We start from the raw sequence: 44,297 nt of genomic DNA, 5'->3' as shown, positions 1-44,297 counted from the left end.
GTACATATCCATTGCTGCGGTAACGGCCACTTAGGGTTCCGCCCTGACGGCGGCTCACTTTTGAAAAGCGCAAAAGTAAGCAAAACGCTCTTGCCCCACCACTCGGCACCTCGCCTAGGCTCGGTGTACCCGTCATCCGACATTGATTTGGGGGGCCGCCGCGATGGGCCATCCATGGCCCAGCGCGGCTAAACCGGCGTCCTGCCGGTTTACCCCCCAAATCAATATCGGATGACGGCCAGCGTGGTTTAACGGGGCGCCTAAGATCAAAATCACAAGCAAAGCGAGGCGGCCTAACAGCCGACCTGATTCTTGAAGCGTGCGCGTACCCCTGTGGGAGCGGGCTTGCCCGCGATGGCGGTGTATCAGTCAATAAATACGTTGGCTGACCGGCCGCCATTGCAGCAATGGATATGTACACAGACCGAGAAGATAGTTGTGTAGATACCTATGGCTATCGCGGGCAACCCGCTCCCACAGAAATGCCAACAACCGGGCAAGGGGCAAATACCTCAGGTCACCGACCACCAGCGCGGCAGCAACGGCCGCACGTTGGGTTCGGCAAAGCGGTCATCGATCAGCATCACCACCCCCTGGTCCTGCTGGGTGCGAATCACCCGGCCGGCCGCCTGCACCACTTTCTGGATCCCGGGATACAGGTAGGTGTAGTCATACCCCGCACCGAAGATCGCGCCCATGCGCAGCTTCATCTGCTCGTTGACCGGATTGAGCTGCGCCAGGCCCAGGGTGGCGATAAAGGCCCCGATCAGGCGCGCGCCGGGCAAATCGATACCCTCGCCGAACGCCCCGCCCAGCACCGCAAACCCCACGCCCTGGCTGTGCTGGGTGAACTGCTCAAGGAAGGCCTGGCGCTCGGCCTCGGTCATGCCCCGTGATTGATGCCAGGTGGGAATCGACGGATGTCGTTCGGCCAGCAGTTGGGCCACTTGCTGCTGGTAATCGAAGCTGCTGAAAAACGCCAGGTAGTTGCCCGGCGCACGCTCAAACTGCTCGGCGATCAACGCGACGATAGGCGCCAGGGACGCCTGGCGATGCACAAAGCGCGTTGAGATGCGGTTGATGATGCGCACCTGCAACTGCGCGGCCGCAAAGGGCGATTCTACGTCGACCCACGCGGTGTCCGCCGGCAGGCCCAGCAGGTCGGCATAGTAATGCCGGGGGCTCAGGGTCGCGGAAAACAGCACGCTGCTGCGGGCCGCCGTCAAGCGGGGGCGGATAAATTCGGCCGGCACCACATTGCGCAGGCTCAAGCGCGAGAAGCGGCGCTTGGCCAGCGGGTCGCGCTGGCTGATATCAAAAATAAACTGTTCGTTGAACAGCTCCGCCACCTTGGCAAACTGCAAGGCCTCGAAGTAAAAGCCTTGCAGCTCGCCCGTAAGTGCCTGCGGGTGGTCGTTGAAATACTCGCCCATGGCGCGGGTGCACAGGGCCAGGGCCTGCAACAGCTTGTCCGGTTTGCTGGCATAGGCCTGGTATGCCGTGACCTGCTCCTTGTGCAGCGCATTCCACTCGCGGTTGAGCCGCTGCAACGGTTTTTGCAACGGTTCGGGGGCGGTGTCGCGCAAGGTCTTCAGGGCAAATTGATCAAGGTCAGCGCTGTACATTGCCCGGCCCCGCTCCACCAGGTTATGGGCTTCGTCCACCAGCACCGCGACCCGCCACTGGTTGAGTTGGGCCAGGCCAAACAGCAGCGCGCCAAAGTCGAAGTAATAGTTGTAGTCGGCGACCACCATGTCGCACCAGCGCGCCATTTCCTGGCTCAGGTAATAGGGGCACACCCCATGGGCCAGCGCCACTTCGCGCAGGTTGCGCTGGTCCAGCAGGCGGACCTTGGCCGCCGCTTCGCGCGCAGCCGGCAGGCGATCATAAAAGCCTTTGGCCAATGGGCACGAATCACCGTGACAGGCTTTGTCCAGGTGCTCGCAGGCCTTGTCCCGCGCCACCAGCTCCAGCACGCGCAATGGCAGGTCGGCGCTGGCGTGCAGCACCTGCACCGCGTTCAGCGCCAGTTGGCGGCCAGGGGTCTTGGCCGTCAGAAAGTACAGCTTGTCCAACTGCTGCGGCGCCAGGGCCTTGAGCATCGGGAACACCGTGCCAATGGTTTTACCGATCCCCGTGGGCGCCTGCGCCATCAGGCAGCGCCCGGTACTGACGGCCTTGTACACCGATTCGGCGAGGCTACGCTGGCCCAGGCGAAAGCCCGCGTGGGGAAAGGCCAGGGCCGTGGCAGCGGCATCGCGGGCCTGGCGCTGTTGCGCCTGCTGCTCGGCCCAGCCGAGAAACAACGCACATTGCCGCTTGAAGAACCGCTCCAGCTCATCTGCGGGGCACACCTGGCTGATCACGGTTTCGCGCTCGCTGACAATATCGAAATACACCAGCGCCAGGCCTATTTGCGACAGGCCCAGCTGGCTGCACATCAGCCAGCCGTAGACCTTGGCCTGGGCCCAGTGCAGTTGCCGGTGGTTGGCCGGTTGGGCATCCAGGTCGCCACGGTAGGTCTTGACCTCTTCCAGCACCGTGCGATCCGGGTCATAACCATCGGCACGGCCGCGCACGGTCAGTTGTTGGTAGTGCCCTTCCAGGGCGACTTCGCTCTGGTAGTTCGTGCTGCGGCGGGAGGCCACGGTACGATGGCCGAGCATGCCTTCCTGGGCACTGGGCGACGGCGTAAACCGCAGGTCGAGGTCACCGACCTTGGCCGTGAACTCGCACAAGGCCCGTACGGCGACGGTGTAGCTCAAGCGCCCTGCTCCGCCCAGCGCACATAACAGACGGTGACCGGCATCTGGTGCTCTGCACAGAACGCCAGCCAGCGCAGTTGGTTGTCCTGCAGGCGATCACCGGGGCCTTTGACTTCGATCATGCGGTAGGTTTTTTGCGCCGGCCAGAACTGGATCAGGTCCGGCATCCCGGCACGATTGGCGCGGATATCCAGCAACAGCCGGTCGAACCAGTGCCGCAGGTGCGCGGCGGGCAGGCAATCGAGGGCCTGGTCCAGCAGTGCTTCGCTCAACCCATTCCAGAACACAAAGGGCGACTGGATCCCCCATTTTTCGGCGTAGCGCTGGCGGATCGTGGTTTTGTAGCGCTGGTCGTGCAGTTGCTCCAGGCAGGCGGCAAACAACTCGGCACGGCGCTGCGGGAAGTCCTCGCTGTGCAAATCCACCGGCCCGCGCTGGAACGGGTGGAAGAACGAACCGGGCAACGGCGCGAAGATCGCCGGCCAGCACAACAGCCCGAACAGCGAGTTGATCAGGGTGTTCTCGACATAGTGCACCGGCCCATCGTCATCCCCCAGGTGCGCCTGCACGCACAGCTCCACAGCGGTCACGGGCTGTGGGAATGGCAGTTCCAGGTCCAGGCGCTGGATCAGCGGGGGCTTGGCCTTGGGCTGCACCGGCTCGCCCAGCTTGCGCCGCAACCGGGGCAAAACCCGCAACAGGTGCTGCTGCTCGGCCGCGCTTTGCGGGGCGGCCTGGGCCTCCAGGGCCAGGCCCAGCGCCTGGGCGAAATCCTCCTGACGTTCCAGCACCCGAATCAGCCGTGCGCGAGCGCCGGGGTAGGCGCAATCGCGGTAGATCACCTCGGCCAGGTCCAGTTCGGCAAGCCGTTCACAGTGCAGGCCGACCTGGAACAGCAGCTTGGCCCGGCGCTTTTCCAGCCAGGGGTTATCGGTGTTCAACGTGGCAATCTGCGCCAGCACCTCCTCCAACGGTTCACCGGCCTCGAAGGCCTGCTGGCATTGGTGCAGGAACAGCAGGCCATGCACATCGTCACGATGGCGCAGGCCACGGGACTCGGCGCAAAACTCGACCTTCTCGTAGGTGTAGATCCCCAGGTCCGCCAACACAAACTCCGACCAGTCCTGGTGCAGATTGCCGAAGAACATCAGGCGCAGGCGATCACACAGGTCCATCACCGTGAGGCTGTACAGCCGGTCCTCCAGGTGCGGGCACCACTGGGCAAATGTCTGCGGCTCGGTAAATTGGCTCGATAAACCGGGCAGCCAATCGGATTTCTTGCCCCTGGGCTGCTCGATCCAGGGCTTGAACGCCTGCAGCACCTCGCCTTTTTGCAACTGCCCCCACACCTCGTCCAGCGACAACAGGCCCTGCTCGCTGACCCAACCCTGTTCCAGCAGTGGCCGCACGGCAGCCTCGGCCGCGCCGATCTCGACGTAGTTGAGCTTGCTGGCCCGAAAATGTACGCCCTTGCGCATGACCATGCGCACCAGCAGCGCCTGGGCCGGCTGCGGCACCTGGGCGAACTGCGTCATAAAGCGCTGCTCTTGCGCATCGAGCACATCGGCATAGCGCTGCCCCAGCCAGTCGAGCACTTGCTGGAAGTTATGCAGGTAGTAAAACGGGTCTTCGAGGGGATTGGACATGACAGGCACTTGGATAACTACTGGTTATGCATACAGATTGCCGTTGCCAGGCCCGCGTTGCAATCGCTAATAGATCAGTGGCGCACGCAACTTTTTGCATAAAAATGATCAGATGGGGGTGGATCCGCGTAACATTTGATGCCCCCAGCCGTTGAGCACGGGGTTTTCGCAGAATGAGAGTAAGGGTTATGAACATGAAGAACTGGGGCCTGCCGCTGGCTGTATTGACGTTTCTGGCATTGGCCGGCTGCTCGACGCCGACCGTCGTGACCTTGCAGAACGGTACTCAGTACCTGACCACTGACACGCCGAATGCCAAGACGCCGGATGGTTTCTACGAATTCACCGATATCGCCGGCAAGCGCGTGCGGGTCAAGGCGGCGGATGTCGCGACCGTACGCAAGGAAGATTGACCGATGACCTGCAGGAGCCGGCCTGGCGGCTCCTGCAGATTATTTCAGGCGATAACCAGCGCCTCCGCCGACAGGCTGCCAAGCCCTACCCCCACCAACGTCACCGAGTTATCGCCGAACGTCAGCAGCGTATCGCTGCCCACCGCCTTGGCGTGGTCGAGGTAGTTGTACTGCCCGTTCACCCCCGCTACCCCCATGAACACCAGCTTGTCCGTCGACTGGAAGCCCAGGATCCGGTCCTGGCCAAAGTCGCCGTCGAACAGGAAGGTATTGCGCCCGCCGCCCGCTTCCAGCAGATCATTGCCGGCCCCGCCCACCAGGACATCGTTGCCTTTGCCGCCGATCAGGTGGTCATTGCCGTCCAGGCCAAACAACCACTGCCCGCCATCGCCGGCCTTGAGCGCATTGGCGCCGGCATCGCCCTTGAGCGACGCGGCGTAGGCCGTCAGGTCGCGGCCCGCCAGCAGGCCCTGGTCGGTCACGCTGTGGGTCACGTCCTTGCTGAACAGCAACAGATAGCTTTCCTTGCTCACTATCGCGCCCATATCGCGGGTCATGCTGATGCCACCTTGGCCGTCGCGGATGTACAGGGTGCCTGCGCCATCGTTGGCCACCTCAACGTTTTTCAGCGACTGCTGCAAGTCCAGGGTATTGAACCCCTTGCCGCCCAGCAGGATGTTGTAGCCACCGCCATCACGGAAGGTATCGTTGCCGGCCCGGCCTTCCAGGTAGTCATTGCCCCGGCCGCCCTGGATCAGGTCATTGCCGTCGCTGCCGATAATAAACGTACTGCCCTTGTGGGCTTCGGCGTTGCGGTTGAGGTCCTGGACCCAGGTAGTGGCGCGAGCCGGGTCGGACAGGTTGGCGACGATGATCGTCGAATCACGGCTGGTCAGGTCATAGAACGACGATTCAAGGTACGGCCCATGCCATCGCCATAGCCCGTGGGTAAATGGGAGATCCACGTCGGCAGGTTGAGGATGGAAAACGGCAGGATGTTCCACAGCGTCGAGGCGTAGTGGTCGTTGAAGCTGACGATATTATCGGCGCTGGAGGCATGGGGTTGGTCGTGCACCCCAAGGGACGACAGGTTGAACGAGGAGCCATCGAGGGCTCGATAAACCGGGTCGTTTTCATAGCCGATGTTCAGCACCTTGTCGCCGCTGCTCTGGGTCGGCGAGGCATAGGCCACGTAGTTGGCGTCCTGGTAGAACCCTGCCCAGGTGGTGTTGCTCAAGTCCGCCATGCTGTTGACTGCCAGGCCACCGAGGCTATGGCCGCTGACCAGCACATCCTGGCCGCTCAGCCCCTGTGCGCTGGCATACGCGGCGACTTTGCCCAGCAGGGTGCCAAACGCTTGGCCCGCGTAGTTTTTTGCATAGTCCGCAGGGCCGAAAGCAGCCAGCAGGTCGTTGACCACATCGCCAATGGAGTCGAGGATCAGATTCTCCCTGGGCCCTGAAGTGCCACGGAAGGCGATGCCGATTTCCTGCAGTTTGCCGGCGTCGTCATATTTACCCAGGACTTCCACCTGGGCACTGGTATAGCCAGCCTTCTCACCAAAAAATGTACCCCGCGCATCGACCTTGCCACCGTAGTCGAGGGTGCTGGCGCTGATGGGGGTCCAGCCGGCCTTTTGCACGGCGTCGAGGGCGGCCTTTTCCGAGTCGGGGTTCCACGGGATGCCGGGAATCACGCCTTGGGCGTCGGTGCTGCCAATCAATGCCTGTACCAGGGTGGCCGGCAAGCCCAGGCCGAAGCCGTTGTGCTGATAACCCACGGCAAAGCCGTTATCCAGGTTGTGGTAGGAATACAACGTGATCGCCATGGCATCGGCGAACAGTGCCTTGGAGTCCTCGGTGGTGAGGTTTTTGTAGTCATAGACACCCATGGTATTGCCTCTCTTTTGTTGGAATTGTCGAGAAAGCCAAAACAGTTGGAATGCTGTTGCTGTGGGAGCGACCCGACAGGCCCGCTCCCACACATTTGGAGCTTCAGCGTTTAAAAGGCCCAGTCGAGGCTCAAGCCCACGCCGTGGATTTTCTCCTTGCTGGCCAGCAGGCCGTTGTAGTCAAAGTTCACCCGCGCGTCCTTGGTCAGCGCCAGGCTGGCCCGTGCGCCCACCAGGGCGGCATCGCGCACCATCGGCGAGCTTTCCACGGCAAACGCGGTGCCGCCCGAGGCAAATGCCAGGTGGCGCTCGGAATCGGTGGCGCTGAGGTTGTGCTGCCAGCCCAGGGTGCCGGAAACGTCCAGGGCTTGATGGTCGGTGAGGTTGAAGGTCTTCAAGGCGCGCACGCCGAGGGTGCTGAGCACCAGGTCGCGGGTGTCATCGCCGCCCTTGAGCGCTGCGGCGTCGCCTTTCTCGCTGAACCCATCGCTGTCCAGGTGCACATAGGCCAGGTTGGCGAACGGCTCCAGCGCCAGCGCTTGCAGGTTCAGGCGGTAAGCCGCTTCGCTGAAGAGCTGGGTGCTGCGGGCATCGACCTTGGCTTTCTGCTTGCCGGCGACTTCGCCGTATTGCAGATCGCGCTTCACATCGGCGCGATGCCAGCTGTAGGTCGCGCCGCCGCTCAAACGCCAGGCGCCGATTTCGTGGCCGGCATAGGCGCCAAAGTGGTAGCTGTCCACCGAGGCCCGCGAATGGGTGCCATCGCCCATGTTCAGCGAGGTATCGCTGTAGCCGGCGACCAGGCCCAGGCGCGTGTCTTCGTCCAGCGCACCGTCCACACCCGCCAGCAGGCCGCCGATGGAGGTGGTGTAGCCCGCCGTATCGCTGGCGCTGTCGGTTTTACCCCAGGCTCCAAGGGCCTTGACCCAGACGTTGCCGCGCGTGTCGATGGTTTGTGGCGAGGTGCCCATTTCACCCTGTTGCAAGCGCTCGCCCACCGCTTCACGCAGGTAGCGGTTGTCATTGACCAACGCGGTTTCCAGGGCCGGGTAGATTTCCCCCGACAACTGTTGGAACGCCCCTTGCGCCGAGGCCGCACTCGGTGCCAGCAGCAGGCTTTCATACACCCCGTTACCGGCGCCCAATTGCTCGGCGGCGGCGGCCACGGCGCGCTGGTTATCGGTCGCGGCGACGCTGGCGAAGCTGTTGGCCGTGCGCGCCACATCCAGCTGCACACCGTTGGCGCCATAGTTCAGGTTGCCACCGACAAACAGGTAATTGGGCAGGACCGAGGCGAAACTGCCGGTAATGCCCCCGGCCGCCTGCAGGATGTTGTACTGGCGCCCGATCAGGCTTTGCGCTTCAGGCTGGCTGAGCAAGGTCGGGCTGTTTTCCAGGGCCAGGGTCACGGTGCCGCCGTTGAGGGTCGCCTTGCCACCGGCGACGATACGGTCGCTGCTGGTGTTGGACAGCTCTACCGCATAGGTGGAACCGGCGTCGAAGTTGACATCCCCGGCCACATTCAAGGTGCCGATGGAGTTGCCTGGCGCCACCGTACCGCCGCTTTGCGCGGTCAGCGCACCGATGCTGCCGGAACCGCCCAATACCCCGCGATTACTTACCGTGACCGCCGAGGTCAATGAACCATTGACCGCCAACAGGCCTTGATTGACCAGGGTTGGCCCGCTGTAGGTGTTATTGCCGGTGAGCACCAGCGTCCCGATGCCCTGCTTGGTCAGGCCGCCGTGACCGGCGATATCGTTGCTCCACACATCCCGCCCGCAGTGCACATCGGTGCACAGGCGCTGGGTGGGTTTGCCCGCGTCGACCACCGCCCCAACCCCCGGCAAGTCCGCGACAAACTGGCCGCTGCCATAGCCACCGTCGATGCGAAACTCGGCCGGGATATCCTCGGCGGTGATAAACATCCCAGGCCCGTTGACGGCCTTGCCCAGGTTGATCATGCCCCAGCCGTACAGCGAGTCGATACCCGCAGCGCCCAGGTCGGTGGCGGTGGTCTTGAGCAGTGTGGAGATCTGCTCGCCGTTCATATACGCGAAACGCTCCATCAACACAGCAGCGGCGCCTGCCACATGGGGCGCGGCCATGGACGTGCCGTTCTTGTTGTTCCAGCCCAGGGTCATGTCTTCGACGGTGGTGCCGACCATCACCGCACTGTAAATCGCGGTGCCCGGTGCCGACACGCAGAGGCTCGCGGCATAACCGCAGCGCGAGGAAAAGGTACTGATCACATAGGGGTTGGGGCTATTGGCGTCCGGGTTGCGCTGCAACGCCGCCACCGACAGCCAATTGGGCGCGATCTCGGGCACAAAGTACGCCAGGCCGGAAATCGCATCGGGGTTGTTCAGGTTGTAGTCGTTGCCAGCGGCAAAGATCGTCAGCACCCCGCTGCGCGCTGCATTGATCGCGCCCGAATAGGCACCGCCTGCGGCCGTGCCCAACAACGGTTTGATCTGGTCGAACTGGGCTTGGGCTTGACTGAGGCCAAAATGCGGGAACGCCGGATCCTTGCCGCCCTTGGCATACTGGTCGCCAATGCCGATGCCCCAGCTGTTGTTGATGATGCGCGCACCATTGGCCACCAGGCTGTCCCAGCCGGCCTGGTACACCGCGCCGTCGTTACCGAGGATGATCCCGTCTTCCGGGCCTGGGTCGCCGTTCTCGGCGCTGAGGATCTGGGCATCATAGGCCACGCCATGCATCGGCCCGCCGTTGCGATCGCCTGCGGCAGTGCCACCGACATGGGTGCCATGATCGCCGATCTTGCCGTTGGAGCCCTTGGACGGTGTACCGTCATAGCGAAACGCATCGCCGGCCTTCACCGGGATATACGGGTCGGTGTATTGGCGGATCCCTTCGGTGACCAGGGTCTGCACCTTGCCGGGGCTGGAGAACTCCGGGTGCAGGGCGTACACCGGCTGGTCGAAGATCCCCAGCTTCACCCCCTTGCCGCTGTAGCCGGCGGCATAGGCCACATCGGCGTTGATCGCCCCCAGGCCCCAGTCGGCCTTGAATTCAGTGCTGCGCCAACTGGCAACATCCCCCAGCTTGCCGGTTTCCACGTAGGGTGCGGCCTGGGCGGTTCCCAGGCTGGCCAGGCAACACAGCAACGCGCCATATGGCACGCGGCTCAGGGCCTTGAGCGGGTAGCCCGGGCCTGTTGGGATGGCGGAGTGAAACCCTCGTTGTTTTACGTTCACGGTGACCTTCCTTAGTTTTGTTGCGTTTGTTGTTCTTTTTGTTGGCGCCGACTCAGAACTGCCAGTCGAGGCTCAGGCCCACGCCTTGGTTCTTTTCCTTTGAACCCAGTTGCCCGTTGTAATCGAGGTTGACCCGTGTGGCCTGGCTCAGCGCCAGGCTGGCCTTCAAGCCCACCAACGCCGCATCGCGCTGCAACGGGGTGCTGCGCACGGCAAACGACGGGCCGCCCGCAACAAAGGCCAGGTGTTCCTCGGACTCCACTGGCGACAGGCTGTGCTGCCAGCCCAGGGAACCGGAAAGCTCCAGTTGCTGGTGCTCATTGAGGGGCAGGTTTTTTAGGGCGCGCAGGCCCAGGGTGCCGAGGGTGGCGTCACGGCGATCGCTGCCACGCTGCAACGCCGCGCCATCGCCTGTTTCGTGGAAGCGTTCGCTGTCCAGGTGCACATAGGCCAGGTTGGCAAAAGGCTCCAGGGCCACGGCTTGCAGGTTCAGGCGGTAGGCGGCCTCGGTGAACACCTGCATGCTGCGGGCATCCAGCTTGGCTTTTTGCTTGGCGCTGACGTCGCCGTATTGCAGGTCGCGCTGCACATCGCCGCGATGCCAGCTGTAGGCGCCGCCCGCGCTGATGCGCCAGTGACCCAATTCACGCCCGGCATAAGTGCCCAGGTGGTAGCTGTCGACATCCGCCGATGAGTGCGTGCCATCGCCCATGTTCAGCGAGCTGTTGCTGTAGCCCGCCAGCACGCCGACGCGGGTCTGGTCGTCCCACTGGCCATCGACACCGGCCAGCATGCCGCCGACGGAACGGGTGGAACCGGCATATTCGCTGCGGCTGTCGGCCTTGCCCCAGGCACCGAGGGCCTTGACCCAGAGGTTGCTTTCGCCCGTGGCGGGCACATGGCGCAGGCGCTCACCGACGGCATCGCGCACATGCCGACTGTCATTGATCAACAGCGCACCAACCGCCGGGTAGATCTCGCCAGACAGCTGCTGGAAGGCCTGGCGGGCCCCCCCTGCGGAGTCGCTACCCAGCACGCTTTCATACACCGGGTTGCCGGCGCCCAGTTGCTCGGCCGCGGCGGCCACGGCGCGCTGGTTGCGCGTTGCCGCGACGCTGGCAAAGCTCGCATCATTGCGCGCGATAGCCAGTTGCACGCCGTTGGCCGCGTAGTCGAGGTTGCCACCAAGGAACAGGTAGTTGGGCAGTACCGCGCCAAAGCTGCCGGTGATCCCGCCCGCCGCTTGCAGGATGTTGTACTGGCGGCCAAGCAGGCTTTGCGCCTGGGGCTGGCTGAGCAGGCTCGGGCTGTTTTCCAGGGCCAGGGTCACCGTGCCGCCGTTGAGGGTGGCCTTGCCGCCCGCGACGATACGGTCGCTGCTGGCGTTCGACAGCTCCACCGCATAGGTGGAACCGGCGTCAAAGCGCACATCCCCGGCCACGTTCAAGGTGCCGATGGAATTGCCCGGCGCGACCAGGCTGCCGCTATTGGCCTGCAATGCGCCGATGCGCCCGGAGCCGCCCAAGGTGCCACCGGCATTCACCGTGACCGCCGAGGTCAGCGAGCCATCGACCTTCAACACGCCGCCATTGACTGTGGTCGGGCCGCGATAAGTGCTGTCGCCGCTGAGCACCAGGCTGCCGGCGCCGGACTTGATCAGGCTGCCCTGGTAAATACGCTGGGCCGCCGCCGCATCCCGGGCCATGCCCACCGCATAGTCGGTCTGCTCCTGCTGGCTGGCACCGGCGCCGAGCCCCTGTTCCCAGCCCTTGTCCTTGAGGGTCTGCTGCCAGGCCAGGTGCTCGGCAGTGTCTTCGGCCTGGCGCTGCAGCAGCGCCTGGTCGGAGATGCCATTGCTCCACACATCGCCCTGCCCGGCCGCCAGGTTGACGTCCATGGCGCCCAGCAACTGCCCCGGGCCATGCATCGCCCGGCCGAGATCCGGCACACCCCAGCCAACCTTGGCGGTCGGCGCGACGGTCAGTGAACCGTCCAACTGCGTGGCCGTCGTCAGCAACACCTGCAAGGCCTGCTCGTTGTTCAAGTATGGGTAGCGCTCCATCACCAGCGCCAGGGCGCCCGTGGCATGGGGCGCCGACATCGAGGTGCCGGACTTGACCCCATAGCCGCCGCCGGGGATGGTGCTGTCGATCAGCGCACCAGGGGTGGAAATGCACCAGTACTTGGCGATGCCGCACTGGTTGTATCTCTGGTTATTGGCCTTGTCCAGGCCCGACACCGCCAGCCAATGGCCCTCCAGCTCCGGCTCGAAATACGGCAAGGCCGAACGGACGCTGGCATTGGCATAGCCGCTGTTGCCGGCGCTGAACACATTGATCACCCCGGCCCGGGCCACATCGGCGGCCGCGTCCAGCCAGGTGCCCTGGTTGAAGTGTTGCGCGTAGGCCGCGTGCAGGCCGGCCAGGGTCTGGTAGCTGACATCCTTGGGCTGGCTGCCCCAGCTGTTATTGATCGCACGCACCCCAGAATCGACCATGGCGGTGTACACCGCCTTGAAATACCTGGGGTCGGGCGTCGGGCCAAACAGGAAGCTGTCATTGGCGTTGGTGTTGCCCACATACAGTTGCGCGTTATACGCCACGCCATGCATCCCCGCGCCGTCACGCGCAGCGGCCATGGTGCCGGTGACGTGGGTGCCGTGGGAATCGTTGTTAGGGTTCAGCGCGCCAGTGGTGGAAAACGGGCTGCCATCCCCATAAGTGCCGCTGGCGGTCACCGGGTGGAAGCGCTGCGGGGAGGCCTCCGGGTGGCTGGTATCGAAGCCCGAGTCCAGCGCGCCGATCTTCACCCCGGCCCCGCTGATCCCCGCGGCATAGGCCTGATCGGCTTGCATGCGCCCCAGGCCCCAATCCCTTTGATACTCCGCCGAGCGCCAACTGGCGGGGTCGCCCAGCTTGCCGGTTTCCACATAGGGCGCAGCCTGGACGGTGCCCAGGCTGGCCAGCCCACACAACATGGCGCAGTGATAGCCTCGGTGTTTTGCGTTCACGGATCCTTCCTCTTTTTATTGTGTTTGTTACCCCCCTGTAGGCGCTGGCGCCTACAGGGTCAGCGTTGGGCCGGGCCGAAGGCTTCATCGACCTTGGCCAGGTCGGTGTCACGCAAGGTGCCCGCGTAGTAATGCAATTTGGTCCAGGCCATCAGGTAGTCGTAACGGGCCTGGGCCAGGTCGCGACGGGTGCTGTACAGCTGCTGTTCGGCGTTGAGAGCGTCGAGGTTGACGCGCTCGCCGCCGAGGATGCTTTGCTTGGTCGACACCACCAGCGCTTCGGCGGAGGCCAGGGCCTTTTGATAGGCGCGCAGCTTGCTCACCCCCGACAGGCAGGCGCTGAACTGGCGCCGCAGTTCGATCAGGGTCTCGCGGGTCTTGCCCTCCAGTTCATACTCGGCCTGTTCCATGGAGCGACTGGCCTGGCGGGTAGAGGCCGATACACCGCCCCCGGCATACAGCGGCACACTGACTTCAATGCCGATGGTGTTGGTGTCGTAGCGCTGGTTGTAGGTGTTGCCGCTCTCAGATTCCTGCTTGCGCGAACTGGCGTACGCGCTGATGCGCGGCAAGTGCCCGGCACGGTTGCGCTCCACCTCGTAGCGCGCCACTTCCACGGCCTGGCGCTGGGAGGCCAGGCTCGGGTTGTTGGTCAACGCCAGTTCATGCCAGCTGTCGTAGTTGGCCGGTGTCAGGGTGAAGGCGGCAAAGTCCTGGTTCAGGGGGGCCAGGTCAGCAATATTGACGCTCTGCACACCGAGCAACGCCCCCAGTTCGCGCAGTGATGCATCCTGCTCGTCGAGGGCCTGGATCTCTTCGGCGGTGGCCAGCTCATAGCGGGATTCGGCCTCCAGAATGTCGGTGCGGGTGCCCTCGCCTCGCTGGAACAAATGCTGGTTCTGCTGGAACTGTTGCTCGAAGGCCTTCTTCTTCGCCCGGGCGATATCGATCTGGTCCTGGGCGAACAGGGCCTGGGTGTAATAGGTCAACACCCGGACCAACAGCGCCTGGCTCTTGTCGCGAAAGTTCTCGTCGGCAAACAGCGCCTGGGCCACACCCTTGCGGTAGTTGGCATAGGCTTCGTAGTCGAACAGCGGCTGTTGCAGGGTGAAGGTCGAGCCGTAGCTGTTGTAGTTGCGGTCGTCGCGGTAGGTCCCGCCACGGTTGTCGGGCAAGGTGGCCTGGGAGTTGTTGCGGCCCTTGTTGTAGTTGTAGGACAGCCGGGGCAACAGGCCGGCGCGGCCGATGGTACGGTTTTCCAAGCCGGCGTCACGTTCCTTGATTGCGCCAAGGAACACCGGATCGTTACGCAGGGCCTGTTCATACACATCGAACGGGCCCATGGCGGCCTGGGCACTGCTGCAGGCGAGGAACAAGGCGATGAACACAGGCTTCATGCTCATTCCTCGGTCAACGCCGAGCCGGCACGGTCGAGCAGCGGCTTGAACAGGTAGTTGAGCAACGAGCGCTCGCCGGTACGCACAAACATCTCGGCGGGCATGCCCGGTTTGATCACCAGGCCCTGGAGTTGCTCCAGGGCAGCGTCGCTGACCGTGGTGCGCAGCACGTAGTACGGTGCCCCGGTTTTTTCATCGAGCAACTGGTCGGCAGAGATCAGGCTCACCTCCCCCGGCACCCGAGGCGTACGGCTCTGGTTGAAGGCGGTGAACAGAATATCGACCGGCAGATGGCTGCCCACCTTGTCCACCAGGTTGACCGGCAGGCGCCCTTCGACTTCCAGGCGCGTGTCCTGGGGCACGATTTCCAGCAGGGTTTCCCCGGCCCGCACCACGGCACCCTCGGTATGCACCCCGAGGTTGACCGCGATGCCATCGGCCGGCGCATTGATTTCACTGTGTTGCAGGTCGAAGCCGGCGGAGGTCAGTTGCTGCTCCAGGGTCAGGCTGCGCAGTTGTGCGTCGGCCAACTGGCTGCGCACTTCCTTCTGGTATTCCTCGCTGTGCTGCTGCAACTTGAGGCGCGATTCGAGAATACCTTGCTCGATCCGCCCGCTTTCGCCGCTGTTCTGCGCCAGGTCCTGTTGCACCTGGGACAACTGGCGCTGGTACTCCAGCAGGCGGTTGCGCGGGATATAGCCGTTGTCGGCCAAGGGTTGCAGGTTGCTCAATTGGTCACGCAGGGATTGGGCCTGGGCGCTGAGGTCGGTGCGGGCGCGGCGCATGCCGTTGAGCTGGGCGCTGGCGCCTTCGATACTGGCGCGGATCCCGGATTGCTCGCGGGCAAAGGCATCGCGCCGGCTGCTGAACAGCTGGCGCTGGCCTTCAAGCACCAGGGCCAGGGCCGGATCGGGGGAGGTACTCAGCTCGGCGGGAAAGATCACCGCGGGCAAGCTGTCGCGCTCGCTCTGCCAGCGGGCGACGCTGGCCCAGGCCATGCGGTACTGGGCTTGCAGGGAGTGCACGTCGGCCTGGCTTTGGGTCTGGTCGAGGCGAAACAACGGCTGGCCCTGTTTCACCACCTCGCCTTCGCGCACCAGAATCCGGCTGACCACGCCTGGGCTTAAGGTTTGCACGGCCTTGCGCTTGCCGGACACCACCACCGTACCCTGCACCGCAATGCCCTGGTCCAGCGGCGCCAGGCTGGCCCACAGGAAAAAGCCACCGGCACCGAGCACGGTCATCAACCAGCCCAGACGGGCAAAAAAGCGCGCATCGCGCTCGGGAAAGGTCTGCTCAAGAGGCAGGCTGTCATCGGTACTCATTGGCCTGGATTCCTTGCCGCAGGATATTGACGGTTCAAACTGACGCCGGCCTTTTCACGGGGTGGCTCCTGCGGGCCGGACAGTGCCCGCAGTACCTCCTGGCTGGGGCCAAACGCTTGCAGGCGGCCTTCGTTGAGCACCAGCAGCTTGTCGGCCTGGGCCAGGGCGGAAGAACGGTGGGTCACCAGGATCACGCTGGCGCCCTGGGCTTTCATCTGCATGATGGCGCTGGCCAGGGCGGCCTCGCCCACGGTGTCGAGGTTGGAATTGGGTTCGTCGAGCACAATCAGGCGCGGCCCGCCATACAAGGCCCGGGCCAGGGCCACCCGTTGCTTCTGCCCGCCGGACAGGCCGCTGCCGTCATCGCCCAGGACCGTGTCGTAGCCGTGGGGCAAGCGCAGGATCAGGTCATGTACGCCGGCTTGCTGGGCGGCCTGCACGACCTGCTCGGGATCCGCCTGGCGAAAACGCGCAATGTTGTCGGCGATGCTGCCGCTGAACAGTTCGATGTCCTGGGGCAAGTAGCCGATATGGGGGCCGAGGTCGTCACGGTCCCAGCGATGGATATCGGCACCGTCCAGGCGCACCGTGCCGGCCAGGGTTGGCCAGACGCCCACCAGTACCCGCGCCAGGGTCGACTTGCCGGAGCCGGAGGCCCCCAATACCCCCAGCACTTCGCCGGCCGCCAGGTTGAAGCTGACCTGATGCAAGGTCGCCACCCGCCGCCCCGGTGGGCCGGCACTGACCTGCTCGAAACTCACCTGGCCCTTGGGCGCCGGCAATGCCATGGCCTGGGCCCCGGGCGGGAATTCCTGCAACAGCTCATCCAGGCGTTGATAGGCCAGCTTGGCCGAGCTCCATTGTTTCCACACCGCAATCAACTGGTCGATCGGGCTCAACACCCGGCCCATCAGGATGGTGCCGGCGATCATCATCCCGGCCGTCATCTGGCCCTTGATCACCAGCAAGGCGCCCAGCCCCAGCACCAGGGACTGCAGGAGCAGGCGCAGGGATTTGCTCAGGGAGCTGATCACCGAGCCGGTGTCACTGGCCTGGTTCTGCAAGCCGAGAAAGCGCGAATGTACCTGGAACCAGCGACTGCGCAGCGCCCCCAACATGCCCATGGCCTGGATGGTCTCGGCATTGTGCAAATGGCTGGTGGCCAATTGGGTGGACTGCTGGGAATAGCCACTGGCTTCGCGCAGCGGTTTTTTGGTCAGGTATTCGTTGAGGCATGCCAGGGCGATCAACAGCACCGCACCGGCCGTGGCCAACACCCCCAGCCACACGTTGAACAGGAAGATCACCAGCAGGTAGATCGGAAACCACGGCGCATCAAAGAACGCAAACAGCGCCGGCCCCGTGAGGAACTGGCGGATATGGGTCAAATCCCCCAGGGATTGCCCGGCGTGCCCCTCGCCCCGTTGCAGGTTGCGCTCGAAGGCGGCCTTGTACACCTGCAGGTTGAAGCGCCGCTCCAACTGGCTGCCGATGCGGATCACAATAAAACTGCGCACCACTTCCAGGGTGCCGATAAAGGCAAAGAACCCCACCACCATCAGGGTTAGCATCACCAGGGTGGTTTCGTTCTGCGATGACAGGACCCGGTCATAGACTTGCAGCATATAAATGGAGGGCACCAGCATCAGCAGGTTGATCAGCGCGGTGAAAAAACCGACGCTGATCAAGATACTTTTATAATCGCCAAGGGCTTTAAACAGCGGTGCAGCGGGAGTGGTCTTCGCCATGTTTCTTGATCTTCCCAGGGTTGGAATACGCACAACAGTCTGCCCGGCGCTCCATAATGGGGCAGGCAACTATTTCAATCGTGATAAGTGCACCAAAAGTGACAGGCAAATAACTGTCACTTTCAACAAATAACGCCAGGTGCAACGGTTATAACGATATAGCCGTTATATTCAGTTACTGCGTGCGTTGCAATACCAGGGTTAATCCAGACTTGGAAGTGGCAGTATACTCACCATCTTTCTGCCGGTTTAAATGGGTAATCCCTGTGCCCTCGGCATTCATCAACCATATGCCATCCGGGGTGGGCAGCCAGGTCAGGGGGGCTTGCCCCAGCCACTGTTGCGCACAGCCAATATCACCGGCCACCGCGTTGGGTTGGGCGATCAGATCCAGCTTGCAGACCTGCCCTTGCTGGCGTAATTGCCAGTGCCCGGCCAATTGCGCGGTGCTGGGTAAAACAAGACTGCTTGCCATTGCGTTGGCTCCTGCCGACACGAGCAATGCCGGGATCAACCAGGCCATTGCGTTGCGAAAAATAGTCATCACCATTACCTGTTTACGGGGCTTTCGCAAGGAAAGAGCAGCGCCAGGGCGCCGCCCTTCGTTACGCCTTGATCACGCCACGATGTCGCTGTACGCCGCCTGGCCCACGGTGGTGACGAGGAAATCCGCCACGCCGTGCCCGGAGAAGTCCACCGCCAACGTGCCCAGGTTGGTGCCCGAGGCATACGTCAGCACCGCATCGCCGGCAGCGCCCGTGAAGGCGTTGACGAAATGCAGGCCGCTGCCATTGGTGATGCCAGTCAGGTCGATCTTGTCCGAACCCGAGGTAAAGTCGAGGATCTGATCGGCCGCGCCCGGCTTGGAGTCGGAGCTGGCCCCGAACACAAAGGTGTCCGAACCCGCGCCGCCCCACAGTTTGTCGGCCCCGCCACCGCCATAGATCAGGTCATTGCCGGCCCCACCCTTGAGGGTGTTGGCCACCGCATTGCCGATCAGCAGATCGTTGCCCGAACCACCCAAGGCGTTTTCCACGGTCACGCCCTGGGCGATCGACACGTTACCCACCAGGCCACCCACATCAGAGAACGAGGTCTCGTTGAGGTTGATTTTCTGGTTCTGGGTAAAGCCGGAGAAGTCCAGGGTGTCGTTGCCGCCGCCGTCCCACACCGAGAACACCAGCTTGTCGGCATTGGAAGTGGCGCTGAGGTGGTCGCGCCCGGTGTTGGAGTTGAAGCCGTAGGTGGTGTCACCGGCACGGGTGTTGTAGTTGGCGCCGTAGAGCTTCTGGATCGCCGCGATATCGTCGATCAGCGGGCCGGATGCATAAGCCTCTACCCCGCCCTTGGTGAAGTTCTGGTTGGTGTTGAACTCACTCCAGTAGCTCATGACGCTGTAGCCACGGGTGTCCTGGCCGTAATCCGCATCTCGGTAAGACGGGTTGCCGGTCCCGGCGTTGTAGTCGCCAGGGTGGTCCAGGCCCAGGGTATGGCCGATCTCGTGGGTCAGGGTCTGGCGTCCGTAGTTGTTCAGGCCCGGGTTGATGTTGGCGGTGTAGCTGTTGTTGATCAGGTACCACGAGGTGCCATCCGTGCCACTCGTGTGGTACTTGTCATTGGTGCCGGGCAGGTAGGCAAAGGCTGCGGCGCCATCCTGGCCCCCGCTGTAGTTGCCGAAGGTCATGTGGAAGTCACCGCCCGAGGCTTTCTCGGTGAAAGTAACCTTGGCCACATCGGCCCAGGATTGCATGGCCAGTACGGCCTGGCCTTTTTGCAGGTTGCTGAACTGGCTGAACCCGGTGATGCCATGCTTGTTCATGGTCGCCTGGGAGGCCGACGTCAGGAAGGTGTAGGTCAGATCGATGATGCCGTTACCGTCAACGTCCCGGTAGGCTGCGTTTTCGCGCAGCAAATGGTCGGCTGCCTGGTCGACAGAGAATGAAGGTTTGCCATTGACCGTGAGGTTGCCGCCACGGTCATACAAGTGGCTAAAGCTATCGATTTGCGAATAGGCACTACTTGTTTGAGCTGCCGAGACAATAGCTTTCTCTTTTACTTTCGACATAAACGTACTTCCTTGTTTGCAAGTGGAACAGTTTTGTCCGATATGACGCTCTCTGGCGAGATCGTCCTATCACTCGCCTCTTATGAAGGCGAAAGAAAACTGACACAATTTTAAATCACACGTCCAGTATTTTTTTTGTTGGAAAAGTACGTGCAAGGAATAACGCCTGCAAACATTGGGAATTAAGTGTTTATATTCTTTGTTATGGGCTGGGTGACGGGAATCCGGCTATTTAAATATTAAATAGTGCTAAACACTTAAATGCCAGACAGGTCACACTTTAATGCGGAATGGATCCAATACATTGATAGGGACGCACTTATAAAGTGCCACCGTGTCATTGGGATATATTAAATAGCAGCTGCTTTATTGTCGGCCGCTATCACCGGCAAGCCGGCGATAGCGATCTCAAGACTAGCCACGCCACCCCGTCTGGCGCAGGGCCTCTAGCAGCGTCTGCCCCTCCAGCCCCGGCACCCGTACGCCATCGGCGGTGGTCATGTCCTCCCCGGCGAGGATTGCATTGATAATGGCCTCTTCCACCGCCTCTGCCGCCGCACTGAACAAGGGCGAAATATGATCGTTATTGACCATGCTCAGCGCCGTACTGAGGGGCAGGTCCTTGCGCCCATAATCTGCCGGTGGCAGATCATGGTTGCCGGTGGCAAACGCCAGGAACAGATCGCCACTGGAATCCTCGGTCCCGCCGCCGGTGCGGGCGATGCCGATGGAGGCACGTTGCGCCAGGCGCTGGCACTGGTGCGGCAGTAACGGTGCGTCGGTGGCGATAATCACCACGATGGAGCCCATGCCCGGCGTGCCCCGCTCGGCAAACGGCGAGGCAATGTCCATCAAGTGGCGCCCCACCGGATAGCCATCCACCCGCAGTTCCTGGCGCTTGCCGTGGTTGGCCTGCACCAGCACGCCAACGGTCCAACCGCCCTGCTCCGCCGGTAACTTGCGTGAGGCGCTGCCGATGCCGCCCTTGAACTCATGGCAGATCATCCCGGTGCCGCCGCCCACGGCGCCCTCCTGCACCGGGCCGGATTCAGCGCTGGCCATGGCCTGGAGCACATGCTCCGGGCCAACGTGCTGGCCCCAGATATCGTTGAGCAGGCCGTCATAGGTCTCCATCACCACCGGCATGCACCAATACACCGCAGGATCGGCCAGGCTGTCGCGCTCCAGGGCAATCAGGGTGTCGCGCACAATCCCGATACTGTGGGTATTGGTGATCGCCAGGGGCGTGGTCAGCAACCCGGCTTCGCCGATCCATTCCAGGCCGGTGGCGTCGCCGTTGCCATTGAGCACGTGATACCCGGCAAAACACGGCTGTAGCCGCGCCGCGCCGGCCCGCGGCTGGATCAGCGTGACCCCGGTACGCACTTGCTTGCCGTCGATCTGCGCCTTGAGCGTGCTGTGGCCGACCCGAACCCCGGGGACGTCGGTAATCGCATTCAATTCGCCGGGCGTGCCCAACCCCAACGTAATGCCCAATTGACGTGCGCGCATAACCACTCCTTACAGTTTCTGAAACGCCGGACTCGACCGGCCGCTGATGCAATACAGGATCACCGACATTGCCAGCAGGCCGATGATAATCATGATGTCGCGCAGGGAGGCTGCGATAAACAAGGTGAACAATAGATAACCCGCGCCCGCCACGGCCAGCAACGCCGGCACCGGCCACAGGGGCATGCGGTACGGGTGCTCGCGGTCGCGCAACAGCACCCGGCTCATCAGCGCGCTCAGGGCGACGATCAGGTACACCAGCATGATCAACAGCACACTGAAGGACGTCAGGTCCGCCAGGTTAGAGCTGAAGCTGAGCAGCGCCGAAGGGATCGCCAGGAACAGCGTGGCCAGCCAGGGCGAATCCCAGCGCGGGTGGATACGGGTGAAGAGCTTGTTGATGGTCGGCGTCCACAGGGCATCGCGGCCGCTGCTGAACACCACCCGGCCGATCTGGATCACGATGGCGACAATGGCGTTGAACACCGAGAGGAAGATCCCGGCGCTGACCAGGCGTGACAGGGTTTCATTGCCATGGCTGGTCAGCAGGTAGCCGATGGGGTCCGGGCTGCTGATCATCGCACTCAGGGACGGGGCGCCGATCAACAGCGCAGTGATCGGCACCAGCTCGATCACCACCACCAGGCCCAGGGACCACAGCACCGCCTTGTGCACCCCCTTGCCGCCGCATTTCATGTCTTCGGCCAGCAACACTGCCGGGCCGTAGCCGTTGAACGAGAACAGGCCGATGCCCACCGCACCGATCACCAGGGCCCAGGGCGCCAGGTGCAGCACGCCGTTTTCGACGATCTGCGGTTGGAACAGCACACTGGCGGGCTGCACCGGGTTGCCGAAGCCGATAAACACGATCACCAGCAACGCCGCCACTTCCAACAGCAGGCAAGTGCCGGTGATCCAGGCATTGAGCTTGATATTGAGGATGCCCAGGGCGTAACTGCACACCACGATCACCAGGGCCACGGTTTGTGAATCGAATGTCGTGCCCAGGGCATTGTTGAGGTAGGTTGCCGCGCCGGTGGCCAGTACCGGCGGGATAAACAGCAGCATCACCAGCACGGTGAGGAAGGTCGCGTAGCCGGCCATGCCACCAAACACGCGCTTGGCGTACACATACTCCCCGCCGGCACTGTTATGGGCGCGTCCCAGTTCCGCGTAGCAAAAGGCGAACATCAGCGCGAGCAACCCGGCCATGACAAACGCCAGGAACACCCCGCTGCCGGCTTGCTGGATCGCAAACGGCGCAATGACAAAGACGGAACTGGCCGGGGTCACCGCCGAAACGGTAATGGCCACCACATCGAACACACTCAAGGTAGGTTTCAGCACACCGTCAGGCGTGGGGGTTGCGCTCATATCGTTATCCTCTTGTTTATTCTTTTTATTGGAAAGCTGGTTTGAGGCAGAAACGAAAGAAAAAGCCGGCGCGGGATATGTTTCCCGTTGAATGCCAGGGAATCTAGGCGCTGTGCCGGCGCCCGCCAATTCCCCTATTGGAGTACTCCCCTTGACGGGATCGGGCAAAAGCCGAACCCTTGGCCGATCTTTCAGCCATCGGAACCCATCACATGAGCCTGTTCAGGGAAATCGGCATGCATGCGGGCCTGGGGCGTACCGTGTCGCAAATTGGCACCGGGCGTTTCTGGAAGCAACTGGTGTTGCTGCTGCACCAGAACCTGGCCTTCGACAACGCCCTGGCGATCTTCTACCCCATGGACGGCCCGCCCCAGGCGCTGGAGGAGTACGACGCGCAGCCCACCAGCAAACCGGCGTCGATGCTGGTGTACCTCAATGGCTTGTACCTGCTCGATCCGTTCTTCCAGGCGTGCCGCGAAGGCTACGCCAGTGGTGTGTATCGCCTGGAAGAGGTGGCGCCGGATCATTTCCGCCAGAGTGAGTACTTCCTCAATTACTTTCACGACAATGTGCTGGAGGATGAAGTGCAATTCATCCTCCAGCTACCCGGGGTCGGTACTTTGTCGTTGTCTTTGGGGATGCAGCGCGTATTCACCGCCACTGAAACCGGGCTGCTGACGCTATTGGCGGCATGGGTGCTGCCCTTGATGCAGCAGCATTGGCAGCAGAGCACCCGGCGCGCACCGGCTGGCGAGGCCATGGCCAGCCAGATTCGCGATGCGTTGAGCCATTTTGGCAGTGGGGTGCTGTCCGAACGCGAACTGGAAATCGCCCGCCTGGTACTGCGCGGGTTCTCATCCAAGGCCATGGCCGAACGCCTGAGCATCTCGCCGGACACCGTCAAGGTGCATCGGCGCCACCTGTACGCCAAGCTGGATATCTCGTCGCAGCCGGAGTTGTTTTCGTTGTTTATCCAGTCGTTGGGGCATGACCTGGATAACCCATAGGGAGGTCGAGGGTGACTGGCCTACCGCCCGGTACGGATGGTGTTCCAGATCCGCGTGCGAATGCGGTCGATCTTCATCGGCATGGCTTCGAGGGCGAACAGCTTGCCCATCATTTCCTCGCTCGGGTACACCTTGGTGTCACCCTTGATCTACGGGTCCACCAGGCTGTCGGCGGCGCTGTTGCCGTTGGCGTAGTGCACGAAGTTGGTGATGCCGGCCATCACGTCCGGGCGCAGCAGGTAGTTCATAAAGGCATAGCCGGCCTTCTCATCCGGGGCGTCGGCGGGCATGGCGACCATGTCGAACCAGATCGCAGCGCCTTCCTTGGGGATGTTGTAGCCGATCTTCACGCCATTCTTGGCTTCCTTGGCGCGGCTTTCGGCCTGTAGCACGTCACCGGAGAAGCCCACTGCCACGCAGATATCGCCGTTGGCCAGGTCGCCGGTGTATTTCGAGGAGTGGAAGTAGGCGATATACGGCCGCACCTTGATCAGCAGCGCCTCAGCCTTTTTATAGTCCTCGGGGTTCTTGCTGTGGTGCGGCAAGCCCAGGTAATTCAGGGCAATGGGCAGCAGTTCCGGGCCATTGTCGAGGATCGCCACCCCGCATTTGCTGAGTTTTTCCATGTACTCGGGCTTGAAGATCAAGTCCCAGGAATCGACCGGCGCATCCTCGCCCAACACTGCCTTGACCTTGTCGATGTTGTAGCCGATACCGGTACTGCCCCACAGGTACGGGAAGCCGTGCTCATTCCCCGGATCGTTGGTTTGCAGGGCCTTGAGCAGCACCGGGTTGAGGTTTTTCCAGTTCGGCAACTGGCGCTTGTCGAGCTTTTTCAGGGCCCCGCCCTGGATCTGCCGGGCCATGAAGTGGTTGGACGGAAAGACCACATCATAGCCCGAGTTACCGGTCATCAACTTGCCGTCCAGGGTCTCGTTGCTGTCGTATACGTCATAGCTGAAACCGATCCCGGTTTCCTTCTGGAAGTTCTTGGTGGTGTCCGGCGCGATGTAGCTCGACCAGTTGTAGATTTTCACCGTTTCGGCGGCCTGGGTCAGGGACGCCACCAACATCAAGGGCAACAGGGCAATGGGTCTCATGGTTCGATTTCCTGGCGGTTATAGGGCTGTTTTTATGGCAGGCGATCAAGGATCAAAAGATTAGAGGATCAACACATAGGTCTTGCGCACGGTCTCCTGGATATCCCAGATACCCGTGCTGTTGGCCGGCAACATCAGTGCATCGCCGGCTTCGATCTGCAGGGTTTCGCCGTCATCGGAGGTGAACGTGCAGCGGCCCTGGATAAAGTGGCAGAACTCCTGCGCCACGATCTGGCGCCGCCAACGGCCCGGGGTGCATGCCCAGATGCCGGTTTCGACGCCATCGTTGCGCATCACACTGAGGGTGGACGCCACCGCGACCGGAGTGCCCAGGGGCACGGCAACCGGGCTTGAGTCTGGCAAGTGGCAGTCAAGGGTGTCTTTGAACTGGGTAATACTCATGGTCATACCTGTGGTGATTGAAACGACTTAGTGCATGAACCCTTCCATGAAGCCGGCCATCCCGCTGGCCAGCTTGCGCCGCCAGGGCGCGGTGTTTGGGTCGGCGAGGGTCTGGTCCTCATGGACGAAACTGCGGATGATCGCGTTGTAGCCCAGCCAGCGGCACGGCTCCGGCTCCCAGCCCCGGAGGGCATTCAGGCCGCCATCACGCAGGACCCACGGCTGCTGGACCCACGGCTGCTGGACCAGCGGCGTGTCACGCCCCAGGATCAGATCGGCCAGGGTCCGGCCACCCAGGTTGCTGGCGCCCACGCCCTCCCCGCCATATCCGCCGGACAAGGCGATGCCGCTCTGTTGGTCGCACAGCATGTGTGGCCGAAAGCGCCGCGACATACCGAGGTTGCCGCCCCAGGAGTGAGTCACGCGCACCTGCTTGAGTTGCGGAAACAGCTCGCAGAACAGGTAGCGGCGCAATTGCACTTCGCTGTCGGTGAGGTCGAAGTTGTGGCGCAGCTTGCCGGCAAACTGATAGCCGCCACGGGCGCCAAATACCAGGCGGTTGTCGGCAGTACGCTGGCCGTAGGTGACCTGGCGGCTGCTTTCCCCGAAGGCCTGGCCCTGGTTCAGGCCGATTTCTTCCCAGGTACTGGCCGGCAGCGGTTCGGTGGCGACGATCAGGCTCTGCACCGGCAGTTGGTAGCGGCCCAGGGGCTTGAGCGTCGGCGCATAGCCCTCTACCGCCGGCACCACCCATGAGGCGCGGACCTGGGCCTGGTCGGTGCGCAGGCTGCCGGATTGCCAGTGGGTGACCGGGCTGTTTTCGTAGATCGCCACGCCCATGGCTTCGACCACCCGCGCCAACCCGCGCACCAGCTTGGCCGGGTGGATCGTCGCCACATGCGGGGTGTAGACCGCGCCATAGGCCGAGGCGATACGGACCTGCCCGGCCAGTTGCTCGGGGCTGAGCCAGCGGTAGTCATCGTCGGTCAGGCCCTGGCCGTGGAGCTTGGCCAGGTATGCGCGCAGGCTGGCTTCCTGCTCGGGGTAACGGGCGGCGCAGTGCAGCGCCCCGCCCTTGCGGTAGTCACAATCGATACCTTCGCGCTGCAGGACCTGCTCGACTTCATCGGGGATGCCATGCAGCAGGTCAAACGAGGCCCGGCGCTGCTCGGCGGGCAGCCCGGCAAGCAAACGATCTTCGCCCAGCAGATTGCCCATCAACCAGCCACCGTTGCGCCCGGAAGCCCCAAAACCGGCGGTCTGCGCCTCTATGATCACCACCTTGAGCTGCGGCGCGTGGCGCTTGAGGTAATAGGCGGTCCACAACCCGGTGTAGCCGGCGCCAATAATGGCCACGTCGACATCCAGGTCGTGCCCCAGGGCCGCACGCGCCTTGAGCGGCTCTTGCAACTGATCCATCCATAAACTGATCTTGCGCCATGCCGGCATACCAGAACTCCACCACCCAACGTCGATGGCGTGATCCTAGTGCCTGGCTTCAGTCGTCGTCTTGCGCGCGTGCACGCAGGGAAATTTGTTTGACGTAGGCCTTGGGCGACAGGCCGGTATGTTGGCGGAAACAGCTGTAGAACGCCGACAACGAATTGAAACCGGCGGCAAACGCCCGTTCATCGATACGGATCGGCGGCGTGGCGCCCTCCAGTGCCGCCAGCAAATGCTGCAGGCGGGCCTGGTTGACGTAGCGGTAGAAACTCTGCCCCAGCACCTGGTTGAGCAGGTAGGAAATCTGGTTGCGGCTGTAGCCACACGCCTTGGCCACCTGTTGCAGGTCCAATTCCGGGTCGAGATAGGGTTGCTGACGCTGGAAGTACTGCTGCAAATCGTTGGCCAGGTAGCTCAGTTGCTGTGGCGACAAGCCCAGGCGGCTGACGGTCGGGCGCGTGGCCAGGGACTGCAAGCGGCTGGTGGCGGGCTCGTGCACCAGGGACGCGTACTCGTTGACGCGCCAGATCAGCCCGTCACGCACGGTGATCGCCTCGCTGGTGCGAAACGACACCAGGCCCTGGCCACCGCGCAACGTCACGCGGTACTGGATAAAGGCGGTATCGCCGTCGGTGCGGATGCGATCGGTGTGTTCAATGGCCTCGTCGGGGTCCCGGGGCATGCTGGCTTGCAGGTACTCGCGCAACTGGTCAAAGCACACCACGCGGTTCTGGAAGAAGTCGTGGTACTGGATATCCGGGTGGTAGTGCGCCATCACCCCGTCCAGGTCGCGGAGTTTCCAGCACAGGTGATGGCGCAATACCACCTCGGCAGTCGCTGGCGTCTGTTGCGGGCTGTCGGCCGGGACGGTCTGTGGCATACAACACTCGAAAACGGCTAAAGCGCGGAGCTTGCACAACTTTACCGAGCGCTTCAATGGCCAAATGAGGGTTTTCGATAATGGCCTTTTGCCTAAGCATTTGTAAGACATGACCCACGTCATACTTCTTGCAAGCAACTGCCGAACGGGCAGAAAAAACCCCGGTGCCCATGGCGAGTGAGTGCTATTTTTTAAGCTTCACGGTCAGGACCATTGATGGGCCTGGCGCCCTTGCCGCGAGCTAAAGGAAGCGCTCAATGAACAAGGTGGGCCACATGAACAAAGTGACATTTCCCAATGCATGCCAACTGATGCGCTGGCATTTTCACCCGGTGGGCTTTGAAGGCAGCATGGACGCGCCTGGCAGCATGATCGCGCGATTGTTTGACCGCGCAAGTGGCGAAACCCTGATTGCCATCGCCGGCCTTCCCTGTGCCACGGTGATGAATGCCACGGATGTGGAGCGGATTATCGAGGCGATTGAGGCTGAGCTGGAATCGTTTGTGCGACCGCAGTTGCTGCAGGCCTGAAGGGTGGGAGCGGTCTCGCCCCGCGAGGCAGCTCCCACATTTGATCTATCGCGCCTTGGTAGCGCGGCGATCATCAAAGAACGACTTGCCCCCCGCCACCCGATCCGACGCCCTGGGTGCATTCGCCCCCTGGCCTTCCTGCCCTTCGACATACCAATAGCAATGGCTGACCGCCCGGGTAATCCCGACATAGGCCAGGCGCAGCACCTCGTCTCTTTGCGCATTGTCGTAGGGCTCGGCATCCCCGTCCTTGCCTAGCCCAGCCATGCGGTACACCTGGTTCTTGTAGGGCGAGCGGGTCAGGTGCTGGCAATCGCCGAGCAAAAACACCGCATCGGCCTGCAGCCCCTTGGCGCTGTGGTAGGTCAGTTGCTTGAGGCGGCGCATGGCCGGCGGCAAGCTGGAATCAAGATTAACTAAAGATTGAATATGCTCTTTAATCAATAGCTTATCGCTACTTTTTCGATACAACATTAACACCGATTCGCCGCGCTGATAGTGCGCCAGCAATTGCTGCGCCAGGGCCGCCTCGTCCCGATCTAGCACCTGTACCGGCACCAGTGCCTTGGCCGTACCGCTGGCCTTGGCCTTTTTGCCGCTGATCGCGGGGGCGGCCTTAACGATATGTTCGGCCGCATCGATGATGTGCTGGTGGCTACGAAAGTTCTCCCCCAGCATTACCCGGGTGGTACTGGGGGACGGGAATTCCTTGTTGAACTCCATAAAGTACTTGGGCGAACTGCCGCGCCAGCCATAGATCGACTGCCAGTCATCCCCGACACATAACAGCGAGGAATGCTGGGCCCCGCGCCCCACGTGCATGGCCGGCCCGCGTCGGCGGATCTCGTGCAGGCTGGCGCGGATCCACGCCACGATCTGTGGCGAGACATCCTGGAACTCATCGATCATCAAGTGCGACAACGGGCGCAACAGCCCATCGCTGAGCAACCTGAGGTTTTCCGGGGTGTTCTCGCCAAACAGCGAGAACATGCGGTTGTAGGTCATGATCGGCGGCGACTGGTCGAGCAGGTGATCTTCCAGGGCTTTCCAGAAAAGACTCAGGGCCTCGAAGAAACCACGGTCCGGGTCATCCTTGGCAAAGCTCATCTGGCCTACCGCCGTGGGCACATCCAGGCCAAGGTTCTCGATAAACCCGGCCGCGGTGACAAAGCAGTCGAGCAGCGGTGCCGAAGCCAGCTCACCCTTGACCTTGTAATCAAACCCCGGACCGGAGGTGGTATCGCCCGCCAGGCTGCTCAACAGACGCTTGGATGACTCGTAGTTATCCAGCCATATCAATGGTTTGTGACAGAAAGCTTGAAACAGTGTGCGTTTGACCGCCCATTCGGCCCGCACCGACAGCTTGGCCCCGGGCCGGGCGAGCTGTGGGCTTTCCCGGGCGTCGAAGCCCAGCACCACCCAGGCCTCCAGTTCGGCGCTATAGCCATGGCAGTGGAACGACGCGCCATTGATTTCAACGCGCTGGCGGCTGGGCTCGATCCCCTTGATCGGCCACGCGCCGGCGCGCAACCACAGGTCCTCGATCACATCGCACAGCTCTTCATCACGCTTGGCCGCCAACTCGGTGACCGCCACGCGTTTTTGCACATCCGGGTGGTCGCGCTCCAACTCCTTGAGCTGCAGGGCGTGGCGTGCCATCGGCGCGATCAGTTCGCGAAAACGCGCATGCCGGCCATAGAGCCCGTGATAACAGGCATTGAGCTGCTGGCGTTGGGCCTCGTTGATGCGCAGGTCAAATGGGTTGCTATCGGCCTCGTCATCATAGGTGCCGTGGTGCAGGTTCTCGAAGGCCTGCAACCGCTCGAAACCCGGCAGGCTGCGGACCATGGGCAAGATGCGTGAGTGGAAGGTGCGCACCACGGCCTGGGCCTCTTTCAAACCAAGGGGTTGGCCCCACAGGCTGAGGATCTCCATGAGCTTGCTGATAAAGTCCTTGCGCGACTCGCGGGTGAAGGTCACCACGGTCATGGAACTCAGCTCGAAGCCCAGGTAATGGCTCAACAGCAGGATGCGCAGGACCAGCGACGTGGATTTGCCAGCCCCGGCCCCGGCAACCACCGAGGTCGACGGGGTGTCGCTGAAGATCATCTTCCACTGCGCCGCACTGGGCTGCGCATGGGCCGGTAGCAGGCGTGCCACATCGGCCTTGATGCGCTTTTTCAGGTCGGGTGTCAGTGGCAGGCGCCAATCGTCGAACAGGCGGTCGTCTACCCCAGGGGCGCGGTGCTCATCACTACGCAAATCGCGAATCAACAGGACCTGACGGCCCTCCTCGATACCATCGCGCTTGCCTTCGCGGTAGCCATACTCCACCCCCGCCTCATGCCCGCTGCGAAAGCCATCGGCCTGGCCATGCAGCCACGAAAAACGATGCTGGGCCCGCAGACGTGTCAAACCGTGGCCAAACAGCCGGGCAGCCAGGCGCTTGAACAGCGGCATTTGCGCCAGGGGACGCAGTTCGGGGGGCAGATCAGGGGTGTGTTGCGGCACGCGGACTCCTGCGGGGGCTTGGGCGAACAGAAGCCCTATGGTCGCCGGAATCCCCTGACAGTTCCAGCCAATTGCTTTGGCTTCATGCAGTTAGGCGATGAACTGAAGCTGGGGTCTAGTTATGGAACACAGGAAGCAATCGAATTACCTGATGGGAATCAGGCATTTTTTACGCTTTTTATCGATTATGTGCTGCTGGATGATAGGCCCATCAACAGGAGACGATCATGCTTGAACTTCGACCTTTCACTTCCCTGGGCGGTGCCAATCACGGTTGGCTGGATGCCCATCACCACTTTTCGTTTGCCGAGTACCATGACCCTAAGCGTATGCACTGGGGCAACCTGCGGGTGTGGAACGACGATATCATCGCGCCGGGCACCGGCTTCCCACAGCACCCGCACCGCGACATGGAAATCATCACCTATGTGCGCGAAGGCGCCATCAGCCATGCCGACAACCTGGGCAACAAGGGCCGCACCGAGGCCGGCGACGTGCAGGTGATGAGCGCAGGCACCGGGATTGCCCACAGCGAATACAACCTGGAAGCCACGGCGACCAAGATTTTCCAGATCTGGATTATTCCCAATGAAGCGGGCCTGCCCCCTTCCTGGGGCGCCAAGCCCTTTCCCAAGGGCGAGCGCGAAGGCTTCGTGACCCTGGCCAGCGGCAAACACGGCGACCATGAAAGCCTGCGTATTCGTGCCGATGCACGCTTGGTAGCGGCCAACCTGAAGGCCGGGGAAAGTACCGAGTACCACCTGGATGCAGGGCGCCGGGCGTATCTGGTGCCGGCGACCGGGGTGATCGAAGTCAATGGCTTGCGAGCGCAAGCGCGGGATGGCGTTGCGGTGCAAGATGAGCGGGTGTTGCGGGTGACGGCAGTCGAAGACAGCGAAGTGGTGCTGGTAGACCTGGCCTGATCTCAAGCCTGGCACCAAACCAACTGTGGCAGAGGGTTTGTGTAGGAGCTGGCTTGCCTGCGATGCAGACACCTCGGTGTATCAGTTAGACCGAGGCGATGCGATCGCAGGCAAGCCAGCTCCCACACAAGCCAGCTCCCACACGTTAGGAGATGGCGCCATCCACCAACACCTGCGCCTCCTCCACCAGGCACTTGAGGTGATCTTCGCCAATAAAGCTCTCGGCATAGATCTTGTAGATATCCTCGGTGCCTGACGGTCGTGCGGCAAACCAGCCGTTTTCGGTCATGACTTTCAGCCCGCCAATCGGCTGGTCGTTCCCCGGTGCATGGCTGAGGATTTGCTGGATGCTTTCCCCGGCCAATTGCGTGGAGGTGACCTGCTGCGGCGCCAACTTGCCCAGCAGCGCCTTCTGTGCCGGCGTGGCCTTGGCATCCACACGGATGGCGAATGGCTCACCCAGGGCGTCGGTCAGGCCGCGGTAGATCTGGCTTGGGTCCTGGCCTTTGCGCGAGGTCATTTCGGCGGACAGCAAGGCCGGGATCAGGCCGTCCTTGTCTGTGCTCCACACGCGGCCATCCTTGCGCAGGAAGGACGCGCCTGCGCTTTCTTCGCCGCCAAAGCCCAGGGAGCCCTCGAACAAGCCGTCGGCAAACCACTTGAAGCCCACCGGCACTTCGTACAGGCGTCGGCCGATGCGTGCGGCGACGCGGTCGATCAAGCCACTGCTGACCACGGTTTTACCCACCCCAGCATCCGCACGCCACTGGGGACGGTTCTGGAACAGGTAGTCGATGGACACCGCCAGGTAGTTGTTCGGCGCCAACAACCCGCCAGACGGGGTGACGATGCCGTGCCGGTCGTGGTCGGGGTCGCAGGCAAATGCCACGTCGAAGCGTTCCTTGAGGCCGATCAGGCCTTGCATCGCATAGCTGGAGGATGGGTCCATGCGAATCTGCCCGTCCCAATCCACGCTCATAAAGCGGAAGGTCGGGTCGACCTCGGTATTCACCACCTCCAGGTTCAAGCGGTAATGTTCGGCAATGGCCGACCAGTAGCGCACCCCGGCGCCCCCCAGCGGGTCCACGCCCAGGCGCAGATCGGCGCTGCGGATGGCGTCCATGTCGATGACATTGATCAGGTCGGCCACGTAGGTGTTGAGGTAGTCATGGCGATGGGTGGTGTCGGCTTTCAAGGCCTGGGCATGGGAGATGCGCTTGACCCCGGCCAGCTTGGCGGCCAGCAGTTCGTTGGCCTTGGCTTCGATCCATTTGGTGACATGGGTATCGGCCGGGCCGCCGTTGGGCGGGTTGTATTTATACCCGCCGCTCTGGGGCGGGTTATGGGACGGGGTGATGACAATGCCATCCGCCAGCCCACGGGTGCGGCCACGGTTGTAGCAGATGATGGCGTGGGAAATCGCCGGGGTCGGCGTGTATTCATCGCCTTCGGCGAGCATCACCTGCACGCCATTGGCCGCCAGCACTTCCAGGGCACTGGCGCCGGCCGGCGTGGACAGCGCGTGGGTGTCGAGGCCGACAAACAGTGGGCCATCAATGCCTTGCGCCTCGCGGTACAGGCAAATGGCCTGGCTGATGGCCAGTACGTGCCATTCATTGAAACTCAAGTCAAAAGAGCTGCCACGGTGCCCGGAGGTACCAAAAGCGACACGTTGCGTGGAGATTGCTGCATCGGGCTGGCCGGTGTAATAGGCCGTTACCAGTCGCGGGATGTCCACCAGCAATTGAGCTGGCGCCGGTTTGCCCGCAAAAGGACTGAGAGTCATGCAAAAACCTCTGAAAAAGAAGGATTCGGAAAAGGAATGCAGTTTACTGGGTGTTCGACCGCCATGCGACGGTATCTATCCCACAATAATCAGTGATATTTCCGACAGAACCCACTCATCTGTTCTGCCCCTGCTTAAGCGCCTGTGCCAACGCCTCCAACACCAGGTCCAGGCGGTGATGTGTGCTGAGCACATGGCTCAGGCGAAAGTGCTGCTGGTACAGGCCACTCACGCTGAACAACTCGCCGGGGGCAATCACCACCTGGCGCGCCAGCATGTCCTGGAATACCCGACGCATGTCCACGGCCTCGGTCGAGCGCAACCAGTAGGTGGCACCCGCCTGCGGCACCCGGTATGTCACCCGCTCGCCCAGATGCTGCGCCAGGTGCACCTGCATCGCGCAGGCGTGTGCCTTGAGCTGTGCGCGCAAGTCCTGCAGGTGCAGGTCAAGGCGGCCCGTGTAGTACAGCCGGGCTATTGCCCGCTGGCGAAGGGACGACAAACAAAATGCGCGCAACAGGAACTGGCGCTGCAATTGCGCGCTCAAGTGCCGCGAAAGCAGAAAACCATAGGGCGCTTCCGGCCCCATGACTTTCTCAAACGTGGAAAATACGATCAGCCGTGCGGGGTTCACCACATCCCGCAGGTAGCGGGTAGATGCCTCGAACTCCAGCCCACCGTGGACATCATTCTCCAACAGCCAGCAGCCATAGAGTTCCAGCAACCTTGCCACTTGCGTCTGCTCCGCCAGGCTCAAGGCTTTGCCCGTGGCAAGGCCGGGGGTCGAGGATAACAAGGCCAGTTGCACCCCCTCGGCCCGCAGTTGCTGCTCCAGATAGGCCAGGTCGAGCCGGCCCTGCTCGTTGCACGGCCATTCAATCACGCGCACCCCGGCGTCTTGCAGCAGGCGCAGGATGAGCCAGTCACACGGTGACTCCACCAGCACCGCCGCCCCGTTGAGCGCCAGCACTTCGATCAGGATCGCCAGCACACCCCGTAGGTCAGCGCCGATATAGACGTCATCCGCCTGCCAGCAACGTGTGGGCGAACGGGTATAACGCGCCGCCAGTGCCGCCCGCAGTTCCCAGATGCCACACGGCTGGGAATAGGGTTGCAACTGGCGCGGATACTGGCGCACCAGTTCACGCTCCAATTGCAGCAACGGCCCGTCCAGGGACAACAGTTGCGCCGGTTCATCGGCGCTGAGCACCAACATCCCCGGCCTGCGCGCACCGGTATACAGGCGTTCGAGCAAATCACCGGCGCTGCAGCACGGGGTATTGGCGGCAATGGGCAAGGCGTAGTAACCGGACTTGGCCACCGAGTACACCCTGCCCTCCTTTTCCAGCAGTGAGTAAGCGTATTGAATAGTGGAAATCGACACATTCAAACGCTCTGCCAAGTGTCGCAAGGACGGCAGCTTGACCCTGGCCTCGGTGCCCACTTCATTGATCAGGTTGATCATGTAGCGATAGACCGCCTGATAGGCGAAGTCGGCCTGCTTATCCTCCCTCATGACGTTCTCTGCCCGGGCAACGGCTGCCGTAGCGCATCCACCCTCAGCGCCCTGGCACGCCGTGTGGCCCGGTGGTTGGCTCCTCGCTATTGATACAGGCGGCATTGGCCGCGACATGGGTGCGGTACAGATGCTGCAAAAGCGCCAGGGGTAAACCGCTGGTATCGACCACCCAATGCTGGATCAACTCGGCCGACGACTTGCCCTCAAGGGCTTTGTGCAGCTCGGGCAGTGCCACCAGCATGCCGGGATGGCAGCGGCGCAAGAAGGCTTCCAGGCGCTGTCCTTGCTGGATAAACGGTGAGAACAACAGGCACACCAGTTGGCTTTCTTCCAGGCCAAAGAACTCGCGGGCGTAGGTGGCCGCGAGCATGCGCCCGTCCCGGGTGCCAGCCTGGGCAATCAGCAGATCGGGGATTTGTTTACGCCGCATAAAACCGATGGCTTGCTCGATAAACCCCGTGACCCCTTGTTGATAGTCAAGGCCCAGCAGCACTTCCGCTTGCAGGCCGTGCATGTGCGCCATCAGCAACGGGTTGGCGTAGTCCGGGTTGCTGAACTGAAAGGCGAACTCATCCTGCTTGTAGCCCATGAAGTCGTTGAGCAATGCCGTGGGGTCCTGCTCCGCGGCACGTAGCAGATCGGCCACGCCGATATAGGCCAGGTGCCTATGCACCTCCTTGTGGGTGGAGGCATCCTGTGTCGTGTAATGTTCCCCATAGACGTCGCGGTAATAGTCGGCGCTGCAATCATCCATACGGGTAAACAGGGCGTTGAGCGCCAGCGGTCGGCCGGCGTGGCCTTTCATGCCGGCAGCGCGGGTGGTTCTGACCAGCCACGCCAGGTATTGATTCTGCTTGCGCGGCGAATCACTGCTGACCAAGGCATGCACCCCGGCGTCCCAGGCGGTAATGCGGCGGTAGAAATCCCCCAGGGACAAGTAACCGTCGTTGCACAAACTGGCACGGATATCTCCCGAACTCATATGCCCAACCATCAGCATGTTGCGCCGGCCAATATCCTGGCCCGCCGTGGAAGCCGGACGCAGGTGGTTGAAGGGCAAGACTTCCTGGTTTTCCACCATCAATAACTCGACCCGGGGGTCGTCATGGAAAAACAACGCACTGTAGCCACGGTGAATGCTGTCCAGTGCGGCTTGCGTCATCCCCGTATGGCGCAGGGTGGCGACGCGCAACTGAAAACTCCTCGGCGCACGGCCGGCGATGGTCAATTGGGCGGCACGCAGGAAGGCCAATGCATAGCTGCTGCCTTTACCGCCTCCATGGGCGACCAGTACTTTGTAGTCACCGATCTGTTCGATGCCCCCTGCCGCCACAATCAGCCGCTGAATCAATAACTGAAGTGCGGTGCGCTCCGCTCGCGAGAAGTAGCCCTGCAACCGCTGCAACACTTGCTGGTACACATAGTTCATGGCTTGTTCGTGAATAGCGCTCATAGCTTTACTACCTGAGGTTAACTGTCAGTTCCGGGCAAGCAGTTAGGCGTGCCTGTCCGACCTGCTGTTTACTTGGAGTTGACGCCTGTTGCGGCAAAGCTGATAGCTAAATGTTAGCACCGCACAACAAAGCGCCTGTTGGAACATCCCGGCGAAGATGCCATCACCTGCTGAAGAAAGCCCCTACGCTGGCCTGCCGGCCAGCCTAGGAAAGGTCTTACAACTTCCTACTAGCCTTTAACTCAAATATTAAAGAGTTATCTGACATATGCAGCGCAGGGCAAAAACCGGGTTTAGTTCGCGCACAGTTAATCGCTCCCTGTGCAGGCCAATATCCCTGGGCCGACATACAAGACGACTTGTTAGTTACCGCGAACCGGTGTGTTGAGTTGTTTTCTGCAATCATTGCTCAGTCCTTGAGATGAAAGTGACCGGGCAATTATCAGCGCTTGCTTGATGATTAAAAGATACAGACCCGGCGCAAAAACCAGTGCAGTTTGGCGAGCCGGGACTGAGCGCAGCCCCCATGTAAAACGCCGCTGCTCTGGGATTCAGGGCAGCGGCGGCATCAACGGCAGGTTTTGTAGGGAAAGAATCCCGGCGGGCGACTCAGCCAGGACGTAGATCCTGTCCTTCTAAATGGCGTATTTGCCCCATGGCAAGCACGGGCGGAATGTCCGATTACGAACATTCCCACAGATCAAACAGCTTCAACCTGCAACGCCACCCGCTCGCGGCATGGGCATTCGTCCATATAGCGATGAGCATCGACAAACTCGCTGAACGGAAACACCCGGGTCTTGAGCGGCACCAGCACACCGTCTGCGGTCAACTGGTTGATCTCACGCAGGGCCCGCTGCAGTGCCGCCTGGTCCTGGATAATGCCCAGCTCCGGCTTGCCCGTGAAGTTACCGATACAGTGCACAAAGAACTGGATGTTCTTCTGGAACGCGGCGCAGGCCGGGAACGGTGTCTGGTTGCCGCCCTGCAGGCCATACAACACCAGGCTGCCACGGGGCGCGAGAACATCGCCCAACAGCGACATCTGCGGGCCACCCAGGCCGTCAAATACCACATCCACGCCCCGCCCATCGGTGAACTTGTTGATTTGCATCAGCAAGTCCTGCTCTTCGGTGACGATGACCTTTTCGGCGCCCAGGGACAGCAGGTATTCGCGCTCTTCAGCCTTCTTGGTCGCGGCAATCACCCGCACCCCCAGCGCCTTGCCCAATTGCACAAACGAAGGCCCGGCACAATGGCTGGCATCCGTGACCAGCGCAAACTGCCCGGGCTTGACCCGCGCCAGGTCGATATAGGCAAAGTAGGCAATCAACAACGGTGTGTAATGCACGCTGGCCTGCACCGGGCTCAAGACGTCCGGGTAACGGGTCAGGGCCGAACGCGGCAAAATAATCTGTTCGCCATACACCGGGTAATCATTGGGGCTCTCGGCCGGGAAGCTGGCGACCTTGTCGCCAACGGCCAGGTCATCAACACCCTCGCCCAGCGCCATTACCACACCGGCCATTTCATGGCCCAGACCGGAAGGCAAGCGGGCATGGGACGACGCCAGGTTCTGCCGCCAGAGAATGTCGTACCAGCTGATGCCAATCGCTTCGACACGCACCTGCACTTCGCCCGGTGCGGGCAACGTGGCTTCATGCTCTTCGCACTTGAGCACCTCGGCCGGACCAAACTTGTGAAAACGGATCGTGCGGGACATCGCAAACCTCGCCAAAGTGACCTCTAATGCCATGAACTTTATCTGGGCTTTCGGGGCAAGGCCACCGGTCGCCATTAATAGTCGTCATGTCTGTCATTGATTCCACCGCCTAGGAAAACACCCTAGGCAGCGTAGGAAAACTGAATTAGCCGGTGCAGAGTACCAGCCTTTCCCCGTAAGATTCATGCCGGCCATTGTTGTCATGTGGCCGCTCACGTCAAGCTCGCTGAATCTGCCAGGACACAAGATGAACCGTAACGACCTGCGTCGTGTCGACCTGAACCTGTTGATCGTATTCGAAACCTTGATGCATGAGCGCAGTGTGACCCGCGCCGCCGAGAAATTGTTCCTCGGCCAGCCGGCCATCAGCGCCGCCTTGTCGCGCCTGCGCGGGCTGTTCGATGATCCGCTGTTCGTGCGCACCGGGCGCAGCATGGAACCCTCGGCCCGGGCCGTGGAAATTTTCGCCCTGCTCTCGCCGGCCCTGGATTCGATTTCCACCGCCGTCAGCCGCGCCGCCGAATTCGATCCGGCCACCAGTACCGCTGTGTTTCGCATTGGCCTGTCGGACGATGTCGAGTTTGCCTTGCTGCCGCAACTGCTCAAGCGCCTGCGCGCCGAAGCGCCGGGCATTGTGCTGGTGATCCGCCGCGTCAACTACATCCTGATGCCGGGCCTGCTGGCCTCCGGGGAAATCTCCATTGGCGTCAGCTACACCGCCGACCTGCCAGCCAACGCCAAGCGCAAACTGTTGCGCCGCAGCCTTCCCAAACTACTGCGCGCCGACAGCGTGCCCGGCGCCCTGAGCCTGGACGACTTCTGCGCTCGCCCCCACGCCCTGGTCTCGTTTGCCGGCGACCTCAGCGGGTTTATTGATGAAGAATTGGAAAAACTCGGCCGCCAACGCCATGTGGTACTGGCGGTTCCGCAGTTCAACGGCCTGGGCACCCTGCTGGCCGGCACCGATATCCTCGCCACCGTCCCCGACTACACCGCCGAAGCCCTGACCGCCACCGGCGGCCTGCGCGCCGAAGACCCGCCGTTACCGGTGCGCAGTTTTGAACTGCATATGGCCTGGCGTGGCTCACAGGACAACGATCCGGGGGAGCGGTGGCTGCGGTCGCGGATTCAGATGTTTTTTGGGGATCCTGAGAGTCTCTAGGTGGCGTCCGTGCCTGGCCGACCCGCTCTCCCCACTCAACGCACCGGCAACCTCTGCGCAAGCGCCTTGATATCACTCACCACATAGTCAGGCGCGGGTGCCAATGGATAGAGCGATTGCCCAGGGCGCGCAACAAACGCCGAGCGCAGGCCAGCACGCTGGGCCCCTGCGATATCCCACCCGTGAGCCGCTACCAGCATGGCCTCTGCGGGTGTAATACCACGTTGCTGAACGGCCCAGGTGTAGACCGCAAGGTTGGGTTTGTAGCTCTTGAGCGTGTCACTGCTCAGGTAGTCGGTGAACAGGTCGTCCAACCCCGCGAACGACAGCTGCGCCTGCACCACCTTACGCGATGAGTTAGTCAGTGCGATCAAGGTGTAGCCCTTATCCTTGAGCATCTGCAAGCCAGGGCGAACATCGGCATAAGCCGGCAAGCGAGTGATGGGCGTGACGATGGAAGCACGCGCCTGTGCCTCGCTGAGTTGGACCCCATGGGCCTGAGCCACCATCATCAGGGCCGCCGTGCCTACGGTGCCGAAGTCATGGTATTGCTCAGTCGAGGTCTCCACCAGCGAGTAATGCAACAGGGTGGAGAACCATAGGCCAAGCAACTCAGGCCGACCGCCCAGCGCCTGGCCGACAGAGGCGCGCATGGGCTCCAGGTCAAGCAAGGTCTCATTGATATCCAGGAAAATAACACTGGGCGCCTTGGTCTCGGTCGCGCTCTGCGCCTGGGCAAAGCCACTGATGAACAGGACGAATACCAACAGGGTATTGCTGAAAGCCTTACGTTTGAACATGATCGTCTCCCTAAAATAAGCCAGCGCTGTGAAAGCGATAGATTTCAAATCGTTATAGTGTCAAAAGCCAATCGGGCAAGATGCTCAAGGCGAAGGTTTCCAACACCTTGTCGACCCCTGTCAGTACCAACCCACCGAGCACTAACAGTAAAACCCCCAGGAACCGCTTGCCGTGGGTTGCGCGACTCATCAACCCTGGCCGCCACCGGGTCAGCAGTCGACCCGACAACACTGCCGCCAGTATCAAGACCGCAGCCGTACCCAGCCCAAAGGCGAACATCACCACAAAGGCCATGGTCATGTCCTGCCCAATGGATGCCAGCGCAATCGCCGCCCCCAACGTAGGCCCGACGCACGGCAGCCAGACCAACCCCAGCAACGCCCCGAGTCCAAACTGGCCCATTGCCGAGCCACCCCGGTAGTTATGGGTCTCGACACGGCTGGTCAGACGCGACAACTGCAGTGTGAGCCAGTCACCAAGCGGCTTGACGACTAATGTCAGCCCCAAAAACACCAGCAATACCGCCGCCACATAGCGGAAGATCACAGGGTCGATACCCAAATTAAGTAAAACAAAACTAATAATTGTGCCGGCCACTGCAAATGAAGTGCTCAGGCCCAAGGCGAGAAAAACCGCATCCAACTTGCTGGATTTGGCAGTGGACGACATCACCACCGGAACCAGCGGCCATACGCAAGGCGACAAAATACTCAGCACCCCTGCCACCATGGCCAGTGGGATAGAAACCAACTCAATACTCATCGCGCAGAAAACCCCTGCTCAATGGCGGCACCGATCACCGGCCCGCGAGTCTCCGCCACGCTGAACCACACCTGCTTATTGCCCTTGTACAACAACAGCGTCGATTGGCGAGGTGCACGAAACTGGGCCACCAGGTCCTTGCGCGTGTCGAAGTCAACGTCGAGTACGTGTAGGTTTTTGTCCGGGTTCTGTTCAATCCATTGGTTGATGATCTGTTTCTGCTTCTTGCAGGTTGGGCACCACGGGGCATTGACATCGACCAGCACCAACTCGCCACTGGCCTGGAGTTTGTCGAAGCGCTCCTGACTGTAGGGTTCACTGGCAAACACTTGGCCAACCATGGCAAACATAACAATCAAGGCCGAGAAAATCTTTTTCATAGGGAGGGGCTCTATTAAATAGCGGAAACAGACCTGCCGTTCGGACAACGCACCGGGCGCGTCCTATATGACAAATAAAAAGTTATTGATTACATGAGCGATATGAATAGTGCGATGACTGGACATACCGAAAAATCAGTTACATCCATTACCCATTACACTGTATTCAAGAACATGCTTTTTTTGCCTGGAGTCCTCATACACCATCCGTACGGGGGTGATCTCACAACGCTCCGACACAGAAGAGATACTAATGACACGCTGTATATCCCCAACGAACCATGAGCCTGGCCGCTCTATAGGCAAAGTCTCTCCATCAACGACCATAGAGTCACCCACGGCCCCCGTGGGTAACTCTCCTGCAACGGCAAAGCCGCTTACCATCAAAAAGCCCGTCAAAAAAAGATATTTCATTTCAGCTATCCAAGAGACTCATCATTTCGTACAGCCCCAAGCTAATGTTCTCTTGGTTCTGTCACCCAGGACGAAATGATGTTTAACCACGATTAGCTGAACATTAATTAATTAAACGATTTACCTGAAGTTCTAAAACACCTTCCTTGCTCACCGCCCGACCGCTTACCCGAGCACAAGACTGTCGAGAAAGTCAGCCACCCTGGTATTGAACACCGCCCCCTGGTCGTCGTGCACATAATGACTAGCGTCCGCGACTTCCACCGTCTGCACATGGGGGTTGCTGGCACTCATCGCCTGCAGCGTCGCAGGTGGCAGGAAGTCCGAGCGGCCGCCGCGAATGAACAGGGTCGGGCAATCCAGCGCGCGCACCGCCGGCCACAGGTCCGTCGGTTCGATACTCAACCGTGCCTCGGCAATCCCCTGCTGGTCATGGCGCCAGGTGATCGCGCCGTCGCGCTCTTGCATCGAATGCGCAAGCCTCGACGCCAGGCTCTGTTCCGACAACCCTGGGCGCGAAGCCCGCCAGAAGGCACGGGCCGCTTCCCAGCTCTCGAACTGCAACGGCGTCTGGCCCATCTCGCGACGGATGCGCGCGGCGCCATCGCCCTGGCTGGAGGAGCCGGGGCCGATGTCCTCGATCAGCAAGCCCAGCAAGCGTCCCGGATGTTGCCGTGCATATTCCAGGGCGTTGGCACCGCCCAATGAATGCCCCAGCAAGACAAAACGCTGCAAGCCCACATGGGCGAGCCAATCTTCCAGGTCCTCGACATACGATTGCGTGTGGTAACTGGCGGGCGCCGCCCAATCGCTCAACCCCCGGCCACGCTGGTCCAGAGCATAGATGCAGTAGCCCGGCCCCAAGGATTGCGCCAGCGACTCCCAGGTCTGTGCATAGGCCCGCAAGCCGTGCAACAGCACCAGGGGCACACCACTCGAAGCGCCCCAGCGTAAAAAATGCAGGCGCAAGCCCGAACGGTTGCGAAAGAAACAGCTCTCGGAAAGCATCGGTGTATTCCTTTAGAAACGATCGAAACGATAAGGGGTTGGATCAATGATCGGTGCCTGCCCACTGACCAGGTCCGCCGCAAGATGACCGGCCGCGGGCGACGTGCCGAAACCGTGCCCCGAGAAGCCGGTGGCCACGGTCAGCCCCGGGATCTGCGCTACCGGCCCGATGACCGGGTTGGAGTCGGGTGTCACGTCGATGGTGCCGGCCCAGGCCTGGGCGATCCGCGCCTGTGCAAAAACCGGCCAGGCGGCCGTCAGGTTGTTCAGCGCGTCACGGTTGAGCCGCGGGTTCGCGGCCGGGTCCTGCACCCTGACACGCTCGAACGGGCTGACACTGCCGGGCTGCCAACGCCGTGCAAGCGCCAGATCCTTGAAAAAAGGCTTGCCCAGCGACAGGTTCAGTACGCTGCGTTGCGCACGGAACTGCGGCATATAGGGCTTGGCCAGCAACAGGTGGTCGAGTGTCAGGCAGGCATCCAGTTTGCCGCGCTGGGTAATGATGAAGCCGCCATCCTTGTGCTTGCGAAACGAAAAGTCCGGGGCCCCGACGGCAATCTGCGTCGGCCCGGCCATGGGCTGGGTACGCAGCACCGAACAGGTCAAGGGCAAGGTCGGCAACGAGACCCCGAGGTTGCCCAGAAAACGCCGTGACCATATGCCCCCCGCCAGCAACACATGCTCGCAGCGGATCTCGCCTTGCTCGGTCACTACGCCACTGACCGCACCGGCGGCCATCTGCAGCGTCCGCACCGCGCAATGCTCGATAATCACCACGCCCATGGCCAGGGCCGCCTTGGCGATGGCGCTGCTGGCCAGCGTCGGTTCGGCACGCGCATCGGAGGGCGTAAAGATACCGCCGGCCCAGTCACCCACGCCGCCCGGCACCAGCGCGTCAATCTCACGCTTGCTGAGCAGCCGTGAATCCAGCGACAAATGCTCCACCGACTTGAGCCACCCCTCATGCATTGCCATCTGCGCCGGGGTACGCCCGACAAACATGATGCCCTCCTGGCGATACCCCACATCCGCCCCTACTCGCTCGGGCATCTTTGCCCACAAACGGTCGGCGGCCAGAGCCAGCGGAATATCGGCGGCGTGACGGCTGGTTTTGCGCACCCAGCCCAGGTTGCGTGAGGATTGCTCGGCGGCGATACGGCCCTTTTCCAGGACCACCACCGCAATGTTGCGTTCGGCCAGGGTCAGCGCAGCCGTCAGGCCGATGATCCCGCCGCCAATGATGACGACAGAGGTGGTAGTGGGCAGCACAGTGGACGTTGTCACGGGCGCTATAGTCGGTGCCATGGTCAAGACTCGGTAAACGAATAAGGGCGGCCACGCCTGCGCCTGGCCGCATGACGATGATTACGCCAGGCGAATGACTTCGACCTGCGCCTTCGACGCGTTGCGATACGCCGTGACTTCCAGCTCCACCTTGTAGACCGTCGAGCCCAGGGGCGGACAGGTGACGGTGCTGGCCGGGTCGACGCCGCGAAACTTCTCGCCGATCAGGGTCATCACCGCCGGCACGTCCCTGGGGTCCTGGATGAACACCCGCGAACACACCACATCCGCCAGGCTCGCATCGACTGCCGCCAGGGCCGCTTCGATATTGGCGAAGACCTGATGGGTCTGTTCAAGAATGTCTTCGGGAATCTGCTTGGTCTGCGGGTTGCGGCCCGCAGTGTTGGACACGTAGATCCAGTTGTCCACGACCACCAGGCGCGAATAGCTGGCCTGGTCTTCAAACGGCGAACCGGTCTTGAGCTTAATGATTTTTGTCATGTCGAATGCCTCGTCAGATGGGGTGAAGGGTTGGCTTAGCGCAGTACCGGGGTGTCCCACAAGTTCAAGGTCACGCCGATGCCTTGTTCAAGCGCCTTGCGATACACCACCGTGCCCCAGGCCACGTCTTCGACGGGCATGCCGCCCACCGACATGATGATGATCTCCTCATCGTTCCTGCGGCCTGGCGCGGCCCCGGCGATGATCTTGCCAATGTCCTCGACGTCGTCGAGGCACATCTTGCCTTCGGCAATCATGTCCATGAAACGCACGCCAATGACCGGCACGCAGTGATGCGCAGGCTTGGGCAACTCGTCAAACCAGGCCTGGTAGAGACCGGT

The 44,297-nt window shown here is 61.8% G+C and carries 32 protein-coding genes and 2 pseudogenes (1 of these 34 cut by a window edge); 5 read left to right on the top strand and 29 right to left on the bottom strand.

From position 1 onward, the window contains the following. Positions 1 to 512: 512 nt before the first annotated feature. Both AC07W7_RS09780 and AC07W7_RS09775 read right to left on the bottom strand, forming a co-directional pair. Positions 513 to 2,765, bottom strand: coding sequence for an ATP-dependent DNA helicase (locus AC07W7_RS09780; protein ID WP_495039209.1), 2,253 nt, complete (start codon positions 2,763 to 2,765; stop codon positions 513 to 515). Continuing rightward, positions 2,762 to 4,411 (bottom strand): VRR-NUC domain-containing protein, encoded by a 1,650-nt coding sequence (locus AC07W7_RS09775; RefSeq protein WP_495039208.1) that lies wholly within the window; start codon positions 4,409 to 4,411, stop codon positions 2,762 to 2,764. Before AC07W7_RS09775 ends, AC07W7_RS09780 begins: the two co-directional genes overlap by 4 nt. A gap of 188 nt (positions 4,412 to 4,599) precedes the next feature. On the opposite strand from AC07W7_RS09775, the gene AC07W7_RS09770 reads away from it, so the two are divergent. Next, positions 4,600 to 4,824 (top strand): YgdI/YgdR family lipoprotein, encoded by a 225-nt coding sequence (locus AC07W7_RS09770; protein ID WP_076960938.1) that lies wholly within the window; start codon positions 4,600 to 4,602, stop codon positions 4,822 to 4,824. Positions 4,825 to 4,868: 44 nt separating this feature from the next. Here AC07W7_RS09770 and AC07W7_RS09765 read toward each other — a convergent pair. The 10 genes and pseudogenes from AC07W7_RS09765 to AC07W7_RS09720 form a co-directional block, all read right to left on the bottom strand. After that, positions 4,869 to 6,715: pseudogene (locus tag AC07W7_RS09765) on the bottom strand (polyurethane esterase). Positions 6,716 to 6,825: 110 nt separating this feature from the next. After that, a complete protein-coding gene (locus AC07W7_RS09760; RefSeq protein WP_413469177.1) occupies positions 6,826 to 9,903 on the bottom strand; it encodes an autotransporter outer membrane beta-barrel domain-containing protein in 3,078 nt (1,025 codons plus the stop codon). 85 nt (positions 9,904 to 9,988) lie between these two features. Then, on the bottom strand, positions 9,989 to 12,913 hold the full coding sequence (gene eprS, locus AC07W7_RS09755; RefSeq protein WP_495039213.1) for an autotransporter serine peptidase EprS: 2,925 nt from the start codon (positions 12,911 to 12,913) through the stop codon (positions 9,989 to 9,991). A 92-nt stretch (positions 12,914 to 13,005) separates the two neighbouring features. Further along, entirely contained in the window at positions 13,006 to 14,343 is a 1,338-nt protein-coding gene (locus AC07W7_RS09750) for a TolC family outer membrane protein (protein WP_495039207.1), read from the bottom strand. A gap of 2 nt (positions 14,344 to 14,345) precedes the next feature. After that, positions 14,346 to 15,668, bottom strand: coding sequence for an HlyD family type I secretion periplasmic adaptor subunit (locus AC07W7_RS09745; protein WP_076960934.1), 1,323 nt, complete (start codon positions 15,666 to 15,668; stop codon positions 14,346 to 14,348). Then, positions 15,665 to 17,416 (bottom strand): type I secretion system permease/ATPase, encoded by a 1,752-nt coding sequence (locus AC07W7_RS09740; protein WP_076960933.1) that lies wholly within the window; start codon positions 17,414 to 17,416, stop codon positions 15,665 to 15,667. Before AC07W7_RS09740 ends, AC07W7_RS09745 begins: the two co-directional genes overlap by 4 nt. A 175-nt stretch (positions 17,417 to 17,591) precedes the next feature. Beyond that, positions 17,592 to 17,960, bottom strand: a complete 369-nt coding sequence (locus AC07W7_RS09735) for an AprI/Inh family metalloprotease inhibitor (protein WP_495039206.1) — start codon at positions 17,958 to 17,960, stop codon at positions 17,592 to 17,594. A gap of 72 nt (positions 17,961 to 18,032) precedes the next feature. Then, positions 18,033 to 19,481, bottom strand: a complete 1,449-nt coding sequence (locus tag AC07W7_RS09730) for a serralysin family metalloprotease (RefSeq protein ID WP_076960931.1) — start codon at positions 19,479 to 19,481, stop codon at positions 18,033 to 18,035. A 414-nt stretch (positions 19,482 to 19,895) separates the two neighbouring features. Beyond that, entirely contained in the window at positions 19,896 to 20,993 is a 1,098-nt protein-coding gene (locus AC07W7_RS09725; protein WP_495039205.1) for a DmpA family aminopeptidase, read from the bottom strand. Between the two features lie 9 nt (positions 20,994 to 21,002). Next, positions 21,003 to 22,367 carry an APC family permease gene (locus tag AC07W7_RS09720; protein WP_169901401.1) on the bottom strand — a complete coding sequence of 455 codons (1,365 nt, stop codon included), beginning with the start codon at positions 22,365 to 22,367 and terminating at the stop codon, positions 21,003 to 21,005. 212 nt (positions 22,368 to 22,579) lie between these two features. On the opposite strand from AC07W7_RS09720, the gene AC07W7_RS09715 reads away from it, so the two are divergent. Next, positions 22,580 to 23,374 carry a helix-turn-helix transcriptional regulator gene (locus AC07W7_RS09715; protein ID WP_169866356.1) on the top strand — a complete coding sequence of 265 codons (795 nt, stop codon included), beginning with the start codon at positions 22,580 to 22,582 and terminating at the stop codon, positions 23,372 to 23,374. Positions 23,375 to 23,394: 20 nt separating this feature from the next. Here the strand turns inward: AC07W7_RS09715 and AC07W7_RS09710 are convergent. From AC07W7_RS09710 to AC07W7_RS09695, 4 genes and pseudogenes are all read right to left on the bottom strand, one after another. Continuing rightward, positions 23,395 to 24,474, bottom strand: a pseudogene (locus AC07W7_RS09710) (polyamine ABC transporter substrate-binding protein). Positions 24,475 to 24,534: 60 nt separating this feature from the next. Beyond that, the gene (locus tag AC07W7_RS09705) at positions 24,535 to 24,876 is read right to left on the bottom strand and encodes a cupin domain-containing protein (protein WP_495039204.1); all 342 of its coding nucleotides are present in this window, start codon (positions 24,874 to 24,876) and stop codon (positions 24,535 to 24,537) included. A gap of 27 nt (positions 24,877 to 24,903) precedes the next feature. Further along, positions 24,904 to 26,325, bottom strand: a complete 1,422-nt coding sequence (locus AC07W7_RS09700; RefSeq protein ID WP_495039203.1) for an NAD(P)/FAD-dependent oxidoreductase — start codon at positions 26,323 to 26,325, stop codon at positions 24,904 to 24,906. A gap of 49 nt (positions 26,326 to 26,374) precedes the next feature. After that, positions 26,375 to 27,199 (bottom strand): helix-turn-helix domain-containing protein, encoded by an 825-nt coding sequence (locus AC07W7_RS09695; protein WP_076960924.1) that lies wholly within the window; start codon positions 27,197 to 27,199, stop codon positions 26,375 to 26,377. Positions 27,200 to 27,456: 257 nt separating this feature from the next. On the opposite strand from AC07W7_RS09695, the gene AC07W7_RS09690 reads away from it, so the two are divergent. After that, positions 27,457 to 27,729 carry a DUF1652 domain-containing protein gene (locus tag AC07W7_RS09690; protein WP_076960923.1) on the top strand — a complete coding sequence of 91 codons (273 nt, stop codon included), beginning with the start codon at positions 27,457 to 27,459 and terminating at the stop codon, positions 27,727 to 27,729. Between the two features lie 45 nt (positions 27,730 to 27,774). On the opposite strand, the gene AC07W7_RS09685 is transcribed toward AC07W7_RS09690, so the two are convergent. Next, entirely contained in the window at positions 27,775 to 30,240 is a 2,466-nt protein-coding gene (locus AC07W7_RS09685; protein ID WP_495039202.1) for a UvrD-helicase domain-containing protein, read from the bottom strand. 227 nt (positions 30,241 to 30,467) lie between these two features. Here AC07W7_RS09685 and AC07W7_RS09680 point away from each other — a divergent pair, with 227 nt between their 5' ends. Further along, entirely contained in the window at positions 30,468 to 31,163 is a 696-nt protein-coding gene (locus tag AC07W7_RS09680) for a pirin family protein (protein WP_076960921.1), read from the top strand. 145 nt (positions 31,164 to 31,308) lie between these two features. Here AC07W7_RS09680 and pgm read toward each other — a convergent pair whose 3' ends face one another. The 4 genes from pgm to AC07W7_RS09660 all read right to left on the bottom strand — a co-directional run bounded on the left by pgm (position 31,309) and on the right by AC07W7_RS09660 (position 37,644). Beyond that, positions 31,309 to 32,949: a phosphoglucomutase (alpha-D-glucose-1,6-bisphosphate-dependent) gene (gene pgm / locus AC07W7_RS09675; protein WP_495039201.1), complete on the bottom strand. Its 1,641-nt coding sequence runs from the start codon at positions 32,947 to 32,949 to the stop codon at positions 31,309 to 31,311. 115 nt (positions 32,950 to 33,064) lie between these two features. Continuing rightward, the gene (locus AC07W7_RS09670; protein ID WP_076960919.1) at positions 33,065 to 34,465 is read right to left on the bottom strand and encodes an aminotransferase-like domain-containing protein; all 1,401 of its coding nucleotides are present in this window, start codon (positions 34,463 to 34,465) and stop codon (positions 33,065 to 33,067) included. A gap of 43 nt (positions 34,466 to 34,508) precedes the next feature. Further along, a complete protein-coding gene (locus tag AC07W7_RS09665; protein WP_495039200.1) occupies positions 34,509 to 35,921 on the bottom strand; it encodes a hypothetical protein in 1,413 nt (470 codons plus the stop codon). Between the two features lie 700 nt (positions 35,922 to 36,621). Next, positions 36,622 to 37,644 (bottom strand): zinc-dependent alcohol dehydrogenase family protein, encoded by a 1,023-nt coding sequence (locus AC07W7_RS09660; protein ID WP_076961139.1) that lies wholly within the window; start codon positions 37,642 to 37,644, stop codon positions 36,622 to 36,624. A gap of 247 nt (positions 37,645 to 37,891) precedes the next feature. On the opposite strand from AC07W7_RS09660, the gene AC07W7_RS09655 reads away from it, so the two are divergent. Continuing rightward, positions 37,892 to 38,806 carry a LysR family transcriptional regulator gene (locus AC07W7_RS09655; protein WP_076960917.1) on the top strand — a complete coding sequence of 305 codons (915 nt, stop codon included), beginning with the start codon at positions 37,892 to 37,894 and terminating at the stop codon, positions 38,804 to 38,806. Positions 38,807 to 38,841: 35 nt separating this feature from the next. On the opposite strand, the gene AC07W7_RS09650 is transcribed toward AC07W7_RS09655, so the two are convergent. The 8 genes from AC07W7_RS09650 to AC07W7_RS09615 all read right to left on the bottom strand — a co-directional run. Further along, the gene (locus AC07W7_RS09650) at positions 38,842 to 39,606 is read right to left on the bottom strand and encodes a haloacid dehalogenase type II (RefSeq protein WP_099170343.1); all 765 of its coding nucleotides are present in this window, start codon (positions 39,604 to 39,606) and stop codon (positions 38,842 to 38,844) included. A 52-nt stretch (positions 39,607 to 39,658) separates the two neighbouring features. After that, positions 39,659 to 40,369: a cytochrome c biogenesis CcdA family protein gene (locus AC07W7_RS09645; protein ID WP_495039199.1), complete on the bottom strand. Its 711-nt coding sequence runs from the start codon at positions 40,367 to 40,369 to the stop codon at positions 39,659 to 39,661. Beyond that, complete coding sequence (locus AC07W7_RS09640; protein ID WP_169866755.1) at positions 40,366 to 40,749, bottom strand: thioredoxin family protein; 384 nt, start codon at positions 40,747 to 40,749, stop codon at positions 40,366 to 40,368. Before AC07W7_RS09640 ends, AC07W7_RS09645 begins: the two co-directional genes overlap by 4 nt. Before the next feature lie 135 nt (positions 40,750 to 40,884). Next, positions 40,885 to 41,076 carry a DUF2790 domain-containing protein gene (locus AC07W7_RS09635; RefSeq protein ID WP_232243882.1) on the bottom strand — a complete coding sequence of 64 codons (192 nt, stop codon included), beginning with the start codon at positions 41,074 to 41,076 and terminating at the stop codon, positions 40,885 to 40,887. A gap of 252 nt (positions 41,077 to 41,328) precedes the next feature. Then, entirely contained in the window at positions 41,329 to 42,171 is an 843-nt protein-coding gene (locus tag AC07W7_RS09630) for an alpha/beta fold hydrolase (protein ID WP_495039198.1), read from the bottom strand. A 12-nt stretch (positions 42,172 to 42,183) separates the two neighbouring features. Beyond that, complete coding sequence (locus AC07W7_RS09625; RefSeq protein ID WP_495039197.1) at positions 42,184 to 43,476, bottom strand: NAD(P)/FAD-dependent oxidoreductase; 1,293 nt, start codon at positions 43,474 to 43,476, stop codon at positions 42,184 to 42,186. Positions 43,477 to 43,536: 60 nt separating this feature from the next. Then, positions 43,537 to 43,956 carry a RidA family protein gene (locus tag AC07W7_RS09620; RefSeq protein ID WP_099170348.1) on the bottom strand — a complete coding sequence of 140 codons (420 nt, stop codon included), beginning with the start codon at positions 43,954 to 43,956 and terminating at the stop codon, positions 43,537 to 43,539. 35 nt (positions 43,957 to 43,991) lie between these two features. After that, a protein-coding gene (locus AC07W7_RS09615) for an ornithine cyclodeaminase family protein (protein WP_099170349.1) crosses the window boundary here: on the bottom strand, positions 43,992 to 44,297 show its 3' end. The gene runs 834 nt beyond the window's last position; the window shows 306 of its 1,140 coding nt (coding positions 835-1,140); the start codon falls outside the window, past its right edge; its stop codon occupies positions 43,992 to 43,994.

It is taken from the genome of Pseudomonas sp. GW821-FHT01D09, from assembly GCF_059422465.1.
Note: the sequence above shows the minus strand (reverse complement) of the source record. Positions and strands in the feature narration are given on the sequence as shown.

What these genes read in the sequence shown, in the direction of transcription:
- AC07W7_RS09775 (WP_495039208.1), bottom strand. Translation starts at nt 4,411, where the DNA reads ATGTCCAATCCCCTCGAAGACCCGTTTTACTACCTGCATAACTTCCAG.
- AC07W7_RS09770 (WP_076960938.1), top strand. Translation starts at nt 4,600, where the DNA reads ATGAACATGAAGAACTGGGGCCTGCCGCTGGCTGTATTGACGTTTCTG.
- eprS (WP_495039213.1), bottom strand. Translation starts at nt 12,913, where the DNA reads ATGTTGTGTGGGCTGGCCAGCCTGGGCACCGTCCAGGCTGCGCCCTAT.
- AC07W7_RS09750 (WP_495039207.1), bottom strand. Translation starts at nt 14,343, where the DNA reads ATGAAGCCTGTGTTCATCGCCTTGTTCCTCGCCTGCAGCAGTGCCCAG.
- AC07W7_RS09745 (WP_076960934.1), bottom strand. Translation starts at nt 15,668, where the DNA reads ATGAGTACCGATGACAGCCTGCCTCTTGAGCAGACCTTTCCCGAGCGC.
- AC07W7_RS09740 (WP_076960933.1), bottom strand. Translation starts at nt 17,416, where the DNA reads ATGGCGAAGACCACTCCCGCTGCACCGCTGTTTAAAGCCCTTGGCGAT.
- AC07W7_RS09735 (WP_495039206.1), bottom strand. Translation starts at nt 17,960, where the DNA reads ATGACTATTTTTCGCAACGCAATGGCCTGGTTGATCCCGGCATTGCTC.
- AC07W7_RS09730 (WP_076960931.1), bottom strand. Translation starts at nt 19,481, where the DNA reads ATGTCGAAAGTAAAAGAGAAAGCTATTGTCTCGGCAGCTCAAACAAGT.
- AC07W7_RS09725 (WP_495039205.1), bottom strand. Translation starts at nt 20,993, where the DNA reads ATGCGCGCACGTCAATTGGGCATTACGTTGGGGTTGGGCACGCCCGGC.
- AC07W7_RS09720 (WP_169901401.1), bottom strand. Translation starts at nt 22,367, where the DNA reads ATGAGCGCAACCCCCACGCCTGACGGTGTGCTGAAACCTACCTTGAGT.
- AC07W7_RS09715 (WP_169866356.1), top strand. Translation starts at nt 22,580, where the DNA reads ATGAGCCTGTTCAGGGAAATCGGCATGCATGCGGGCCTGGGGCGTACC.
- AC07W7_RS09705 (WP_495039204.1), bottom strand. Translation starts at nt 24,876, where the DNA reads ATGAGTATTACCCAGTTCAAAGACACCCTTGACTGCCACTTGCCAGAC.
- AC07W7_RS09700 (WP_495039203.1), bottom strand. Translation starts at nt 26,325, where the DNA reads ATGCCGGCATGGCGCAAGATCAGTTTATGGATGGATCAGTTGCAAGAG.
- AC07W7_RS09695 (WP_076960924.1), bottom strand. Translation starts at nt 27,199, where the DNA reads ATGCCACAGACCGTCCCGGCCGACAGCCCGCAACAGACGCCAGCGACT.
- AC07W7_RS09690 (WP_076960923.1), top strand. Translation starts at nt 27,457, where the DNA reads ATGAACAAGGTGGGCCACATGAACAAAGTGACATTTCCCAATGCATGC.
- AC07W7_RS09680 (WP_076960921.1), top strand. Translation starts at nt 30,468, where the DNA reads ATGCTTGAACTTCGACCTTTCACTTCCCTGGGCGGTGCCAATCACGGT.
- pgm (WP_495039201.1), bottom strand. Translation starts at nt 32,949, where the DNA reads ATGACTCTCAGTCCTTTTGCGGGCAAACCGGCGCCAGCTCAATTGCTG.
- AC07W7_RS09670 (WP_076960919.1), bottom strand. Translation starts at nt 34,465, where the DNA reads ATGAGGGAGGATAAGCAGGCCGACTTCGCCTATCAGGCGGTCTATCGC.
- AC07W7_RS09665 (WP_495039200.1), bottom strand. Translation starts at nt 35,921, where the DNA reads ATGAGCGCTATTCACGAACAAGCCATGAACTATGTGTACCAGCAAGTG.
- AC07W7_RS09660 (WP_076961139.1), bottom strand. Translation starts at nt 37,644, where the DNA reads ATGTCCCGCACGATCCGTTTTCACAAGTTTGGTCCGGCCGAGGTGCTC.
- AC07W7_RS09655 (WP_076960917.1), top strand. Translation starts at nt 37,892, where the DNA reads ATGAACCGTAACGACCTGCGTCGTGTCGACCTGAACCTGTTGATCGTA.
- AC07W7_RS09650 (WP_099170343.1), bottom strand. Translation starts at nt 39,606, where the DNA reads ATGTTCAAACGTAAGGCTTTCAGCAATACCCTGTTGGTATTCGTCCTG.
- AC07W7_RS09645 (WP_495039199.1), bottom strand. Translation starts at nt 40,369, where the DNA reads ATGAGTATTGAGTTGGTTTCTATCCCACTGGCCATGGTGGCAGGGGTG.
- AC07W7_RS09640 (WP_169866755.1), bottom strand. Translation starts at nt 40,749, where the DNA reads ATGAAAAAGATTTTCTCGGCCTTGATTGTTATGTTTGCCATGGTTGGC.
- AC07W7_RS09635 (WP_232243882.1), bottom strand. Translation starts at nt 41,076, where the DNA reads ATGGTCGTTGATGGAGAGACTTTGCCTATAGAGCGGCCAGGCTCATGG.
- AC07W7_RS09630 (WP_495039198.1), bottom strand. Translation starts at nt 42,171, where the DNA reads ATGCTTTCCGAGAGCTGTTTCTTTCGCAACCGTTCGGGCTTGCGCCTG.
- AC07W7_RS09625 (WP_495039197.1), bottom strand. Translation starts at nt 43,476, where the DNA reads ATGGCACCGACTATAGCGCCCGTGACAACGTCCACTGTGCTGCCCACT.
- AC07W7_RS09620 (WP_099170348.1), bottom strand. Translation starts at nt 43,956, where the DNA reads ATGACAAAAATCATTAAGCTCAAGACCGGTTCGCCGTTTGAAGACCAG.